Source organism: Mycobacterium europaeum (genome assembly GCF_034555895.2).
GTDB classification, from domain to species: domain Bacteria; phylum Actinomycetota; class Actinomycetes; order Mycobacteriales; family Mycobacteriaceae; genus Mycobacterium; species Mycobacterium europaeum.
Genome location: NZ_CP157315.1, coordinates 5,421,133 through 5,477,544 on the forward strand (window position 1 = coordinate 5,421,133; position 56,412 = coordinate 5,477,544).

General features: G+C 67.3%; 58 protein-coding genes and 1 pseudogene (1 of these 59 only partly in view). 32 read left to right on the top strand and 27 right to left on the bottom strand.

The window, feature by feature from the left end:
* Positions 1–356, top strand: partial view of a gamma carbonic anhydrase family protein gene (locus U8D42_RS25155; RefSeq protein ID WP_085243100.1) — the 3' portion only. 169 nt of this gene lie to the left of the window's left edge; the window shows 356 of its 525 coding nt (coding positions 170–525); its start codon lies off the left edge, out of view; its stop codon occupies positions 354–356.
* Here the strand turns inward: U8D42_RS25155 and U8D42_RS25160 are convergent.
* From U8D42_RS25160 to U8D42_RS25175, 4 genes are read right to left on the bottom strand one after another with little or no spacing between them, the layout of a single operon-like run.
* Positions 353–760, bottom strand: a complete 408-nt coding sequence (locus U8D42_RS25160) for a nuclear transport factor 2 family protein (RefSeq protein WP_322860446.1) — start codon at positions 758–760, stop codon at positions 353–355. The two genes, U8D42_RS25155 and U8D42_RS25160, sit on opposite strands and share 4 nt — an antisense overlap.
* A complete protein-coding gene (locus U8D42_RS25165) occupies positions 757–1,956 on the bottom strand; it encodes a thiolase domain-containing protein (protein WP_322860447.1) in 1,200 nt (399 codons plus the stop codon). The genes U8D42_RS25160 and U8D42_RS25165 overlap by 4 nt, the downstream gene beginning before the upstream one ends.
* On the bottom strand, positions 1,956–3,020 hold the full coding sequence (locus tag U8D42_RS25170) for a thiolase domain-containing protein (protein ID WP_322860448.1): 1,065 nt from the start codon (positions 3,018–3,020) through the stop codon (positions 1,956–1,958). Before U8D42_RS25170 ends, U8D42_RS25165 begins: the two co-directional genes overlap by 1 nt.
* A gap of 15 nt (positions 3,021–3,035) precedes the next feature.
* Positions 3,036–4,031 carry a Zn-ribbon domain-containing OB-fold protein gene (locus U8D42_RS25175; RefSeq protein WP_322860449.1) on the bottom strand — a complete coding sequence of 332 codons (996 nt, stop codon included), beginning with the start codon at positions 4,029–4,031 and terminating at the stop codon, positions 3,036–3,038.
* Positions 4,032–4,106: 75 nt separating this feature from the next.
* Here U8D42_RS25175 and U8D42_RS25180 point away from each other — a divergent pair, with 75 nt between their 5' ends.
* From U8D42_RS25180 to U8D42_RS25190, 3 genes are read left to right on the top strand one after another with little or no spacing between them, the layout of a single operon-like run.
* Positions 4,107–5,138: an LLM class F420-dependent oxidoreductase gene (locus U8D42_RS25180; RefSeq protein ID WP_322860450.1), complete on the top strand. Its 1,032-nt coding sequence runs from the start codon at positions 4,107–4,109 to the stop codon at positions 5,136–5,138.
* A 43-nt stretch (positions 5,139–5,181) separates the two neighbouring features.
* A complete protein-coding gene (locus tag U8D42_RS25185; RefSeq protein ID WP_322860451.1) occupies positions 5,182–5,898 on the top strand; it encodes an acetoacetate decarboxylase family protein in 717 nt (238 codons plus the stop codon).
* A gap of 11 nt (positions 5,899–5,909) precedes the next feature.
* Positions 5,910–7,100 carry a cytochrome P450 gene (locus tag U8D42_RS25190; RefSeq protein WP_322860540.1) on the top strand — a complete coding sequence of 397 codons (1,191 nt, stop codon included), beginning with the start codon at positions 5,910–5,912 and terminating at the stop codon, positions 7,098–7,100.
* 63 nt (positions 7,101–7,163) lie between these two features.
* On the opposite strand, the gene U8D42_RS25195 is transcribed toward U8D42_RS25190, so the two are convergent.
* Positions 7,164–8,003 carry a hypothetical protein gene (locus U8D42_RS25195; RefSeq protein WP_322860452.1) on the bottom strand — a complete coding sequence of 280 codons (840 nt, stop codon included), beginning with the start codon at positions 8,001–8,003 and terminating at the stop codon, positions 7,164–7,166.
* A 101-nt stretch (positions 8,004–8,104) separates the two neighbouring features.
* Positions 8,105–8,947, bottom strand: a complete 843-nt coding sequence (locus U8D42_RS25200; RefSeq protein WP_322860453.1) for a crotonase/enoyl-CoA hydratase family protein — start codon at positions 8,945–8,947, stop codon at positions 8,105–8,107.
* Positions 8,948–8,981: 34 nt separating this feature from the next.
* On the opposite strand from U8D42_RS25200, the gene U8D42_RS25205 reads away from it, so the two are divergent.
* From U8D42_RS25205 to U8D42_RS25220, 4 genes are read left to right on the top strand one after another with little or no spacing between them, the layout of a single operon-like run.
* Positions 8,982–10,622 (top strand): acyl-CoA synthetase, encoded by a 1,641-nt coding sequence (locus U8D42_RS25205; protein ID WP_090418606.1) that lies wholly within the window; start codon positions 8,982–8,984, stop codon positions 10,620–10,622.
* Positions 10,619–11,386, top strand: coding sequence for a fructosamine kinase family protein (locus U8D42_RS25210; RefSeq protein WP_322860454.1), 768 nt, complete (start codon positions 10,619–10,621; stop codon positions 11,384–11,386). Before U8D42_RS25205 ends, U8D42_RS25210 begins: the two co-directional genes overlap by 4 nt.
* Positions 11,387–11,409: 23 nt before the next feature.
* Positions 11,410–12,234 carry an amidohydrolase family protein gene (locus U8D42_RS25215; protein WP_322860455.1) on the top strand — a complete coding sequence of 275 codons (825 nt, stop codon included), beginning with the start codon at positions 11,410–11,412 and terminating at the stop codon, positions 12,232–12,234.
* Positions 12,231–13,781, top strand: a complete 1,551-nt coding sequence (locus U8D42_RS25220) for an acetolactate synthase large subunit (RefSeq protein WP_322860456.1) — start codon at positions 12,231–12,233, stop codon at positions 13,779–13,781. Before U8D42_RS25215 ends, U8D42_RS25220 begins: the two co-directional genes overlap by 4 nt.
* Here U8D42_RS25220 and U8D42_RS25225 read toward each other — a convergent pair.
* From U8D42_RS25225 to U8D42_RS25245, 5 genes are all read right to left on the bottom strand, one after another.
* A complete protein-coding gene (locus U8D42_RS25225; protein ID WP_322860457.1) occupies positions 13,767–14,480 on the bottom strand; it encodes a serine hydrolase in 714 nt (237 codons plus the stop codon). The genes U8D42_RS25220 and U8D42_RS25225 overlap by 15 nt on opposite strands.
* Positions 14,481–14,590: 110 nt before the next feature.
* Entirely contained in the window at positions 14,591–14,812 is a 222-nt protein-coding gene (locus tag U8D42_RS25230; RefSeq protein WP_322860458.1) for a hypothetical protein, read from the bottom strand.
* A 54-nt stretch (positions 14,813–14,866) separates the two neighbouring features.
* Complete coding sequence (gene fadD17 / locus U8D42_RS25235) at positions 14,867–16,372, bottom strand: long-chain-fatty-acid--CoA ligase FadD17 (protein WP_322860541.1); 1,506 nt, start codon at positions 16,370–16,372, stop codon at positions 14,867–14,869.
* Between the two features lie 14 nt (positions 16,373–16,386).
* Positions 16,387–17,484, bottom strand: coding sequence for an acyl-CoA dehydrogenase family protein (locus U8D42_RS25240; protein WP_322860459.1), 1,098 nt, complete (start codon positions 17,482–17,484; stop codon positions 16,387–16,389).
* 28 nt (positions 17,485–17,512) lie between these two features.
* Positions 17,513–18,694, bottom strand: a complete 1,182-nt coding sequence (locus tag U8D42_RS25245) for an acyl-CoA dehydrogenase (RefSeq protein ID WP_085243082.1) — start codon at positions 18,692–18,694, stop codon at positions 17,513–17,515.
* Between the two features lie 202 nt (positions 18,695–18,896).
* On the opposite strand from U8D42_RS25245, the gene U8D42_RS25250 reads away from it, so the two are divergent.
* The 12 genes from U8D42_RS25250 to U8D42_RS25305 all read left to right on the top strand — a co-directional run bounded on the left by U8D42_RS25250 (position 18,897) and on the right by U8D42_RS25305 (position 30,724).
* The gene (locus U8D42_RS25250; RefSeq protein WP_007166442.1) at positions 18,897–19,088 is read left to right on the top strand and encodes a ferredoxin; all 192 of its coding nucleotides are present in this window, start codon (positions 18,897–18,899) and stop codon (positions 19,086–19,088) included.
* Positions 19,089–19,132: 44 nt separating this feature from the next.
* A complete protein-coding gene (locus tag U8D42_RS25255) occupies positions 19,133–20,047 on the top strand; it encodes a 3-oxoacyl-ACP reductase (RefSeq protein WP_085243081.1) in 915 nt (304 codons plus the stop codon).
* A 236-nt stretch (positions 20,048–20,283) separates the two neighbouring features.
* Positions 20,284–21,048, top strand: coding sequence for an MlaE family ABC transporter permease (locus U8D42_RS25260; RefSeq protein ID WP_085243080.1), 765 nt, complete (start codon positions 20,284–20,286; stop codon positions 21,046–21,048).
* 7 nt (positions 21,049–21,055) lie between these two features.
* Positions 21,056–21,898: an MlaE family ABC transporter permease gene (locus U8D42_RS25265; protein WP_085243079.1), complete on the top strand. Its 843-nt coding sequence runs from the start codon at positions 21,056–21,058 to the stop codon at positions 21,896–21,898.
* Positions 21,899–21,916: 18 nt separating this feature from the next.
* Positions 21,917–23,119: an MCE family protein gene (locus U8D42_RS25270; RefSeq protein ID WP_322860460.1), complete on the top strand. Its 1,203-nt coding sequence runs from the start codon at positions 21,917–21,919 to the stop codon at positions 23,117–23,119.
* On the top strand, positions 23,119–24,171 hold the full coding sequence (locus tag U8D42_RS25275; protein WP_085243077.1) for a virulence factor Mce family protein: 1,053 nt from the start codon (positions 23,119–23,121) through the stop codon (positions 24,169–24,171). Before U8D42_RS25270 ends, U8D42_RS25275 begins: the two co-directional genes overlap by 1 nt.
* Positions 24,161–25,225 carry a virulence factor Mce family protein gene (locus U8D42_RS25280; RefSeq protein WP_085243076.1) on the top strand — a complete coding sequence of 355 codons (1,065 nt, stop codon included), beginning with the start codon at positions 24,161–24,163 and terminating at the stop codon, positions 25,223–25,225. Before U8D42_RS25275 ends, U8D42_RS25280 begins: the two co-directional genes overlap by 11 nt.
* Positions 25,222–26,652 (top strand): virulence factor Mce family protein, encoded by a 1,431-nt coding sequence (locus U8D42_RS25285; protein ID WP_322860461.1) that lies wholly within the window; start codon positions 25,222–25,224, stop codon positions 26,650–26,652. Before U8D42_RS25280 ends, U8D42_RS25285 begins: the two co-directional genes overlap by 4 nt.
* A complete protein-coding gene (locus U8D42_RS25290) occupies positions 26,652–27,806 on the top strand; it encodes an MCE family protein (RefSeq protein ID WP_322860462.1) in 1,155 nt (384 codons plus the stop codon). Before U8D42_RS25285 ends, U8D42_RS25290 begins: the two co-directional genes overlap by 1 nt.
* A gap of 13 nt (positions 27,807–27,819) precedes the next feature.
* Positions 27,820–29,544, top strand: a complete 1,725-nt coding sequence (locus tag U8D42_RS25295; protein WP_322860463.1) for a virulence factor Mce family protein — start codon at positions 27,820–27,822, stop codon at positions 29,542–29,544.
* A complete protein-coding gene (locus U8D42_RS25300) occupies positions 29,544–30,233 on the top strand; it encodes a mammalian cell entry protein (protein ID WP_322860464.1) in 690 nt (229 codons plus the stop codon). The genes U8D42_RS25295 and U8D42_RS25300 overlap by 1 nt, the downstream gene beginning before the upstream one ends.
* Positions 30,233–30,724, top strand: a complete 492-nt coding sequence (locus U8D42_RS25305) for a mammalian cell entry protein (protein WP_322860465.1) — start codon at positions 30,233–30,235, stop codon at positions 30,722–30,724. The genes U8D42_RS25300 and U8D42_RS25305 overlap by 1 nt, the downstream gene beginning before the upstream one ends.
* Positions 30,725–30,730: 6 nt before the next feature.
* Here U8D42_RS25305 and U8D42_RS25310 read toward each other — a convergent pair whose 3' ends face one another.
* The 3 genes from U8D42_RS25310 to U8D42_RS25320 form a co-directional block, all read right to left on the bottom strand.
* Complete coding sequence (locus U8D42_RS25310) at positions 30,731–31,309, bottom strand: hypothetical protein (protein WP_322860466.1); 579 nt, start codon at positions 31,307–31,309, stop codon at positions 30,731–30,733.
* Positions 31,310–31,379: 70 nt separating this feature from the next.
* Entirely contained in the window at positions 31,380–32,861 is a 1,482-nt protein-coding gene (locus U8D42_RS25315) for an alpha,alpha-trehalose-phosphate synthase (UDP-forming) (RefSeq protein ID WP_085243069.1), read from the bottom strand.
* Positions 32,862–33,026, bottom strand: coding sequence for a hypothetical protein (locus U8D42_RS25320; protein ID WP_007166428.1), 165 nt, complete (start codon positions 33,024–33,026; stop codon positions 32,862–32,864).
* 215 nt (positions 33,027–33,241) lie between these two features.
* On the opposite strand from U8D42_RS25320, the gene U8D42_RS25325 reads away from it, so the two are divergent.
* The 3 genes from U8D42_RS25325 to U8D42_RS25335 all read left to right on the top strand — a co-directional run bounded on the left by U8D42_RS25325 (position 33,242) and on the right by U8D42_RS25335 (position 36,161).
* Positions 33,242–34,120, top strand: a complete 879-nt coding sequence (locus U8D42_RS25325; RefSeq protein WP_322860467.1) for a DivIVA domain-containing protein — start codon at positions 33,242–33,244, stop codon at positions 34,118–34,120.
* 82 nt (positions 34,121–34,202) lie between these two features.
* Positions 34,203–35,126, top strand: coding sequence for an enoyl-CoA hydratase (locus U8D42_RS25330; RefSeq protein WP_322860468.1), 924 nt, complete (start codon positions 34,203–34,205; stop codon positions 35,124–35,126).
* A gap of 204 nt (positions 35,127–35,330) precedes the next feature.
* Complete coding sequence (locus U8D42_RS25335) at positions 35,331–36,161, top strand: SDR family oxidoreductase (protein WP_322860469.1); 831 nt, start codon at positions 35,331–35,333, stop codon at positions 36,159–36,161.
* On the opposite strand, the pseudogene U8D42_RS25340 reads toward U8D42_RS25335, so the two are convergent.
* The 7 genes and pseudogenes from U8D42_RS25340 to U8D42_RS25370 all read right to left on the bottom strand — a co-directional run.
* A pseudogene (locus tag U8D42_RS25340) lies at positions 36,144–36,299 on the bottom strand (NAD(P)-dependent oxidoreductase); the annotation flags it as partial. The gene U8D42_RS25335 and the pseudogene U8D42_RS25340 sit on opposite strands and share 18 nt — an antisense overlap.
* Before the next feature lie 135 nt (positions 36,300–36,434).
* Positions 36,435–37,469, bottom strand: a complete 1,035-nt coding sequence (locus U8D42_RS25345; protein WP_322860470.1) for a quinone oxidoreductase family protein — start codon at positions 37,467–37,469, stop codon at positions 36,435–36,437.
* A 105-nt stretch (positions 37,470–37,574) separates the two neighbouring features.
* Positions 37,575–38,168: a cupin domain-containing protein gene (locus U8D42_RS25350; protein WP_322860471.1), complete on the bottom strand. Its 594-nt coding sequence runs from the start codon at positions 38,166–38,168 to the stop codon at positions 37,575–37,577.
* Positions 38,168–38,971 carry an SDR family NAD(P)-dependent oxidoreductase gene (locus tag U8D42_RS25355; protein WP_322860472.1) on the bottom strand — a complete coding sequence of 268 codons (804 nt, stop codon included), beginning with the start codon at positions 38,969–38,971 and terminating at the stop codon, positions 38,168–38,170. Before U8D42_RS25355 ends, U8D42_RS25350 begins: the two co-directional genes overlap by 1 nt.
* Positions 38,968–39,720 (bottom strand): cupin domain-containing protein, encoded by a 753-nt coding sequence (locus tag U8D42_RS25360; protein WP_322860473.1) that lies wholly within the window; start codon positions 39,718–39,720, stop codon positions 38,968–38,970. The genes U8D42_RS25355 and U8D42_RS25360 overlap by 4 nt, the downstream gene beginning before the upstream one ends.
* A gap of 44 nt (positions 39,721–39,764) precedes the next feature.
* Positions 39,765–40,898, bottom strand: a complete 1,134-nt coding sequence (locus U8D42_RS25365; protein ID WP_158089998.1) for a 2-deoxy-scyllo-inosose synthase — start codon at positions 40,896–40,898, stop codon at positions 39,765–39,767.
* 378 nt (positions 40,899–41,276) lie between these two features.
* Complete coding sequence (locus tag U8D42_RS25370; protein WP_348636931.1) at positions 41,277–42,473, bottom strand: multidrug effflux MFS transporter; 1,197 nt, start codon at positions 42,471–42,473, stop codon at positions 41,277–41,279.
* A gap of 1,112 nt (positions 42,474–43,585) precedes the next feature.
* On the opposite strand from U8D42_RS25370, the gene U8D42_RS25375 reads away from it, so the two are divergent.
* Positions 43,586–44,377, top strand: a complete 792-nt coding sequence (locus tag U8D42_RS25375; RefSeq protein ID WP_085243061.1) for an SDR family NAD(P)-dependent oxidoreductase — start codon at positions 43,586–43,588, stop codon at positions 44,375–44,377.
* A gap of 144 nt (positions 44,378–44,521) precedes the next feature.
* On the opposite strand, the gene U8D42_RS25380 is transcribed toward U8D42_RS25375, so the two are convergent.
* Positions 44,522–46,075: an LCP family protein gene (locus tag U8D42_RS25380; protein WP_322860475.1), complete on the bottom strand. Its 1,554-nt coding sequence runs from the start codon at positions 46,073–46,075 to the stop codon at positions 44,522–44,524.
* A 278-nt stretch (positions 46,076–46,353) separates the two neighbouring features.
* Positions 46,354–46,626 carry a hypothetical protein gene (locus U8D42_RS25385; RefSeq protein WP_085243059.1) on the bottom strand — a complete coding sequence of 91 codons (273 nt, stop codon included), beginning with the start codon at positions 46,624–46,626 and terminating at the stop codon, positions 46,354–46,356.
* 62 nt (positions 46,627–46,688) lie between these two features.
* On the opposite strand from U8D42_RS25385, the gene U8D42_RS25390 reads away from it, so the two are divergent.
* Both U8D42_RS25390 and U8D42_RS25395 read left to right on the top strand, forming a co-directional pair.
* Positions 46,689–47,837 (top strand): TDT family transporter, encoded by a 1,149-nt coding sequence (locus tag U8D42_RS25390; protein ID WP_322860476.1) that lies wholly within the window; start codon positions 46,689–46,691, stop codon positions 47,835–47,837.
* Between the two features lie 196 nt (positions 47,838–48,033).
* A complete protein-coding gene (locus tag U8D42_RS25395; RefSeq protein WP_322860477.1) occupies positions 48,034–48,213 on the top strand; it encodes a hypothetical protein in 180 nt (59 codons plus the stop codon).
* On the opposite strand, the gene U8D42_RS25400 is transcribed toward U8D42_RS25395, so the two are convergent.
* On the bottom strand, positions 48,214–49,698 hold the full coding sequence (locus U8D42_RS25400) for an amidase (RefSeq protein ID WP_322860478.1): 1,485 nt from the start codon (positions 49,696–49,698) through the stop codon (positions 48,214–48,216).
* 62 nt (positions 49,699–49,760) lie between these two features.
* On the opposite strand from U8D42_RS25400, the gene U8D42_RS25405 reads away from it, so the two are divergent.
* The 6 genes from U8D42_RS25405 to U8D42_RS25430 all read left to right on the top strand — a co-directional run bounded on the left by U8D42_RS25405 (position 49,761) and on the right by U8D42_RS25430 (position 53,957).
* Positions 49,761–50,627 (top strand): alpha/beta fold hydrolase, encoded by an 867-nt coding sequence (locus U8D42_RS25405; protein WP_322860542.1) that lies wholly within the window; start codon positions 49,761–49,763, stop codon positions 50,625–50,627.
* A 171-nt stretch (positions 50,628–50,798) separates the two neighbouring features.
* Positions 50,799–51,446 carry a trypsin gene (locus U8D42_RS25410; RefSeq protein ID WP_085243055.1) on the top strand — a complete coding sequence of 216 codons (648 nt, stop codon included), beginning with the start codon at positions 50,799–50,801 and terminating at the stop codon, positions 51,444–51,446.
* Between the two features lie 142 nt (positions 51,447–51,588).
* Positions 51,589–52,053 carry a lipoprotein LpqH gene (locus U8D42_RS25415; RefSeq protein WP_322860479.1) on the top strand — a complete coding sequence of 155 codons (465 nt, stop codon included), beginning with the start codon at positions 51,589–51,591 and terminating at the stop codon, positions 52,051–52,053.
* A gap of 40 nt (positions 52,054–52,093) precedes the next feature.
* Positions 52,094–52,828, top strand: a complete 735-nt coding sequence (locus tag U8D42_RS25420) for an MAP_0585 family protein (RefSeq protein WP_322860543.1) — start codon at positions 52,094–52,096, stop codon at positions 52,826–52,828.
* 102 nt (positions 52,829–52,930) lie between these two features.
* Positions 52,931–53,170, top strand: coding sequence for a hypothetical protein (locus tag U8D42_RS25425; RefSeq protein ID WP_068051249.1), 240 nt, complete (start codon positions 52,931–52,933; stop codon positions 53,168–53,170).
* A 7-nt stretch (positions 53,171–53,177) separates the two neighbouring features.
* Positions 53,178–53,957, top strand: coding sequence for an enoyl-CoA hydratase (locus U8D42_RS25430; protein WP_322860480.1), 780 nt, complete (start codon positions 53,178–53,180; stop codon positions 53,955–53,957).
* Positions 53,958–54,026: 69 nt separating this feature from the next.
* Here U8D42_RS25430 and U8D42_RS25435 read toward each other — a convergent pair whose 3' ends face one another.
* The 3 genes from U8D42_RS25435 to U8D42_RS25445 form a co-directional block, all read right to left on the bottom strand.
* Positions 54,027–55,019: a transglycosylase SLT domain-containing protein gene (locus tag U8D42_RS25435; RefSeq protein ID WP_431523815.1), complete on the bottom strand. Its 993-nt coding sequence runs from the start codon at positions 55,017–55,019 to the stop codon at positions 54,027–54,029.
* 561 nt (positions 55,020–55,580) lie between these two features.
* A complete protein-coding gene (locus U8D42_RS25440) occupies positions 55,581–55,718 on the bottom strand; it encodes a hypothetical protein (RefSeq protein ID WP_322860481.1) in 138 nt (45 codons plus the stop codon).
* Between the two features lie 200 nt (positions 55,719–55,918).
* Positions 55,919–56,122 (bottom strand): cold-shock protein, encoded by a 204-nt coding sequence (locus U8D42_RS25445; protein ID WP_007166408.1) that lies wholly within the window; start codon positions 56,120–56,122, stop codon positions 55,919–55,921.
* Positions 56,123–56,412: the final 290 nt, after the last annotated feature.

Here is a 56,412-nt window from a genome sequence, read left to right on the forward strand (position 1 = left end):
ACGTTCAGGACGGGTCGGTGTTGCACGCGCCGCCCGGCATCCCGGTCGACATCGGCCCCGGCGCCACGGTGGCGCACCTGTGCTGCATTCACGGGGCGCACGTCGGGTCGGAGGCCCTGATCGCCAACCATGCCACCGTCCTCGACGGCGCGGTGATCGGCGCGCGCAGCCTGATCGCGGCCCACTCGCTGGTGACGGCCGGCACTCAGATCCCGGCCGGCATGCTGGCGGTCGGCGCGCCGGCGCAGATCAAGGGTCCGGTCGCGGGAACGGGCGCGGAAATGTGGGTCAAGCTGAACCCACAGGCGTACCGCGAACTGGCTCAGCGGCACCTGGCCGGGCTCGAGCCGCTCTAGACCTTCCGGGCCGACGCGGCCGCGCGGTCCATCTCCCAGTACGCGCGCAGGGCGGTCAGCTTGCCCTCGTCGTTGGCCTTGTAGGTGAAGACGCCCTCCGCGGTCACCTGGTAGTCGCCATGGGTGATGAGGATGTGCCCGACGTTGGCTTCCTCGTTGCCGCACTGGTAGGTGTCGCGGAAGACGAATTCGATCTTCGTCGTCGGGGCGATGGCCTTGTCCCAGAAGGCCGAAATCGCGTCGCGCCCCCGGTGGCCCCTGCCTTCCGGGTCGAAGGCCGACGGCCCGATCGGGTCCTCCACGATGGCGTCGTCGGCGAACACCGCCAGCCACGCGTCTTTGTCCCTGGCGATGACGGCCTCGCGCGAGCGCCGACCGGCCTCGTGCGCGGGGTGCTCGCTCACGCGCCGACTTTCTCCGGCGTGGGCTTGTCCGCGCCGACCACCCACATCGAGTAGTACTGCGAGCCGCCACCGTAGGCGTGGCCCAGTGCCTTGCGCGCGTTGGGCACCTGGTGATCCCCACCCTTGCCCATCACCTGAATGGCCGCCTCGGCGAACCGGATCAGGCCCGAGGCGCCGATCGGGTTCGACGACAGCACACCGCCCGACGGGTTGACCGGCAGCCGACCGCCGATCGCCGTCTCGCCGGCTTCGGTGAGCTTCCAGCCCTCGCCCTCGGGCGCAAAACCGAGGTTTTCCAACCACATCGGCTCGAACCACGAGAACGGCACGTAGATCTCGGCGGCGTCGATCTCGTCGATCGGGCTGGTGATCCCGGCCGCCTTCCACAGCGCGGCGGCCGCGTCGCGCCCGGCCTGCGGGCTGACCTGGTCACGCCCGGCGAACTGCAACGGCTCGGTGCGCAACGCGGTGGCATGGATCCAGGCGACCGGATTCCCTTGTGCCAGGCGGGCTTCGGCGGCCTCTTCATTGCCGATCACGACCGCGGCGGCGCCGTCGGACGACGGGCAGGTCTCGTCATAGCGGATCGGGTCCCACAGCATCGGCGACTGCATCACCTTCTCGACGGTGATGTCGGGCTGGTGCAGATGGGCCAACGGATTGCGGGCCCCATTGAGCCGATCCTTGACCGCCACTATGGCGCCGATGTTCAACGGTGCGCCCGAACGGCGGATGTAGGACCGCACGTGTGGCGCGAAATACCCGCCCGCCCCGGCGCCGACCGGCTTGATGAAGGGCACCGGAATCGACAACGCCCACATGGCGTTTGACTCCGACTGCTTCTCCCAGGCCATCGCCAGCACGCGCCGGTACTTCCCGGACTGCACGAGGCTGGCGGCGACCACTCCGGTGGACCCGCCGACCGAACCCGCGGTGTGCACCCGGATCAGCGGCTTGCCGGTGGCTCCGACCGCGTCGGCCATGAACAGCTCGGGCATCATGACGCCCTCGAAGAAGTCGGGTGCCTTGCCGACGACGACGGCGTCGATGTCGTCGAAGGTGGAGCCGGAGTCGGCCAGCGCGCGGTCGATCGCCTCGCGCACCAGGCCGTTCATCGAGACGTCTTGTCGCTTCGCGACGTACTTCGTTTGTCCGGTACCGAGTACCGCGGCGAGGTTGGGCCCTGCACCGGCCATCAGTTCTTTCCTTCCATGACCGCGACCAGGTTCTGTTGCAGCGCGGGTCCGCTGGTGGCGTGCGCGAGCACCCGCTCGGCGGACCCGTTCCAGATGTGTTGCGCCGCAAAGCCGATGCGCTCAAGCCCGGCGACGAACATCGGGTTGGCGGCCAGCGCGCCGCCCGACGGATTGACCTTGGTGGGCCCCGGTATCCGGATGGCCTCCTCGATGATCAGGTGTTGGTGGGTGAAGGGCGCGCAGATCTCGGCAACGTCGAGCTTGTCGGTCCTGCCCCCGGTGGCCGCTTGGGCCGCCGCCTTGGTCGAAGCGGACTCGGTGAGATCCCGCGCACCCAGCGACGGGGTTTCGATGCGGTGCTCTATTCCGGTGATCCACGCCGGGTTCTCGCGCAGCTCCTTCGCCCGATCGCCGGCCGCCAGCACGATCGCGGCCGCGCCGTCGGTGATGGGCGCGATGTCGTGGCGGCGCAGCGGTTCGGCGAAGAACGGCCTTTCCAGCAGCTCCGCGACGCTGATCGACGGCTCCACGGAGTCCACCCGGCGGGCGTTCGCGAAGGAGTCGAACGCGACACGCGCCATCTGCTCTTCGGTCCACTTGCCGGTGTCGAGCCCGATGCGGGCCTGCAGACCCGCCATGGACACCGAGTCCGGCCACAGCGGCGCCACGGTATACGGGTCGGTCTGCCGTGACAGGATCTGCCGCAGAACCCCGGCCGAGGACTTGCCGAAGCCGTACACCAGCGCGGTGTCGACCTCACCGGTCAGCAGCTTGATGTAGGCCTCGTAAAGGGCCCAGGCCGCGTCCATCTCGACGTGCGACTCGTTGATCGGTGGCACGGCGCCGATCGAGTCGATCGCCGAGATGAACGAAAACGCCCGCCCGGCGAGGTAGTCCGACGATCCCGAGCACCAGAAGCCGATGTCGGCCTTGGTGATTCCGAGGTCCTCGTAGAGCTGGGCGAAGCACGGCATCAACATCTCGACGCCGTTGGTGGTGCCGTCGGTGCGGCGGACGTGTGGGGCGTGGGCGAAGCCGACGACCGCAACGTTGCGAGCGCTCATTTACAGGTAGGCCCTTTACAGGTGGTGCTTGTAGGTGTCGTAGTCGGCGTCGGGTTCCCCGGTCGGCCGGAAGTACTCGATGTTGTCGATGCCGAAGCCCCACTCCTCGCGAGGTTTCCACACCGCCTCGACGCGCATGCCCATCCGCACCTCGTGCGCGTCGATGTCCGCGACCAGATGCAAGAAGGGGATGTCGGCCCCGTCGAGCAGCACGTAGGCCGCGACGTACGGCGGCTTGATGCGCTGGCCCTGGAACGGGATGTTGATGATCGCGAAGGTCGTCACGGTGCCCTTGTCCGGCAACTCGACGAATTCGGTGGTGGGCTGGCCGGTGGCCGGGTCCGCGCCGTGGGGCGGGAAGTAGACCTTCCCGTTCTTGCCCGTGCGCGCGCCCAGCAGCTTGCCCTGCGCGATGGCGCGCAGGTACGCGCTTTCCTCGTGCGACGCGGTGTGCTGAATCGTCAGCGAGATCGGCGTGACGATCATGGTCACCGGGTCTTGTTCTCCCGCCGCCTGTTCGGACACGGGTTCGGCGTCCTGGCCCAGGGCGAAGTAGGCGATGTCGGTGATGGCGCCGACCGGCTCGTCGGCCCAGTGCACGTGCACCCGGGACCCGGTCTTGATGGCGTTGGGCTCACCGGCGTCGACGGCGTGCATCATCGGGGTGTCCGCGCCGTCGAGCTTGATCAGCGCCCAGGCGAACGGGCGGTCCAGCGGCTGGCCCTCCAACGGCTCCGGTTGCCACGTCCAGGAGACCACGGTGCCGGCGCTGGCCACCGGTACCATCTCGCCCAGCGGCTCATAGGTGACCGGGTCATATTCCACCGGCGGTACGTGCACCCGGCCATCGGATCCGCGCACCCCGAGGATGTGGCGCTCACGCAGTGCAGTGAAGAACTTGCTTAGCGTGGGGCCCACCGAACGGGTGTAGTCGAAAGACAACGTCAGTGGCGCGGAGAGCGGTGGCTCAGGGTGATCCGTCAAGGTCGGGCTGCTCGAGCTGGCTGTCACGCCATCGAGTAGAACAGGTTCTAAGAACGGTTTCAAATTTTTTCGATATCGGGTCGGCATTGAAGGGTCAGTGACATGAAGCTGGGGTTGCAGCTCGGGTATTGGGGCGCTCAGCCGCCGGAGAATCACGCGGAGCTCGTCGCTGCGGCCGAGGAGGCCGGGTTCGACGCGGTCTTCACCGCCGAGGCGTGGGGTTCGGACGCCTACACGCCGCTGGCCTGGCTGGGCGCGTCGACGCGCCGGCTCCGGCTGGGCACCTCGGTGATCCAGCTGTCCGCGCGCACCCCGACCGCCACCGCGATGGCCGCGCTCACGCTCGACCACCTGTCCAAGGGTCGACACATCCTCGGGCTCGGCGTCTCCGGCCCACAGGTGGTGGAGGGCTGGTACGGGCGGCCGTTCCCCAAGCCGCTGGCCCGCACCCGCGAATACATCGACATCATGCGACAGGTGTGGGCCCGCGAGAAGCCGGTGACCAGCGACGGGCCGCACTACCCGCTGCCGCTGACCGGGGAGGGGACGACGGGACTGGGCAAGGCGCTCAAGCCCATCACCCACCCGCTGCGGCCCGACATCCCGATCATGCTGGGCGCCGAGGGGCCGAAGAACGTGGCGCTGGCGGCCGAGATCTGCGACGGCTGGCTGCCCATCTTCTACACGCCGCGGATGGCGGACACCTACAACGAATGGCTCGACGAGGGGTTCGCCCGGCCCGGGGCGCGGCGCAGCCGCGAGGACTTCGAGATCTGCGCGACCGCGAACATCGTCATCACCGACGACCGCGCCGCCGCGTTCGCGGCCATGAAGCCCTATTTGGCCCTCTACATGGGCGGCATGGGCGCCGAGGACACCAACTTCCACGCCGACGTGTACCGCCGGATGGGCTACGCGGAGGTGGTCGACGACGTGACCAAGCTGTTCCGCAGCAACCAGAAGGACAAGGCCGCGTCGATCATCCCCGACGAGGTCGTCGACGACGCCGCGATCGTCGGTGACATCAACTACGTCCGTGAGCAGGTCAAGGTCTGGGAAGCCGCCGGCGTGACCATGATGGTCGTCAACGGACGCAACGAGGCGCAGATCAGGGAGCTCGCCACGCTCGTCTAGCCGATCCTTGCCATCGGATTAGAACGCGTTCTAGATTGACCGGATGACAGCCTCGCAGCACACCATCGCGGGCACGGTACTGACGATGCCGGTGAAGATCCGCAAGGCAAACCAGCACATGGCGATGTTCTCGGTCGACGCCGATGCCGCGCAGCAGATGATCGACTACAGCGGGCGGCGGGTCTGCCGCTACCTTCCCGGCCGCGCGATCGTGGTCCTGATGCTGATGCACTACATCGACGGCGACCTGGGCGAGTACCACGAGTTCGGCACCAGCGTGATGGTCAACCCGCCCGGCTCGAACGCAAGCGGGCCGCGCGCCCTGCAGTCGGCCGGCGCCTTCATCCACCACCTTCCCGTCGACCAGGCGTTCACCCTGGAAGCGGGGACCACGATCTGGGGCTACCCCAAGGTGATGGGCGAGTTCACCGTGTCCGAAGGCCGCCGGTTCTCCTTCGACCTCAGCATCGACGGCCAACCGGTGATCGGCATGGAGTTTCGCCGCGGCCTGCCGTTCCGGCTGACCCCGCGCCGGCAATCCCAGCGCACTTACTCCCACCGCGACGGAATCACCCGCGAAACCGCCTTCGAACACACCCTGGACGGCGTGCGCACCCGATTCGGCGGCGTGAGCGTTCGGCTCGGTGATCATCCGTATTCGAAAGAGCTTGCGGCGCTGGGGCTTCCAAAACGTGCCTTGATGTCCAGCTCGGTCGACCACGTCCAAATGTCCTTCGGTGATGCCCAGGAGATCTCATGACCACCAGCGAGTTGAAGACCAAACCCGACGTCGACCTCACCGACGGCACCTTCTACGCCGGTGACTCCCGGCCCGTCTACAAGTGGATGCGAGAGAACGAGCCGGTCTTTCGGGATCGCAACGGATTAGCCGCCGCCTCGACGTACCAGGCGGTGATCGACGCCGAGCGCAACCCCGAACTGTTCTCCAACGCCGGCGGCATCCGCCCCGACCAACCGGGTGTCGAGATGATGATCGAGATGGACGATCCGCAACATCTGTTGCGCCGCAAGCTCGTCAACTCCGGCTTCACCCGCAAGCGCGTCAAAGACCTGGAATCCAAGATCGTTTCGCTGTGCGACACGCTGATCGACGCGGTGTGCGAACGCGGCGAGTGCGACTTCGTCTGGGACCTGGCGGCACCACTGCCGATGGCCGTCATCGGCGACATGCTCGGCGTGCGGCCGGAAGAGCGCACGATGTTCCTCAAGTGGTCCGACGACCTGGTCGGCGCATTGAGCAGCACCGCGGCCGAAGCAGACGTCCAGGTCACCATGGATGCCTTCGCGGCCTACAGCCAATACATGATGGGGATGATCGAGGCCCGCAAGTCCGAACCGACCGATGACCTGGTCAGCGTGCTGGTGCACGCGGAGGTCGAGGGCTCACGGCTCGAGGATCACCAGATCGTCACCGAGGTCCTGCTGCTGTTGATCGGCGGCGACGAGACGACGCGCCACACGCTGTCCGGCGGGACGCGCCAAATTCTGCTGCACCCCGACCAGCACCGGCGCCTGGCGGCCGACCTGAGCCTGCTGCCCAACGCGATCGAGGAGATGCTGCGCTGGACCGCGCCGGTGAAGAACATGGCACGCACCATCACGGCCGACACCGAATTCCACGGCACCCAGCTGCACCAGGGCGAAAAGATGATCCTGCTGTTCGAGTCGGCGAACTTCGACGAGAAGGTCTTCGACGACCCGGAAAGCTTCAACATCGAGCGCTACCCGAACAACCACCTGGCCTTCGGCTTCGGGACGCACTTCTGCCTCGGCAACCAGCTCGCCCGGCTGGAGCTGTCGATCATGCAGACGCGTCTGCTGCAACGGCTGCCCGACATGCGGCTGGCGTCGGACGCCGACCTGCCCCTGCGGCCGGCCAACTTCGTGTCCGGCCTGGAGAAGATGCCGGTGGCGTTCAGCCCGGCCGCGCCGCTGGGGTGACGGGTTTTCTCCCCGCCGAGCGTGCACACAGGGCGAGGAATCGACCAAATTACGTGCGTGAGTTCACGTTCGGCGAGTCCACGCCGCGGCCAGTCGCGCCAGGATGCCGCCCCGCGTGTGGTCGGCCGTGACGCGGATGGTGATCCAACCCATGGTGTCCAGAGCTTCATAGCGCTCGATATCCCTGCGCAGTTGCCGACGATCGGTCCGATGGTGGTCACCCTCGTACTCGAGGGCGATCTTGAGATCCTCCCAACCGAGGTCGACAACCGCGACAAGCTCGCCATATCCGCCGTAGACGGGGATCTGGGTCTGCGGCGGAGGGTATCCGGCCGCGATGACCATGAGTCGCAGCCAGGTCTCCCGGGGTGACTGCGCGCCGGCATCGACAAGTGCGAGCGCGCGCCTGGCTCGGCGGATGTTCCGGTGGCCTTTATAGCGTTCCGCAACCAATTCCGCATCGGCGACCTTCAGTCGGGTTGCCCGAGCCAGGGCATCGATAGCAGCGACAGCACTCCCGACTGGATTGCGACAGGCCAGGTCGAATGCTGTGCGCGCCGGGTTCGTCGTCAGCACGTCGGCGATCACTTGAGTCTCATCGTCCGCGACGGTGTCCGACCAGGTGCGGATGCCGGTCGGGGGGCGACGGTGTTCGTACAGCAATTGCGCCGGCGCGCGGTGATCCACCCATTTGGCGCCGTGGAGCGCCGATGCGGAATGTCCCGCGACGACCCCGCGGCGCCGGGACCACAGCCAGGCGGCACGAGCGCGCGTCACAGCGGTCAAGTCCTCGTCGCGCGGGACGTAGACGTTCGGATGGACTGCGACGAACCTGCGTCGCAGCGCATGCCGCGTCACAGCGCCCACCGCGAGCGCTTCGCTGCCGATGAACGGTTCTTCCACGCGGGGAGTGTGTCTCAGGCCACCGACAGCCGCGCCGAGCGTGAAGCCAGGGACGAAATTTGGGCGAAATCTCGCCGTCAGTTCACGTTCGACGCAAAACGCTATCGGTTCTGGAAGTTGGGCTTGCGCTTCTCGGCGAACGCCCGCGGGCCTTCCTTGGCGTCGTCGGACAGGAAGACCTTGATGCCGATCTGGGTGTCGATCTTGAACGCTTCGTTCTCGTGCATGCCCTCGGTCTCGCGGATCGCCCGCAGGATGGCCTGCACGGCTAAAGGTCCGTTATTGGTGATCAGCTCCGCGATCTCCAGCGCCTTGGTCAGCGCCTGACCGTCGGGCACCAGGTGGCCGATCAGGCCGATCTCCTTGGCTTCGGCGGCGGTGATGTGCCGCCCCGTCAGCAGGAGGTCACACGCGACCGTGTAGGGGATCTGCCGCACCAGCCGCACCGCCGACCCGCCCATCGGGTACAGGCTCCACTTGGCCTCCGAGATGCCGAACTTCGCGCTCTCGCCCGCGACCCGGATGTCGGTGCCCTGCAGGATCTCGGTGCCACCGGCGATCGCCGGCCCTTCGACGGCCGCGATGAGGGGTTTCGTGAGTCTGCGGCCCTTCAGCAGCGCATCGATGCGCGACGGGTCGTAGCTGCCGTCCTTGAACGATTCGCCCGGCGGCTTCTTGGTTGCTGCCTTGAGGTCCATGCCGGCGCAGAAGTAGCCACCCGCGCCGGTCAGGATGCAGCAGCGGATGTCCGGGTCGTTGTCGACGCGGTCCCAGGCCTGCACCATGATTTCCATCATCTCGGTGCTCAGGGCGTTGCGGGCGTGCGGCCGGTTCAGCGTGACGATGAGGGTGTGACCACGCTGTTCCACCAGCGCGTCGGGTCCGGTCTGTTCGTTTGCTGGCGCCTCCACCACGGCTACCGCCTTTCGCACGACAATGGGCATGAGCTTGTCAAGAAATGTAACACGTTCTAATTTGGTGGCCGTGGCCCTGAATATTGCCGATCTCGCAGAGCACGCCATCGATGCTGTGCCGGACCGTGTCGCCCTGATCTGCGGCGACGAGAAGCTGACCTACGCCCAGCTGGAGGAGAAGGCCAACCGCCTGGCTCACTACCTGATCGACCAGGGGGTGAAAAAGGACGACAAGGTCGGGCTGTACTGCCGCAACCGCATCGAGATCGTCATCGCGATGCTCGGCATCGTCAAGGCGGGCGCCATCCTGGTGAACGTCAACTACCGCTACGTCGAGGGCGAGCTCCGCTACCTGTTCGACAACTCCGACATGGTCGCCCTGGTCCACGAACGCCAGTACTCCGACCGGGTCGCCAACGTGCTGCCGGACACTCCCAACGTCAAGACGATCCTGGTCATCGAGGACGGCTCCGACAGCGACTACCAGCGCTACGGCGGCGTGGAGTTCTACTCGGCGATCGCGCAGGGCTCGCCCGAGCGCGACTTCGGCGACCGCAGCGAGGACGACATCTACCTGCTCTACACGGGCGGCACCACCGGCTTCCCGAAGGGCGTGATGTGGCGCCATGAGGACATCTACCGGGTGCTCTTCGGCGGAACCGACTTCGCCACAGGGCAATTCGTCGAGGACGAGTACGACCTGGCCAAGGCCGCCGCCGCCAACCCGCCGATGGTCCGCTACCCGATTCCGCCGATGATCCACGGCGCCACCCAATCGGCCACCTGGATGTCGATCTTTTCGGGCCAAACCACAGTGCTGGCACCGGAATTCAACGCCGAAGAGGTATGGCGCACCATCCACCAGCACAAGGTGAACCTGCTGTTCTTCACCGGCGACGCGATGGCGCGCCCGCTGCTCGACGCGCTCGACACGGACCACGACTACGACCTGTCCTCGCTGTTCCTGCTCGCCAGCACGGCCGCGCTGTTCTCGCCGAGCATCAAGGAGAAGCTGCTCGAGTTGCTGCCCAACCGGGTCATCACCGACTCGATCGGCTCCTCGGAGACCGGCTTCGGCGGCACCAGCATCGTCGCGAAGGACGCGCCGCACAGTGGCGGCCCACGCGTGACCATCGACCACCGCACCGTCGTGCTCGACGAGGAGGGCAACGAGGTCAAGCCCGGCTCCGGGGTGCGCGGCTTCATCGCCAAGAAGGGCAACATCCCGGTCGGCTACTACAAGGACGAGAAGAAGACCGCCGAGACGTTCAAGACCATCAACGGGGTGCGCTACGCGATCCCGGGCGACTGGGCCCTCGTCGAGGAGGACGGCAGCGTGACGATGCTGGGCCGCGGCTCGGTGTCGATCAACAGCGGCGGCGAGAAGATCTACCCCGAAGAGGTCGAGGCGGCGCTCAAGGGCCACCCCGACGTCTTCGACGCCCTGGTGGTCGGCGTGCCCGACCCCCGCTACGGGCAACACGTCGCCGCCGTCGTCGCACCCCGGCCCGGGGCGCGCCCGACACTGGCGGAGCTCGACCGCTTCGTGCGCTCCGAGATCGCGGGTTACAAAGTGCCGCGTAGCCTTTGGCTGGTCGACGAGGTGAAGCGCTCGCCGGCGGGCAAACCGGACTACCGCTGGGCCAAGGAGCAGACCGAGGCGCGACCGGCCGACGACGTGCACGCCGCTCACGCGACCGCTTGAGCGACTTCGTCAAGCAGCACCCCGGCGCGCCCAGCGGTTATTTCGCGTGGGAAGCCGCCGGATTGCGATGGCTGGGCGGCGTCGCCGGCGGCGTGCCGTGCGCGCGGGTGGTGTCCGTCGACGCGACGAGCCTGACGCTGGGGCGGCTTGGTTCGGTGACACCGACCCCCGACGCGGCGCACGCGTTCGGCGGTCGGCTCGCCGTCACCCACGACGCAGGAGCGCCGGCGTTCGGCGCGGGGCCCGACGGATGGGAGGGGCCCGGTTTCTTCGGGCCGCTGTCGCAGCCGCTGCCGATGTCGCTGCGGCGGCACGGCCGCTGGGGCGAGTTCTACGCCGAGGAGCGGCTGGTTCCGATGGCCGACCTCGCGGCGGAGCGGCTCGACGCCGCCACCCGCGACGCGATCGATGCCGTCGTAGCGCGTTGCCGGGCGGGCGACTTCGACGACGATGACGGGCCCGCGCGGCTGCACGGCGATCTGTGGAGCGGCAACGTGATGTGGACTCTCGACGGGGTGGTGCTGATCGACCCGGCCGCGCACGCCGGCCACCGCGAGACCGACCTGGCGATGCTGGCGCTGTTCGGCTGCCCGCACTACGACGCCGTCGTCGACGGGTATCAGCGGGTGCGGCCGCTGAAACCGGGTTGGCGCAATCGGATCGGGTTGCACCAACTCTTCCCGCTGCTGGCGCACGTCGTGCTGTTCGGCGGCGGGTACGCGCAGCAGACGCAGGCCGCCGCCCGCGCGGCACTGGCCGCGTAACGCCCGTCTACTGTTGGATCTCGATGACGGTCGATGTGTGGATGCAGCATCCGACTGCGCGGTTCCTGCGCAGCGACATGCTGGCGTCGCTGCGCCGCTGGACCGGCGATTCCATCCCGGACGCCGACGTGCCGATCGAGGCGAGTGTCGCGACGATGGACGCCGCCGACGTCCGCTTCGGCCTGCTCAGCGCGTGGCGCGGCCCCGCCGGCCAGGATCTGATCTCCAACGACGAGGTCGCCGAGTGGATCACCCTGCATCCGAAGCGGTTTGGCGGGCTGGCCACGGTCGACCTCGATCGCCCGATGGAAGCGGTTCGCGAACTGCGCCGCCGCGTTCGCGAGGGATTCCTGGGCCTGCGGGTGGTGCCGTGGTTGTGGAACGCGCCGCCCACCGATCGCCGCTACTACCCGCTGTTCGCCGAATGCGTGGAGCTGGGCGTGCCGTTTTGCACCCAGGTGGGACACACCGGCCCGCTGCGGCCATCGGAGACCGGCCGCCCGATTCCCTACATCGACCAGGTCGCCCTCGACTTCCCCGAGTTGGCGATCGTGTGCGGTCACGTCGGTTATCCCTGGACCGAGGAGATGGTCGCGGTCGCCCGCAAGCATCCCAACGTCTACGTCGACACGTCCGCCTACACGTTGCGGCGGTTGCCACCGGAGCTGGTGCGGTTCATGAAAACCGGCACCGGGCAGCGCAAAGTCTTGTTCGGCACCAACTACCCGATGATGACCCACGCGCACGCCCTGGCCGGGCTGGCCGAACTCGGCCTGACCGACGAGGGCCGCCGAGACTTCTTGCACGGCAACGCCGAACGCGTTTTCAAACTGGAGGCAATCACGTGAACGGTGCCCAGGCCCTGATCAACACCCTGGTCGACGGCGGAGTCGACGTGTGCTTCGCCAACCCGGGCACCTCGGAGATGCACTTCGTGGCCGCACTGGATACCGTCCCGCGGATGCGCGGCGTGCTGGCCCTGTTCGAGGGTGTCGCGACCGGCGCGGCCGACGGCTACGCGCGGATCGCCGGGCGGCCGGCGGCGGTGCTGCTCCACCTGGGGCCCGGCCTGGGCAACGGCCTGGCGAACCTGCACAACGCCCGGCGCGCTCAGGTGCCGATGGTGGTGGTCGTCGGTGACCACGCCACGTATCACAAGAAGTACGACGCCCCACTGGAATCGGACATCGATGCGCTGGCCGGCACGGTATCGGGGTGGGTGCGACGCACCGAACACACCGCAGACGTCGCGTCCGACGCCGCCGAGGCGATCGCCGCCAGCCGTGCGGGCTCGCAGATCGCGACGCTGATCCTGCCCGCCGACGTGTCCTGGTCCGACGGGGCGCAACCCGCCGGTACCGTGCCCGCGGAACCCGCGGGGGCCGAGCCGCGGTTGGCGTTCGAGGTGATCGAGGTGCTGCGCTCGGGCGAACCCACGGTGCTCATGATCGGCGGTGACGCGACTCGCGGTCCGGGTCTTGCCGCCGCCGTTCGGATCGCGCAGGCCACCGGGGCCCGGGTGCTGTGCGAGACGTTCCCGACGCGGCTGGAGCGGGGCGCGGGCGTTCCCGCCGTCGAGCGGCTGGCCTATTTCGCCGAGGCCGCCACCGCCCAGCTGGACGGCGCCAAGCATCTGCTGCTGGCGGGCGCCAAGTCGCCGGTGTCGTTCTTCGCCTACCCGAACATGCCCAGCGACCTCGTACCGGCCGGCTGCGAGGTGCATCTGCTCGCCGGGCACAGCGGCGCCGCCGAGGCGCTCGTCGCGGTGGCCGACGAGTTGGCGCCGGGAACGGTTGCGCCCGTGGCGGATGCCGCACGGCCGCAGCTGCCGACGGGGGCCCTGACGTCCGCCTCGGCGGCCGACGTGGTGGGGGCGCTGCTGCCGGAACGGGCGATCGTGGTCGACGAGTCGAACACCTCCGGTGTGCTGCTGGCCCAGGCCACGGCGGGGGCGCCGGCCCACGACTGGCTGACCCTGACCGGCGGGGCGATCGGGTACGGCATCCCGGCCGCCGTGGGCGCCGCCGTGGCCGCCCCCGACCGCCCGGTGCTCTGCCTGGAATCCGACGGGTCGGCGATGTACACGATCTCGGGATTGTGGACTCAGGCGCGGGAGAACCTCAACGTGACCACAGTGATCTACGACAACAGCGCCTACGACATCCTGCGGATCGAGCTGGCGCGGGTGGGCGCGGGATCGGCGCCCGGGCCCAAGGCCCTCGACCTACTCGACTTGTCCCGCCCCACCATGGATTTCGTCAAGATCAGCGAGGGCATGGGAGTACCGGCCCGCCGGGTCACCACCGCCGAGGAACTCGCCGACGCACTGCGTCACGCCTTGAACGAACCGGGCCCGCACCTCATCGACGCCGTGGTGCCGTCAATAACGGGCTAGACCGGGAAGCCGGCTGAGGACCCACTCCGACATCGCGTTGAGGACGTCGACGCCGGTCTCCAACACGCCGTCGTGGACCTTGGCCGCCAGGGCCACGCCCCACTGTCCCGACGGCGTGGGCACGATCCCGAACTGACGCACCAGGTAGTCACCGTGCATGCCGGGCCCCCAACCGCCCTTGGCCGCAAACCCTTTCGCGGCCAGCCCCCAGCGATGGCCGCGGGTGAGCCCCTGCATCAGATCGATGACGTCGGCGGAACCGGGGATGGAAGGCAGCTCGGCAGCGAACCGGGCTTGCCGCTGCAGAGTCCACTGCGTCTGGCCGAACGCGGTATAGCCACGCCGCAGCCGACGCGATTCGACGACGGTGGCGGTGTCGCCGCCCTCGGCGATCACCTGCTGCACCCGCCGGGCCGCTTCCGCCGGATCGCCCAGGTGCGCCCACATCTGCTCGGAAGCGCGGTTGTCGGATTCCGTGATGGCTTTGACGGCGAGGTCCTTGGCGCGCAGCCAATCGCTGCGCAGCGCGGCGATCGCCAGCGGCACCTTGATGGTCGACCATGCGACGCCGGACCACCATCGGCCGAGTGAGTAGGTGCGATCGGGTCGGGCGATCGCGACGCCCACATCGGCCGGTACCGCGGCGGACAGCTGCTCGAAGCTCGCTTCGAGCGCGGTCTCCAGGGGCCGGGAAGTCATGCGCTGATCGGACCCCCCATCGCGTCTCCTTCGGTCCCGACGTGTCTGTGCCGTGTCGCATTATCGTCGACAGGCTTAACGCGCGGCGCGACGAGCGTGACGGCGCGCCGCTAGCCGGGCGGCAGCGGCGGCAGAGGCGGCGCCTCCGGCGGGCGAGGCTCCCAGGTCTGGGGTTCCGGTGTCTGCGGCGCGTATACCAGCGGGGGCGGCGGAGGCAGGGGCGGCGGCGGTGGCGCGGGCTCCCCCGCGGCGCAACCGGCACCGACGCCGAACGCGGTGAGGCCCAGGGACGCGACCAGGGCGAACCCGGCGATCACCTTACGGATGTCCATCAGGCACCGGCCTTTCCCTTCCCGTTTGCGGCCAACCGACTGTCCGGGCGCCGGCTAGCGCCGGATTCGCACGACGTGATCGTCGCAGTCCACGCCCTGCGCCGCCAACTGACGCTTGAGCACCTTGAAGGTCACCGTACGCGGCAGCTCCGGACTGACCCGCACGTACGACGGCCACTGCTTGGGCCCGAGGTCGGGCTGCTCGCCGAGGAAGGCGCGGAACTTCTCGGCATCGAACTCCGCCCCTGGAGCCATGACCACCGCGGCCATCACCTGGTCGCCGACCACCGGATCCGGCACCGCGTAGACGGCCACCTCGGTTACGCCGGGGTAGCGCAACAGCACCCGCTCGATCGGTGCGGCGCCCAGGTTTTCACCGTCGACGCGCATCCAGTCGCCCAGCCGTCCTGCGAAGTACGCATAGCCGGCGTCGTCGCGGTAGGCGAGGTCGCCGGTGTGATACACCCCGCCGGCCATCCGCTCGGCCTCGGCGGCCTCGTCGTTGTAATAACCCTCGAAACGGCCCGCCCCGGCCGTGTTCACCAACTCGCCCACCACGCCGGGCGGGCAGGGGCGGCCGGTGTCGGGGTCGACGATCTCGATCCCCTCGGGCAGCGGCCCCAACGCCCCGTCCGGGGTTTCGGGGGTGCGGGCGATCGCCACCCCACCCTCGGTGGAACCGAACCCGTCCTGCACGATGCAGCCGAACCGGCGGGCGAAGCGTTCGACATCGCGGGGCACGCCCTCGTTGCCATACACCGCCCGCAGCGGGTTGTCCGCATCGTCGGGCCGCTCTGGCGTGGCGAGCACATAGGACAGGGGCTTGCCGACGTAGTTGGCGTAGGTGGCCCCGAACCGGCGGACATCCGGCAGGAAGTTGGAGGCGGAGAACTTGTGCCGCAACGCCAGTGAGCCCTGGCAGGCCGCCGCAACCGCCCAGCCGACCAGCACCGCGTTGGAATGGAACAGCGGCATCGACACATAGCAGACGTCGTCGCGTCCGAGGCCGAATCGCTGGGTCATCGTCAACCCCGCGATCGCCACCTTGCCGTGGCTGCACTTCACCGCCTTCGGCTCGCCGCTGGTCCCGGACGTGAAAATGAGCATGAAAAGGTCGGTGGCGGTGGCGGATTGGAAACGCGGCTCGGCATGCCGATGCGCGGCCACCTCGTCGGCCCACTCGGCGGAATCGACGTTCACGTGGGCCGTGTCGCCCAGAGCGGCGGCCGAATTGGAGTCGGCCAGCACCACTTGGCAATCGGCGTGGGCGATGTCGCGGGCCAGCGCGTCGCCACGGCGCACCGGGTTGAGTCCGACCGGCACGATCCCGGACATGCCGGCCGCCGTCAGCATCGCCGAGAAGAACGGGGTGTTCTCCAACAGCACCCCGACGTGCGGCGGCTTGGTCGGGTCCAGGCGGTCACGCAGCGCCGCCGCGATCGCCGCACCGTGGCGCAGGTGATCGCGCCAGCTGGTGTAGGAGTCCTCGAAGTAGACACCCCGGTCGTCGATCTCGGCCAGCGGGACCAGCAGTTTGGTGACCGTCGGATCGGCAGGCAGGTTCAATGCCGCGCCTAGGCGGGGGTTTCGGCCAGCTCGCGGCCGATGCGGCGCAGCTGACCGGTGGCGCCGCCCAACGCGAATTCGGCCTCTTTGGCGGCCAGGAAGTAGCGGTGCACCGGGTGGTCGGTGTCGACGCCGACGCCGCCGTGCACGTGCACGATGGTGTGCGCCACCCGGTGTCCGGCGTCGGCGGCCCAGAACGCGGCGCTGGCCACGTCGATGTCGGCGGGAACATCCTCGGAGACCTTCCAGGCCGCCTGGGTGAGCGTGAGCCGCAAGCCCTTGACGTCGATGTAGCCGTCGGCCAGCCGTTGCGACACGGCCTGGAAGCTGCCGATCGGGCGGTCGAATTGCTCGCGCTCGCGGGCGTATTCGGCGGTGAGGTGCAGCCCGCGTTCCAGCACGCCCAGCTGGAAGGCGCTGCGGCCCAGCGCCGCAAGGGTGTCGAGCCAGACCACGACCTCGGGGCCACCGACCATGCGCGTGCCGTCCACTTCGGTGCCGTCCAGTGCCAGGTGTCCGACGCTGCCCAGGCCGGTCGTCGCCAGCGCGGTCACCGAAACGCCGGGATCACCGGTGGCGACCACGAAAACGGCGGTGCCGGAATCGGTCTCGGCCGGAACGAGGAAGGCGTCGGCCGTCGGCCCGAAGCCGACCTGGGTGCGGGTGCCGGTGAGGCGGTAGCCGTCGCCGGCCCGGGTGGCCTGCACCGGGCCCTCGCCCATCTCGCCCAGGAGCGCGACGGCGAGGATCTTCTCGCCGCTGACCGCCGGGGCACCCCAATCCTGTTGCAGCTCCTCGGTGCCGAACCGCGCCAAAGCTCCGGCGCCCAGCATCACCGATTCCAGGTACGGCACGGCCGCCAACTGGTGACCCAGCGCCACCAGGATGGCGACCTGCTCGAGCACCCCGAATCCGTCGCCGCCCACCGAGGTGGCCGAAGCGCTGGTCAGGATGCCGGCGTCGATGAGCTTGCCCCACAGGTCGCGGTCGAACCGTTGGTCGAGCTTGTCGAGTTCACGCTGGTGCTCCGGCGTGCAGACCGAATTCACGATCGTGTCGACCAGACCGCCGAGATCGTTCGCCGCTTCGGTTGTCGAAAAGTCCATCGATGTCGTCCTTAAAGAAGAGGTGGGCTCAGCGGTTTCGGGGCAGTCCCAGCGCGACCATGCCGATGATGTCGCGCTGCACTTCGTTGGTGCCGCCGCCGAAGGTGAGGATCAGGCACGCGCGGTGCATCCGCTCGACCCGGCCGCGCAGCAGCGCCCCCGGCGAATTCTGGCGCACCGTGGCCGCGGTCCCCAGCACCTCCATCAGCAGCCGGTAAGCCTCGGTGGCCAACTCGGTGCCGTACACCTTGGCCGCCGACGCGTCCGCCGGGTTGAGCGATTCGCCGTCCGACGACGCCAACTCCCAGTTGATCAGCTTGAGCACCTCGGCCTTGGCGTGCACCCGGGCCAGGTTGATCTGCACCCACTCCGAGTCGATCAGCCGGGCGCCGCTGGAATCCTTGGTGTTCTGCGCCCACTCGCGAACCTCCTGCAGCGCGAGGAAGATCGGCTGCGCCGACACCAGGGCGACGCGTTCGTGGTTGAGCTGGTTGGTGACCAGCTTCCAGCCGCCGTTCTCCTCGCCGATCAGGTTGGTCACCGGGACCCGCACGTCGGAGTAATAGGTGGCGCTGGTGTCCACACCGGCCATGGTGTGCACCGGCGTCCACGAGAAACCTTCGGCGGTCGTCGGCACGGTCAGCATCGAGATGCCGCGGTGCTTCTTGGCCTCGGGGTTGGTGCGCACCGCGAGCCAGACCCAGTCGGCGTACGCGATCAGGCTGGTCCACATCTTCTGGCCATTGATCACGTAGTCGTCGCCGTCGCGGACGGCGGTGGTGCGCAGGTTGGCCAGGTCGGTGCCGGCGCCCGGCTCGGAGTAGCCGATGGAGAAGTGCAGTTCGCCGGCGGCGATCTTGGGCAGGAAGAACTTCTTCTGTTCCTCGGTGCCGAATGCCATGATCGTCGGTGCGACGCTGTTGATGGTCAGGAACGGCACCGGCACACCGGCGACGGCCGCCTCATCGGTGAAGATCAGCGAATCCATCGGGGAGCGGTCCTGGCCGCCATACTCCTTGGGCCAGTTCAGTGTCAGCCAGCCGTCCTTGCCCATCTGCGCGACGGTGTCGCGGTACGCGGTGCCGGTCCCGACCTCGCCGTCGCCCGAGGAGGTCAGCGCCTCCCGGCGCTCTGGCGTCATGAGCGTGGTGAAGTACGACCGCAGTTCGCGACGCAGTTCCTCTTGTTCAGGGGTATAACTGATGCGCATTCCAGCCGTCCTTTTGTTAACGTGACACGCCTCGACTAGCCGACGTTACTCGGCCGACAACGACCCATTCGTCATCCCGGTTGTAACACGTTCTAGTCTGAGATTCCAGCGACCGTTTCCCCAGCGGTATTCGGGACCTATGGTGGTCCTACATACTGATGGGGCATGTCCTCAGGTGAAGGCCAGGTGCAAGGAGGGTGCTGTGCGGGTGATCGTCGACCACGACCGGTGTGAAGGCAACGCCGTGTGCATGGGAATCGCGCCGGATATCTTCGACCTGGACGACGAGGACTACGCCGTCGTTAAGCTCGACCCGATTCCCGCCGACCAGGAGCACCTGGCCGAGCAGGCGATCGCCGAATGCCCGCGCGCGGCGCTGCTGCGCGGCGACTAACCCGAGCCTGAACTGCGCCACCAGAAACTAGAGGTATTCATAAATTGACTAGCAGCACGAACGCGACCGATCTCTCCGGGAAGGTCGCGGTGGTGACCGGTGCCGCCGCCGGGCTGGGGCGGGCCGAGGCTCTTGGCCTGGCCCGGGCCGGGGCGACCGTCGTCGTCAACGACATCGCCGCCGCGCTGGATGCCTCCGACGTCATCGACGAGATCAACTCGGCCGGCTCGAAGGCCGTCGCGGTCGCCGGCGACATCAGCGAACGCGCCACCGCCGACGAGTTGGTCGCGCAGGCCGACGGCCTGGGTGGGCTGGACATCGTGGTCAACAACGCGGGGATCACCCGCGACCGGATGCTGTTCAACATGTCCGACGAGGAATGGGATCTGGTCATCGCGGTGCATCTGCGTGGCCACTTCCTGCTCACCCGCAACGCGGCCACCTACTGGCGCTCGAAGGCCAAGGAAGCGGGGGGAACCGTCTTCGGCCGCCTGGTCAACACCGCGTCCGAGGCGGGGCTGGTCGGCCCCGTGGGCCAGGCCAACTACGGCGCCGCCAAGGCCGGGATCATTTCGCTCACCCTGACCGCCGCCCGGGCCCTCGGCCGCTACGGCGTGTGCGCCAACGCGATCTGTCCCCGCGCCCGGACCGCGATGACGGCCGACGTGTTCGGCGCCGCACCGGAAGTGGAGCCGGGCGGGGTCGACCCGCTGTCGCCCGAGCACGTCGTCAACCTGGTGAAGTTCCTGTCGTCGCCTGCGGCCGCAGAAGTCAACGGGCAGGTGTTTATTGTTTACGGGCCGCGGGTGACACTGGTTTCGGCGCCGACCGCGGAGCACCAATTCAGCGCCGACGGACCGGCCTGGGACCCTGCCGAACTCAGCGCGACGCTGCGCGAGTACTTTGCTGGGCGGGATCCGGAGCGGAACTTTGCCGCGGTCGGACTGATGGAGCAATAACCGTGTGAGGTTACTTAATGGGGGGGAATCGACAGGTATAACCTGTTTCAGTTTGACACGTGACAAGTGCGTCTGACCTGGCAAATTAACGGTTCGGATAAAGAAATGACGTTCATTGACACCGTTAACTTCTTCTGGGTTAATATGATCCGGCTCACACCGAGCCTGCTGGGACCGCAAACGACGCAAAGGCCTGACATAGACTTCGCCGCGAGCAGCCGAGGGGGGTAATCGAGTTGATGCAACAACTTGCTGTTCCCGCCCGGGCCGTCGGCGGGTTCTTCGAAATGATGCTCGACACCGGTCGTCAGACGTTTCGCCGGCCGTTCCAATTGAGCGAGTTCCTGGAACAGACCTGGATGATCGCGCGGGTGTCGCTGGTCCCGACCCTGCTGGTCTCGATCCCCTTCACCGTGCTGGTGGCATTCACCCTCAATATCCTGCTGCGCGAAATCGGTGCCGCCGACTTGTCCGGCGCCGGAACGGCATTCGGCACCATCACCCAGCTGGGTCCGGTGGTGACGGTGCTCGTCGTGGCCGGTGCCGGAGCCACGGCGATCTGCGCCGACCTGGGTGCGCGGACCATCCGCGAGGAGATCGACGCGATGCGGGTGCTCGGCATCGACCCGGTCCACCGCCTGGTGGTTCCCCGCGTCCTGGCTTCCACCGTGGTCGCGCTCTTGCTCAATGGCTTGGTGTGCGCCATCGGCTTGTCCGGTGGCTATGTGTTCTCCGTCTTCCTGCAGGGCGTGAATCCGGGTGCCTTCATCAACGGGCTGACCGTCCTTACCGGGCTGCGCGAGTTGGTGCTCGCCGAGGTCAAGGCCCTACTGTTCGGCGTCATGGCCGGGCTGGTCGGTTGCTACCGCGGGCTGACGGTCAAGGGCGGACCCAAGGGCGTCGGCAACGCGGTCAACGAAACCGTGGTCTACGCGTTCATCTGCCTGTTCGTCATCAACGTGGTGATGACCGCCATCGGCGTGCGAATCTCGGCGAAGTGAGTACTCGATGAGCTACGACGTCACCTACCGGCTGCGCAACCTCGCCTCCCGGTTGCAGGAGCCCGTGGACGACTTCGGCGAGCAGGCACTGTTCTACGGGCAGACCGTGCGGCACGTCCCCAACGCGTTGACCCAGTACCGCAAGGAGACCATCCGGCTGATCGCCGAAATGACCATGGGTTCGGGCGCGCTGGTCATGATCGGCGGAACTGTCGGGGTCGCGGCCTTCCTGACGCTGGCTTCCGGCGGGGTCGTCGCCGTGCAGGGCTACTCGTCGCTGGGCAACATCGGCATCGAAGCCCTGACCGGGTTCCTCTCGGCGTTCTTGAACGTCCGCATCATCGCGCCGGTGATCGCGGGCATCGCCCTGGCCGCCACCATCGGCGCCGGCGCCACCGCCCAGCTCGGGGCCATGCGGGTGTCGGAGGAGATCGACGCCGTCGAGTGCATGGCGGTGCACTCGGTGTCCTACCTGGTGTCGACGCGGCTGATCGCGGGCCTGATCGCGATCATCCCCCTGTACTCACTGTCGGTGCTGGCCGCCTTCTTCGCCGCCCGCTTCACCACGGTTTACATCAACGGTCAGTCCAAAGGCCTCTACGACCACTACTTCAATACGTTCCTCATCCCGACCGACCTGCTGTGGTCCTTCCTGCAGGCCATCGCGATGTCGATCGCGGTGATGCTCGTCCATACCTATTACGGCTACAACGCCAGCGGGGGCCCCGTCGGCGTCGGGATCGCGGTCGGTCAGGCCGTGCGGACCTCGCTGATCGTCGTGGTCGTCATCACCTTGTGCATCTCACTCGCTGTCTACGGCGCGTCCGGCAACTTCAACCTCTCCGGGTAGCAGGGCCGCTTAAAGGACATGGCAGATACAGATTCGCGACGTAGCTCCGTCCGGTTGGCAGCCGCGGTGCTGGCCGGTCTGCTGGTGGCGTTCGCCGCCGTGACTTACCTTTCCTACACAGCGGCTTTCGCCTCGATCGACACCGTCACGGTCTCGGCTCCGCGGGCCGGTCTGGTGATGGAGCAGGGCGCCAAGGTCAAATACCGCGGCATCCAGATCGGCAAGGTCGAGAGCATCGACTACTCCGGTGACCAGGCACAACTGACGCTGGGCATCAACAGCGATCAGATGCGCTTCATCCCCTCCAACGCGACGGTGCACATCGCGGGGAACACCATCTTCGGGGCCAAGGCGGTGGAATTCCTTCCGCCGCAGAACCCTTCGCCGACCTCCCTGCGCCCGGACGCCCACGTCGCGGCCTCGGCGGTGCAGCTCGAGGTCAACACCCTGTTCCAGTCGCTGATCGACCTGTTGCACAAGATCGATCCCGTCGAGCTCAACGGCACGTTGAGCGCGCTGTCCGAGGGGCTGCGCGGTCACGGCGACGACTTCGGCGGCATCCTGTCTGGGCTGAACACGCTGACCCAGCAAACGAACCCGAAACTGCCTGCCCTACAGGAGGATTTCCGTAAGGCGGCGGTCGTCACCAACATCTATGCCGACGCCGCCCCGAACCTGAACACGGTCTTCGACAACCTGCCGACGATCAACAAGACCGTCGTGGACCAGCAGAACAACCTCAACGACACGCTGTTGGCGACCATCGGCCTGGCCAACAACGCCTACGACACGTTGGAGCCGGCCGAACAGAACTTCATCGACGCCATCAACCGGTTGCGGGCCCCGCTGAAGGTGGCCGCCGATTATTCGCCGGAATTGGGCTGCCTGTTCGCCGGCATCGAGCGCGGTATCAAGGAGTTCGCCCCGCTGCTCGGTGTCCGCAAGGCGGGCCTGTTCACGTCCTCGAGCTTCGTGCTGGGCGCGCCGGCCTACACGTTTCCGGAGTCGCTGCCGATCGTGAACGCCTCCGGAGGCCCGAACTGTCGCGGCCTGCCCGATATCCCGACCAAGCAGACCGGCGGATCCTTCTACCGCGCGCCGTTCCTGGTGACCGACAACGCCAACATCCCATACGAGCCGTTCACCGAGCTGCAGTTCGACGCGCCTTCGACGCTGCAATTCTTGTTCCACGGCGCCTTCGCGGAACGGGACGACTTCTGATGGCCGCCGGGAGCATGCCGACGCACCGCTCGATGATGATCAAGGTCAGCATCTTCGCGGTGGCCATGCTGATCGTGTCGGCGGGGCTGGTGGTGGTCTTCGGCGACTTCCGGTTCGGCCCCGAAAGTACCTACCACGCAACGTTTACCGATGTATCGCGGCTGAAGGCGGGCCAGAAGGTCCGCATCGCCGGGGTGCCGGTGGGGGCGGTGTCCGGCGTCAAGCTCAACCCCGACAACACCATCGACGTGACGTTCGGGCTCGACAAGCGCTACATCGTCTATTCCTCCACCCGCGCGGTGATCCGCTACGAAAACCTGGTCGGTGACCGGTATCTGGAGATCACCTCCGGCCCGGGAGAGCTGCGCAAGCTGCCGCCGGGCGCGACGATCAACGCCCAGCACACCCAGCCGGCGCTCGATCTCGACGCGCTGCTGGGCGGCCTGCGGCCGGTGCTCAAGGGGCTGGACGCGGACAAGGTCAACACGATCAGCAGCGCCGTCATCGAATTGCTGCAGGGGCAGGGCGGTGCGTTGTCCAACGTGCTGGCCGACACCAGCGCGTTCTCCTCGGCGCTGGGCCAGCGCGACCAACTCATCGGTGACGTCATCAACAACCTCAACACGGTGCTCAAGACTGTCGATGCGCGCAGCGCGCAATTCTCGGCCAGCGTCGACCAGCTGCAGCAACTGATCAGCGGGCTGGCCAAGAACAAGGACGACATCGCGGGCGCCATTCCGCCGCTGGCCTCGACGACGACGGATTTGACGGAGCTGTTGAAGAATTCGCGCCGGCCGCTGCAGGGCATCCTGGAGAACACCCGGCCGCTGGCCACCGAGTTGGACAACCGCAAGGCCGAAGTCAACAACGACGTCGAGCAGCTGGGCGAGGACTATCTGCGGCTGGCCGCGCTCGGTGCCTACGGATCGTTCTTCAACATTTACTTCTGCTCGGTGACGATCAAGATCAACGGCCCCGCCGGCAGCGACATCCTGCTGCCCCTCGGTGGCCAGGTGGATCCCAGCAAGGGGAGGTGCGCTTTTGCCAAGTAACGCAAAGCCCGAGCGGGATCCGCTGCGCACCGGCATCTTCGGGGTGGTGCTGGTGGTGTGCGTCGTGCTCATCGCATTCGGCTACGCGGCGCTACCGTTCTGGCCGCAGGGAAAGATCTACGACGCCTACTTCTCCGACGCGGGCGGCATCAATCCCGGTAACGCCGTTTACGTTTCCGGTTTGAAGGTCGGGAAGGTGACGTCGGTCGGCCTGGCCGGCGACACCGCCAAGATCAGCTTCAGTGTGGACCGGCACGTCACCGTCGGTGACCAGTCGCTGGCCGCGATCCGCACCGACACCATCCTCGGCGAGCGTTCCATCGCGGTGACACCGGCCGGCAGCGGCAGGGGAACCACCATCCCGCTCAGCCGCACGACCACGCCGTACACGCTTGCGGGTGCGCTCGAGGACCTGGGCGAGAACGCCAGCAACCTGAACAAGCCCCAGTTCGAGCAGGCGTTGAATGTCCTGACCGACACGCTGCGCGACGCAACCCCCGACCTGCGCGGCGCGCTGGACGGTGTGACGACGCTGTCGCGCACCCTGAACCGCCGCGACGAGGCGCTGCAAAGCCTGCTGGCGCATGCGAAGTCGGTGACGGGCGTGCTGGCCCAGCGCGCCGACCAAGTCAACAAGCTCGTCGATGACGGCAACGAGTTGTTTGCCGCGCTCGACGAGCGCCGTGCCGCTCTCGGGCGGTTGATTTCCGGGATCCAGGGCCTCTCGCAACAGATCTCCGGGTTCGTCGCCGACAACCGCAAGGAGTTCGGACCGGCGCTGAGCAAGCTCAACGACGTGCTGAGCAATCTCAACGAGCGCCGCGACTACATCACCGAGGCCCTCAAACGGCTGCCCACCTACGCCACCGAGCTGGGCGAGGTCGTGGGTTCGGGACCGGGCTTCAACGTCAACGTCTACGGCGTCATACCCGCGCCCTTGATCGCGACGATGTTCGACTTCTTCTACCAGCCGGGCAAGATGCCGGCCAGCCTCGCCGACTACCTGCGCGGTTTGATTCAGGAGCGCTGGATCATCAGGCCGAAGTCGCCATGATGCAACGGATCACCGGCAGCCGGGGGCTGCGCTATAGCACCGCCATCGCGCTCATCGCGGTGTTGGTGGGCGGCGTGTACGTGTTGTCGTCGACCGGCAATACGCGAAGCATCGTCGGTTACTTCACGTCGGCCGTCGGGCTCTACCCGGGTGACCAGGTCCGGATTCTCGGCGTGCCGGTGGGTCGGGTCGACGCGATCGAACCGCGGCCCTCCGACGTCAAGATCACCATGTCGGTGTCCAAGGACGTGAAGGTCCCGAAGGACGCCAAGGCCATCATCATGTCGCCGAATCTGGTGGCGGCGCGGTTCATTCAGTTGACCCCGGCATACACCGGCGGGGCGGTGATGCCCGACGGCGCAAGCATCGGCCTGAGTCGCACCGGTGTGCCGGTGGAGTGGGACGAGGTCAAGGAGTCCCTGACCCAGCTGGCCACCCAGCTCGGCCCCACGACGGGATCGATGCAGGGGCCCCTGGGCCGAGCGATCAACCAGGCCGCGGACACGCTCAACGGCAACGGCGAGTCGTTCCATGACGCGTTGCGCGAACTCTCGCAAGCCGCTGGGCGACTGGGGGATTCACGCAGTGACATCTTCGGCACGGTCAAAAACCTTCAGGTGCTCGTCAACGCGCTGTCGGCCAGCAACGAACAGATCGTGCAGTTCGCCGGCAACGTCGCCTCGGTGTCCCAGGTGCTCGCCGACAGTTCGCGCCACCTCGACACCACCCTGGGCACGCTCAACAAGGCGCTCTCCGACGTCCGCGGGTTCCTGCACGAGAACAACTCGACGATCATCGACACGGTCAACAACCTCAACGACTTCGCCAAGACCCTGAGCGACCAGAGCGAAAACATCGAGCAGGTGCTACACGTGGCGGGCCCCGGCATCGCCAACTTCTACAACATCTACGACCCGGCACAGGGCACGCTCAACGGCCTGCTGTCGATACCGGAATTCGCCAACCCCGTGCAGTTCATCTGCGGTGGATCCTTCGAAACGGCGGCCGGCCCACGCGCGCCGGACTACTTCAAGCGCGCCGAGCTGTGTCGTGAGCGGCTGGGGCCGGTGCTGCGGCGGCTTACGGTGAACTATCCGCCGATCATGTTCCACCCGCTCAACACGATCACGGCGTACAAGGGCCAGATCATCTACGACACCCCGGAAACCCAAGCGAAGTCGGCGACCCCGGTCCCCGAGCTGACCTGGGTCCCCGCCAACGGCGCCAAGACGCCGCCGGCCGCGCAGGACCCGGCTGACCTGCAGGCGTTGCTGGTTCCGACGGCACCGCAGACCGGTCAGGCGCCGGCGCCTGCCTTGGGGAATGCCGGGCCCGCGCCCGCGCCCGGTCCCGCCGCGGGGAGTGCCTTCGGACCCCTACCGGGGCCGCCGCCGAGTCAGGCGCCGGCCGCGAACGGGGGCGGCTGATGCGCCGGATGTTGTTGCGGGGTGGCGCTTTAGCGGCGGGTAGCGCGCTGCTGGCCGGCTGCCAATACGGCGGTTTGAACTCGCTGTCCATGCCCGGTACCGCCGGCCACGGCGGCGGCGCCTACTCGATCACGGTCGACCTGCCCGACGTGGCGACGCTGCCGCAGAACTCCCCGGTGATGGTCGACGACGTCACCGTCGGCAGCGTCGCCGGCATTCAGGCGATGCAGCGTTCCGACGGATCGTTCTATGCCACGGTGAAATTGGCGTTGGACAAGAACGTCGTGCTGCCGACCAACGCGACGGCGACGGTCGCCCAGACGTCGCTGCTGGGTTCGATGCACATCGACCTGGCACGCCCCAAGGACAAGCCCGCCGTCGGCCGGCTGACCGACGGCTCGAAGATCTCCGAGTCCAACACCGGCCGTTATCCCACCACCGAGGAGGTGCTCTCGGCCCTCGGTGTCGTGGTGAACAAGGGCAATGTCGGTGCCCTGGAAGAGATCACCGACGAGACCTATCAGGCCGTCGCCGGCCGGCAGGACCAGTTCGTCGACCTGCTGCCCCGACTGGCGGACCTGACCGCGGGACTCAACCGTCAGGTCAACGACATCATCGGCGCGCTCGACGGCCTGAACCGATTCTCGGCGAGCCTGGCGCGCGACAAGGACAACCTCGGCCGGGCGCTGGACACGCTGCCCGACGCCATACGCGTGCTCAACAAGAACCGTGACCACATCGTCGAGGCGTTCGCCGCGCTGAAGAAACTGGCGACGGTGACCTCGAACGTGCTGGCAAAGACCAAGGTGGACTTCGCCGCCGATCTCAAGGACCTGTACGCGGCCGCCAAGGCGCTGAACGACAACCGGAAGAACTTCGTCACCTCGCTGCAGCTGTTGCTGACGTTCCCCTTCCCGAACTTCGGTATCAAGAACGCGGTGCGCGGCGACTATCTCAACGTGTTCACCACGTTCGACCTGACGTTGCGCCGGATCGGCGAAACGTTCTTCACCACGGCGTATTTCGACCCGAACATGGCCCACATGAACGAGATCCTCAATCCCCCCGACTTTTTGGTCGGCGAATTGGCCAACCTGTCCGGACAGGCGGCCGACCCGTTCAAGATCCCGCCCGGCACGGCTTCAGGACAGTAGGGGGCCGACGCAGATGCACGACAGACTCACCAAGATCCAACTCTGGATCTTCGCGGTGATCACCGCCGTCACCTTGACCGTGATGGCAATCTTCTACCTGCGACTGCCCGCCACGTTCGGCCTTGGAACCTACGCGGGGACCGCCGACTTCGTCGCCGGCGGCGGCCTGTACAAAAACGCCAACGTCACCTATCGCGGCGTCGCCGTCGGCCGGGTGGAATCGGTCGGACTCAACCCCAGCGGCGTCACCGCCGCGATGCGACTGAACAGCGGAACGCCCATACCGTCGAACGTCACCGCGACCGTCAAGAGTGTGTCGGCGGTGGGGGAGCAGTACATCGACCTGGTGCCTCCTGGCACGCCGGCCTCAACCAAGTTGCGCAACGGGTTTCGGATCGAACGGCAGAACACCCGGATCGGCCGGGATGTCGCCGACCTGCTGAAGCGGGCGGAGGCGCTGACCAACAGCCTGGGCGACACCCGGCTGCGCGAGCTGCTGCACGAGACGTTCATCGCGACCAACGGGTCGGGCCCCGAACTGGCCCGGCTGTTCGAGTCCGCCCGGTTGCTGGTGGACGAGGCCAACGCGAACTACCCGCAAGCCTCGCAGCTGATCGACCAGGCCGGCCCCTTCCTGCAAGCACAGATTCGCGCCGGCGCCGACATCAAGTCGCTGTCCGACGGGCTGGCGCGGTTCACCTCGGAGGTGCGCCAGGCCGACCCGCAGCTGCGTTCGACGCTGGCCATCGCCCCCGGAGCGACCGACGAGGCCAGCACCGCGTTCTCCGGCATCCGCCCCTCCTTCCCGGCGCTGGCGGCCAGCCTGGCCAACCTGGGCCGGGTGGGGGTGATCTACCACAAGTCGATCGAGCAACTGCTGGTGGTGCTGCCGGCGCTGTTCGCCGCGATCACCACCGCCGCCGGCGGCTCACCCCAGGACGAGGGCGCCAAGCTGGACTTCAAGCTCGACCTCAACGACCCGCCGCCGTGCGCCGTCGGCTTCCTGCCCCCGCCGTTGATGCGCACACCCGCCGACGAGACGGTGCGCGAGCTGCCGAGGGACATGTACTGCAAGGTCGCCCAGAACGATCCGAGCACCGTGCGCGGCGCGCGCAACTACCCGTGCCAGGAGTTTCCCGGCAAGCGGGCACCGACCGTGCAGCTCTGCCGTGACCCCAAGGGCTATGTGCCCATCGGCCGCAACCCGTGGCGCGGTCCGCCGGTGCCTTACGACACCCCGGTGACCAACGGGCTGAATGTGTTGCCGCCCAACAAGTTCCCCTACATCCCGCCGGGCGCCGAACCCGACCCGGGCACACCGATCGTCGGGCCGCCTCCGCCCGGGGTGGTGCCGGGACCCGGGCCATTGCCCAACAAGCAGCCGGCCTACGACCCGCCACCGCCCAACGACAACGGGCCGCCACCACCGTTCACCTCGTGGCAGCCGCCCGGGGTTCCGCCCGTGCCGCCGCAGTTGCCGTACCCCAAATGGCTGCCGCCGCCGGCCCCACCGGAAGGGATCAACCCCCCGCCGCCCGGTCCGGGACCGGAGAAGCCCTGGGGGCCGCCGCCCGGCGGTCAGCCTCAGGCCAGCGGACCGGCATACGCCACCTACGACGAGAAGACCGGCGCGTTCAAGGACCCGGCCGGAGGCACTGGTATTTTCGCGGCCGGTGCGAGCGGCGCGTCGAGCGCCGAGAATTGGGTGGACCTGATGCTTGATCCGAGGCCGATGTAGTGGCAGACGAGCCGACCAACAATCCGCGAGCTCGCCGGCGGGCCTCCCGCGCCGCCGGTCCCGCGAAAGTCGACGCGCCCCAGGCCGCCACGGTCCAGCTCGACGCCGCGCCGGCGCGGCCCGCCCAGCCGGTCAAGGCACTCAAGTCGGTCAAGCCACCACCGCGGCGGCGGCCGCACCGCGCCCTGGTGGCATGGATCTCGTTCGCGGCCGGGCTGTTGGCCGTCGGCGCGCTGGCCGGTTGCGTGACCCTGCTGGTCGTGCAGCAGGGGCACGCCAATGCTCAACAGGCGCGCGAACAGCGTTTCGTCGACACGGCCACGCAGACTGTGGTCAACATGTTCAGTTACAAGCAGGACAACATCGACGAGAGCGTGAACCGCTTCTTCAACGGCACCAGCGGGCCGCTGCGCGGAATGCTGGGCGCCAACAACAACATCGAGAACCTCAAGGGCATCTTCCGCTCGACCAACGCGACATCGGAGGCCGTCGTCAACGGCGCCGCCCTGGAGGGCATCGACAACGTGACCGACAACGCCTCCGTGCTGGTTTCGGTGCGCGTCACCGTCGCCGACATCGACGGCGTGAACAAGCCTTCCATGCCCTATCGCCTGCGGGTGATCGTGCACGAGGACGAGCAGGGCCGGATGACGGGTTATGACCTGAAGTATCCCAACGGGGGCAATTGATGCGGTGGCGGCGCTGGCTGTCCGTCGTCGCGGGCTGCCTCCTGGTCGTGGGGTTCGTCGGGCTGTCCGCGGCGGCCGGGTGGTTCTACTGGGGGCGGGTACAGACGCGCGGCGAGGAGGCGGCGCGGGCGGTGCTGCCGGGCTTGGCCACCAAGGAGATTCCCGAGGTCTTCGCCTACGACTATCAGACGGTGGAGCGCAGCCTCAGCGATGCTTATCCGTTGCTGACCCCCGACTATCGCCAGGAGTTCCGCAAAAGCGCCAACGCGCAGATCATTCCGGAGGCCAAGAAACGCGAGGTGGTTGTCCAGGCCAGCGTGGTCGGCGTGGGAGTCATGTCCGCCAAGCGGGATTCGGCATCGCTGATGGTGTACATGAACCGGACGGTGACCGACAAATCACGCCAGCCGCTCTACGACGGCAGCCGGTTGCGGGTGGACTTCAAAAAGATCGGCAAGCAATGGCTGATCGCCTACATCACGCCGATCTAGTCAGTCCTAGTAGCACATCGCAATGCCATTGCAGTACAACGGGTAACGTTCGATCGGGCTGGGCGGGGGCCCGGTCATCTGGAGCGAGAACGGCTGCTTCTTCATCTCCGGCTGCATCCCGCAGACGGGGCCGTGCAGGCTTGTGTGCGTGCCGCTCATGTTCTCGTCGCTGAACGCGTAGGTTTCGGTGGACGGTGCGGTGCCGCCGCCCGGACACGAAACGCCGTCCGATTTATCGACTTTGAAGGTCCACAGCATGCTGGACATCCGGGCCCTGCCGCTGAAGTTCTGTGCCTTGTCCGCGGGGGTGATCCGTTCGTTCGTCGAACTCACGATGTTCAGGGCGCAGTTCATCGCGAAGACGATGGGGTCGGAATAGTCGTTCATGTTCCGGGTTCCGGATGGCTGGTCGCATAGGGCCGAGATGGTCCAGGTCACCCCGGAGACACCCGCCTCGTTGTAGTTGTAGTTGCCGTCCGGCGGCGGTCCCACCGCGCGCGCCGGGTCGCCGGATTCCAGCGCAATCCCGGTGGCGACCGCGCAGAAGATGCCGGCGCCAGCGGCCAGCCCGCGACGGAGCTTCATCTGACCCCTCCCTTGACCGATGCATTGAGTATCACAGCGATTACGCGGCAACACCATGGGTTCTCGCGGCCTACTTGGCATCGTCGGGACGCGGCTCCGCCAACGCGTCGAGGAATGACCGCGCCCAGCGGTCGACGTCGTGCGCCAGGACTTGGCGACGCATCGATCGCATCCGGCGCCGGCCCTCCTCGACGGGCTGGTTGAGCGCCGCCTCGATCGCGTCCTTCACGCCGTCGAGGTCGTGCGGGTTGACCAGATAGGCCTGCCGGAGTTCGTCGGCGGCGCCGGTGAATTCGGACAGCACCAACGCGCCCCCGAGGTCGCTGCGGCAGGCAACGTACTCCTTGGCCACCAGGTTCATGCCGTCGCGCAGCGGGGTGACCAGCATGACGTCGGCGGCCACGAAGAAGGCGATCAATTCGTTGCGGGGGACCGGACGGTGCAAGTAGTGCACCACCGGATGACCGACCTCGGCGTATTCGCCGTTGATGTGTCCCACCTGGCGCTCGATGTCGTCGCGCAGAATCTGGTAGCTCTCCACCCGTTCGCGGCTCGGCGTCGCCAGCTGGACCAGCACGGTGTCGTCGCGCTTCGCGCGCCCCTCCGCGAGCAGCTCCGAGAATGCCTTCAGCCGCACGTCGATGCCCTTGGTGTAGTCGAGCCGGTCGACGCCGAGCAGCAGCTTGCGGGGGTTGCCCAACTCGGCCCGGATCTCCCGGGCGCGCCGCCTGATGTCGCGGTCGCGGGCGGCCTGGTCGAGCGAGGAGGAGTCGATGGAGATGGGGAAGGCGCCCACGCGGACGACGCGCGACCCGAGGTCGACCTCGCCGTATCGCGAGCGCACCCCGACCGATCCACGGGACGTGTTGACGCCGATCAGTCGCCGGGACAGGAACAGGAAGTTCTGCGCACCCCCGGACAGATGGAAGCCCACCAGGTCGGCGCCGAGCAGGCCCTCGATGATCTCGGTGCGCCAGGGGAGCTGCATGAACAACTCGACCGGCGGGAACGGGATGTGCAGGAAGAACCCGATGGTCAGGTCGGGCCGCAGCTCACGCAGCATCTTGGGAACCAGCTGCAGTTGATAATCCTGCACCCACACGGTCGCGCCCTGGGCGGCGGCGCGGGAGGTGGCTTCCGCAAAGCGCCGGTTGACGTCGACATAGCGTTCCCACCATTGGCGGTGGTAGATCGGCTTGACGATGACGTCGTGGTACAGCGGCCACAGCGTGGCGTTCGAGAACCCCTCGTAGTACTGAGCGATGTCGTCGGCGCTGAGCCGCACCGGTCGGAGCTCCAGGTCCTCCTGGACGATCGGCTCGTCGTCGAAGTCCGCCTCTTCCTCGGCGATGCCGGCCCACCCGACCCATGCGCCACGCCGGCGGCGTAGCAGCGGCTCCAGCGCCGTCACCAGGCCGCCCGGGCTGCGCTTCCACGCCTTGGTGCCGTCGGGCAGCCGCTCCTGGTCTACGGGAAGCCGGTTGGCGACCACCACGAAGTCGGAGTTGCCGAAGGTCGGCATCTTCGAGTCGTGCCCGTCCCCGGGGGTCATTTACGCGTCGAGTTTTGCGGGCCCAATGCCGAGCATGGACAGGAACACGCGGCACTCGTCGGCGTCGGTCGCGTACGCGGCGACGACCCGCCTGGCCTGGCTCGCGGTGCTGTCAGCGACTGGTTCGACGTCGCCGATCTCGCCAGGGTCAGATTTGGTAGCCATGACTTAACTGTAGGTGATGCGGGATGGGCAGGTGGGTGAGGACTTGATGTTCGAACTCGCCGGCCTCGTCCGCCCCGCACTCGCGCTGGGCGACACTCCTGGCGCCGCGCCGGTCACATCCGCGCGTAGCTCACGAGTTGTCCCCTGTTCAGCCGCCAATAACGCACATGTAGAACAACTGCCATATCCTCCTGGGAAACCGCCCCGGCTTCATCGTGACCAGCGACGTCTACGACTTCGGAAACAGAATGGTCCTCACCCCCGCTGACGTCCACAACGTCGCATTCTCGCGTCCGCGCATCGGCAAGCGTGGTTACAACGAGCAAGAGGTCGACATCTTCATCGACCTGGTCGAGGAAGAGCTCATCCGGCACCTGCAGAAGGAAGGCGAGCTACGCAACCGCTGCGCCGAGCTCCGCAAACGCGATGGCGCATTGGACAGCCGGGAAGCCGAGCTCTCCGAGCGCGAGGCGGCCCTCGTCCAGTACGAACACGAAGTGCGCGACCGGGAGAGCCGGGTGCGCGACCGGGAGGCGCGGCTCGACCAGCGGGCGGCCGGGCTCGCCAAGCGGACAAACCCGTTGCCCCAACAACTGGCCCAGATCCGGCACCGGGAGGAGCAGGTCGCCGAGCGGGAGGCCGAGCTGGCACAGCGGGCGGACGAGCTGGGGCGGCGGGAAGCCGAACTGCGCTTGCGGGTACAGCAGCAACAGGCCACCGTCTCTCCCGTCGCGGTGGACGCCGCCGCAGGCCAGGCGCAGCGAGCGTATCGCCACGCGCAGCCGCCGAAGTCCGCCGCGACCAACGGGTCGGCCCGCATCGATGAGATGCGCGCGGTCGCCTCGGTGAACGGGCGGCACGACATGGAGAGGATGGCCATCCGGGCCGTCACCGATCAGCTCGGCAACACCGTGACCGAGACCGTCCATGAGCGGACCCGGAGGGCCCCACTCGAGCACGACGGTCCCCGGTTACCCGCCAACCCCCAACTCGAACTCGAGCGGCTGAAGGCAGAGAACGCCGAGCTGAACCGCACGCTGCGTCTGCTCAAGGCGGCGGCCGCTTCCCTCGCGGCCGCCCTCGATCGTCCGTAGGCCGCCCACCCAGCGGTGACCCACTTACATACTGGCCGTAATGTGTAAACACGCGGACCTGACAACGAGTGAGGTGGGCCGAATGACAGTGTCAGAGCAAGCCGGTGCGCAGACGGGCGACGCCAACGCCGAAGAGTTGGTGAGCTACGAAACCCTCGACGAGGGCCGCATCGCGCGGATATGGCTCAACCGGCCCGACGCCCACAATGCGCAAAGCCGCGGCCTGCTGATCCAGCTCGACGAGGCGTTTCTGCGCGCCGAGGCCGACGACACCGTGCGCGTGGTGATCCTGGCGGCACGCGGCCGCAACTTCTCCGCCGGTCACGACCTGGGTTCGGAGCTGGCGATCGCCGAGCGCAGCCAGCTTCCGAGCTTCCGCATCAACGGTGGGACCCGGGATCCGATCGTGGAGAAGCTCTACCTGCAGGAGTGGCACTACTTTTTCCAGAACACCTGCCGCTGGCGGGATTTGCGCAAGATCACCATCGCCCAGGTACAGGGCAACGCGATCTCCGCGGGTCTGATGCTGATCTGGGCGTGCGACCTGATCGTGGCCGCCGACAATGCCAAGTTCAGCGACGTGGTCGCGGTGCGCCTGGGCATGCCGGGCGTCGAATACTACGCCCACCCTTGGGAATTCGGTCCACGTAAAGCCAAAGAGCTGCTGCTGACCGGAGATTCGCTCGACGCCGACGAGGCCTATCGGCTGGGCATGGTCTCCAAGGTGTTCCCGCTCGACGAGTTGGCGGACAAGACACTGGAATTCGCGCGGCGCATCGCCGACCGGCCCACGATGGCGGCGCTGCTCGTCAAGGACTCCGTCAATGCCGCTTCCGACGCAATGGGATTCACCGAGGCGTTGCGGCACGCGTTCCACATCCACGAGCTGGGGCACGCGCACTGGGCGGCCCACAACGAGAACAGGTACGCGGTCGGCCTGCCGCCCGACGTCGAAGACTGGCGCAACGCCAAGCCCACGCAGGTGGCCCGCCGCGATACGCCGTAGGCTCCGCGGGCACTTCCGTGGAGTGTGAAACCACGGCTTCCCGTGTGCGTCCGGGGTGCGATTTCGCCGTTTTCCCGCCCTGAGCGCACGGTCGAAGCCGGCAGCGCACACTCGAACGCCCCGCCAAGTCTGAGGCCGACGTGGCAGGTCTGACAGCTGGCCTATGCTAGAACCCGTTTCAGTTTCGGCGTTAGGGGCTCGGGCGTGCAGCTTTCTTTCGAAAACCGGACATACCTGGTTACCGGCGGTGGCAGCGGAATCGGCAAGGGCGTGGCCGCCGGGCTGGTGGCGGCCGGTGCCTCGGTCATGATCGTGGGCCGCAATCCCGACCGGTTGGCGGGCGCGGTCAGCGAGATCGAGGCGCTCGGGGGCGGCGGCTCCATTCGCTACGAGCCGACCGACGTCACCAACGAGGAGGAGGCCGTCCGCGCGGTAGAAGCCGCGACGGCCTGGCATGGTCAACTCCACGGGGCGGTGCATTGCGCGGGTGGCTCCGAGACGATCGGACCGATCACCCAGATTGACTCGGAAGGCTGGCGGCGCACCGTCGACCTGAACGTCAACGGGACCATGTACGTGCTCAAGCACGTCGCGCGCGAGCTGGTCCGGGGCGGCGGCGGATCGTTCGTCGGCATCTCGTCTATCGCCGCCAGCAACACCCACCGGTGGTTCGGTGCCTACGGGGTCAGCAAGTCGGCCGTCGACCACATGATGCAGTTGGCCGCCGACGAACTCGGCCCCTCCTGGGTGCGGGTCAACAGCATCCGGCCGGGCCTGATCCGCACCGATCTGGTCGCGCCGGTGTTCGCCCTGCCAGAGGTGAGCGGGGACTACAGCGAGTGCACGCCGCTGCCCCGGCCGGGAGAGGTCGAGGACGTCGCCAATCTGGCGCTGTTCCTGCTCAGCGACGCCGCCTCCTACATCACCGGTCAGGTCATCAATGTCGACGGTGGGATGATGCTGCGGCGCGGCCCCGACTACTCCGCCATGCTGGAGCCGGCGTTCGGCGGCGACGGGCTACGCGGAGTGGTCTGACGCCAAGCCGGCGTCCCAGTCGGCGAGCGTGGCGAGCGCCGACCAGTCCAGCTGCCCACCGCCGGTGGCCACCAGGGTGAGGAAGCGGTCGCGCAGCAGGCGTGCGACCGGTGGTGACTGCAGTTCTTCGGCAGCGGCGTCGAACAGCGCAGACAACGGCTGCAAAACCTGACGTCGGATTCGGCTACCGAGTAGGCCGCGGGCCATCCCGGCTGTCACCCGATAAACACCGCGGCGGCGTTGGTCCACTGGACCGCCTCGGTGATGGTTTGTTCAGTCACCTTGATCGACATTGTGTTGCACTTGTTGATAATTGGATCGTTTGATCTCTACGGGCTCAGGGATGATCACGACGCGGCCGGCGATGTGGTCGGCGACGGCTTGATACGCCGCAACCCCTCCGTCAAGCGGGTAGCTCGCTGCGATGGGTAGTGGCCGAAACTTTCCCGATTCGAAGTAGGGGCTGGTCTGTTGCAGGAGCCGCGCGGACTCAGTCACGTCGAGCTTGCGGCTGTCTGACCCGAGGATGCGGGTTTCATTGCGGTACAGGTCAATGAGGTCGATGTTTACCGTGCGGGCCCCGACGGCGCTGATTGCCACCAGCCGGCCGCGACGGCCCAGCGAGGCCAAAGCGGCCGCCGTGGTCACTCCGCCTACGGCGTCATAGACCACGTCGACGCCCGTGCCGCCGGTCAGCCGCTTGATGTCGGCGCCGACGTCAGCGGCGGGATCGAAAGCGACGAACTCGTCGATGACGGCTGCAGCAGGGCTATCCGGGCTGGGAACGCGCCGGCTCACGCCGATCACCCGGGCTCCCAGCGCGTGAGCGATCTGCGCGACCGCGCCGCCGACCCCGCCGGTAACGCCGAACACCGCGATGGTTTCGCCGTCCAGCAGCTGCGCGGACTCTACTGCTCCCAGCCAGGCGGTCACGAAGTTCACCCCAACCGCAGCGGCCTCCTCGAAGCTCAACTTTTCGGGTTTGCGCACCAGCGCACCCACGGGTACCGACATCAGTTCGGCATGCGAGCCGTCGCGGGTGAACCCGACATCTCCGCCGGTGCCCCACACCGCAACCCCCTGCCAGTCGGGCGGCCCGTCGATCACCACCCCGGCGAAGTCCCGCCCGGGGACGCGCGGCAGCGCCGTGCCTTCCATCGCCCCGGCCACGTTCTTGACGTCGGAAGGGTTCACCGACGCCGCGCGAACGCGGATCACCGCTTCCTGCGTCGTTCGCACCGGGTCCGGCACATCCACGACCCGAAGAACGGCGGGGTCACCGAAACGATCGAAGCGCAGCGCCCGCATGATCACGTCCCTCTGTGAGCTGTTTGGCAAAGCCGGACAGTGCTAGGACAACACCCGAAAGCATCTAGCGGCATTCTTTCCGACGGCGCGGAAAGCCGGCCGCTGCTAAGCCCGCGGGCCTGCCCACCAACTGCCGGTGGAGCTCACACCGTACCGCTGTGCCAGATCCTCGGCTTTGTCGAGGTCGTAGCTGATCCCGTAGCGTGCACCCAGAGCGTGTATCACCTCTTGACTGGTCTCCCCCGCCTCGGTGAGTTCGCCGAATCGGAGGAAGTAGCACTCGAATTGCCCACCGGGATTGGTGATTTCGATCATCCGCGCGGGCTTGTCGGTAGCGTTCCACAATGCGTGCCGGACACCGCGTGGACGAAAAATGCAGCTGCCGGTCGGGGCGACGAACTCCTCCTCGCCGACAAGGAAGCCCATCTCACCTTCCACCACGTAGCTGACTTGATCCTGCGCAGCGTGGGTGTGTGGGGCCACCATCACTTTCGGCCCGACCGGCTGCTCGTGCATGGTGTATGCACCGCCGGTCCACTCGGCGGACACCTTGTACACCACCGACATCGACCCGGTGCGGATGGCCTTGCCCGCGCCAGGGGGCAGGAACGCGACGGTGTCGCGCAAAGTCGTTGGCACCGAGCCGGGTTGCTCGCCCGCTTCCGGCGGCGTCGCGACGCGCGTTTCAGGATGGCGCATCACAGCAAACCACGGATGCTGCCACCATCCACACCCCAGACCGTCCCGGTGATGAATGACGCTGCGTCGGAGGCCATGAACGCGATCACCCGCGCGACTTCGTCGGGCGTGCCCATCCGCCCTGCCGGGATCTGGCGCTGGGCCAGTTCGTGTTCCACCGCGGCCTTGGCGTCCCGGCCGTGCAGCGTGCCGAGCGTGTCGGCGAACCCGCCGGGGCGAGTCCACAGCGGTGTCCACACCGGTCCCGGCGCCACCGCATTGACTCGCACGCTTGGACCCTCGGTCAGCGCCAACGACTTGGTCACCGACAGCAGGCCGACCTTGGAGACCTGGTAATCCATTGGTGCGGCCTCCGGTTGACGAGCCAGGTCCGACGAGTTGTTGACAATGCTGCCGCTACCACGCAACCGCATCCCGGGTAGCACATACCGAATCGCGCGGATCGCCGAGAAGAGATTGATCTGCAACGTCGCCGCCCAGTCGTCATCGGTGAGTTCGTCAAACGTCCGCGCGAAGCATTGCCCGACGTTGTTCACCAGAACGTCGGCTGTGGCGTCATAGGGACGCAACGCCATCTCCAGCCCGTCGACGACACCCCAGGCAGTGGACAGATCGGCGGCGGCGGTGGACACCTCCGCGTTCAGCGCGCAGACCTGTTCGGCAGTGTTCTCCAGCTCGTCCTTCGCCACATCGACGAGCGCCAGCCGCGCGCCCTCCTTGGCGAATTCCAGTGCGGTGGCCCGCCCGATCCCGCTCGCCGCGCCCGTCACGACGACGACGCGGCCTTCGAGTCCGAGTTTCATGCCACCGCCACCTCGGTCGAGATCAGCCGCAGCTCATCTTGGCCGGAGACGTTGCTGATGCGCCGTGTTGCCCCGGCGGGCAACCCCACACAGAGCCCCGGACCGCCGTCGTAGGTCTCGTCCTCGACAGTGATCGCGGCGCTTCCGTCCAGGACAAAGATCACCTCGGCGCACTCGGGCAATGAATAGTCCCCGAGGCGGGCCTGAGGTTCGAGACGAACCTCGCTGAAAGCCCGCCAGGGCCCGGTGAATATCTCCGTCAACATAACGCGGGACAGGTGGACCGGCTGCGGCGAATCGCGGAATCCATCCACCGTGCGCATCCGATCCGCCATGGGAATGAACATCGGATCCGCGGACGGGCCTTCACCGGGGAAAACCTCGGCGACAAAGAAGACCATGTCTTCTTCACCGGTGTTCTTGATGGAGTGCCTGCCGCCGATCGGAGTGGTGATCAGATCGCCTGCGCGCACCTGGTGCGTTCGGCCGTTAACCTGCATGGTGGCCACGCCGGACAGGACGTAGTAGATCTCCTCGGTGCGCAGGTGGACGTGCTCGCCGACGCCTGCCCCGGGCAGCAGCGTGACATGTTCGATGGTGTTCCACTCGCCCTGCAGGTGTGCGCCGTACGCGAGTTGCTTCCATCGGGCGGTGCCCGTTCCACCGATTTGCCGGATTGTGGTGGCCAGACCACTGGTGTCGTTGATGATCGGCCCGTATCCAGAGTAAGCCGTTGATAACGCTGTCATGATGCCTGCACTTTCGTCAGCGCCGCGTCCGTCGCAACCTGTGGCTAGGATCCCGGCAGGTAACTGCCGATGGCGCAGCGCAGAATGTCCTCGTCCACCTGGGTGATGATGTTGTCGTCGACCCAGTGCGGGCGACCGAGTCCCTCCAGGATGACCATGTCGGCCATTCCCGGACGGGACGGGACGTACCCGCGCTTGTTGTCGCGACGGACGGCGGAGATGATCTCGTCGACCGTAAGCTGTGACGGCAGTTCAACGGGAGCGCCGTTGCGCTCCAACAGAACTCGATGTGCCGCTTCATCGGCCTCGTCCAGGAAACCGAGCAGACGCGAAACACGTGCGGCGACCAGCATGCCGACACCGATCGCATGGCCGTGCCGCAGTGTCCCCCCCGTGAGCAGCTCGGCCGCATGGCCGACGGTATGCCCGTACTCGAGCACCAACGCTTCCCGCTTCTCCCGGTGGTCGTTTCGCATCACAGTGGCCTTGGCCGTCACGCACAGATCGATGAACTCGGCGATCGTCTCCGATGCGTACACCGCGTCGGGCCGCAGCTTCGCGGCGATCTCGTCGTACCGGTCCGGGCAAATTCCCAAGACATTCTTGATCATCTCGCAGAGCGCGGCCTGGATCTCTTCCGGCGGCAGCGTCGCAAGGAAATCCAGGTGGTTCCACACCAATACAGGGGCATGAAAGGTTCCGAGGTGATTCTTGCCTATGCGCGAATTGACCGCCTGCTTCAATGACAGCACCGAGTCCGACATCCCGAGCAAGGTAGTCGGCAAGTGCACCAACCGAATTCCGCGAAAAATCAGCGCCGCCAACAGACCTGCGACATTGCCCGCCAGTCCGCCGCCGAGGGCGACGACCACCGAGTTGCGGGTGACTCCGCTGCCGATGACCTCCTCGGCCAGTCGGTCCAAAGTCTCGATGTTCTTGGCCTTCTCCGTGTTCGGTGCCGTGAACACTCCGGTCGGACCGACGCCGACAAGGCAGTTTTCCACCGCATGCACAATCGCCGACGGCACCCCGTCATCGGTGATGACAATGAACCGGTCGGCGTCGAGTTCGACCATGCGACTGGCGAATTCAGCCCATGATTGATCACCCGAATGAACGTGGAACGGATAGCGGAAGTCGCCAAACTGGACCTCGCGCTCGCACGCAATGACCGACATGCCCGCTGTACTCATCGGATTCCTTTCCCCCCACCGTCAAGGCATCTGCGCCGTGCCGGAGCGATACACAATGTATCGCAGTGATACGTAATGTATCGGACGCGGCATGCTAACGGGTGAACGTCCCATGACGTTTCTGTATAAGCGGGTCGACGCGTGTAACCAATTGGCGCTCTGCAGTCCAAGGCCAGCGAAAAGCGCATGCAACAGTTTTGGGGCTTAAGGAAGCGCCAACAGGCCAGGCCCGCAAAGCGCGATGACATCGAATCATGCTGCGGAGGCGGCGGTTAGCCCTTTTTCAAGGGCGTGGCCAGCTGAGGGCGGCGATCGCTATCTGGGGCCCTCTAGGGTCACCGCCGTTGACTAACGACTTTGTACTCATCCTGCGTTCCCCGTCGCGACGGCGGCAGATGGTTTGGTGTCCAGCTGTTTTCGCGGCGCCATGATGCGAGCGAAGACTGCGAAAGCGCCTGCGGCAAGCACCGTCGCTCCGAGCGGAATAGCGCTGTGCCGGTCGAGTCCGGTTACCGGGGCCGCGATCGCGCCGAGAGCGAACTGGATCATGCCGAGGGCCGCAGCGGCAGTTCCGGCTGCTTCCGGGTGCTGGTCGAGGGCAAGGGCTGCAGCGTTGGGCATTGTCAGACCGGTGCTGGCGACCATGACGAACAGAGGCACCACCAGTGCCCAGAGGTAGGGATTGTGGTGGGTGGTGACGATCACCAGGAATACGGCTGCCGCTCCGCCGGCGACGCCGACGAGGCCCAGATCCAGCAGCGTGCGCGGGGAGAAATGTTGCAAGAGGCGGGCGTTGACGACGTTGGCAAGTAGAACCCCGGCGGAGTTGAGCGCGAAGAACAGCGCGAACTGTTGCGCCGACATCTGAAACAGGCCCTCGAAGATGAACGGGGACGCCGAGATATAGGCGAACATCGTTGTGAACGTGAAACCACCTGCCAGCGCGTAGCCGGTGAAACCAGGGTCGGCGATCAGCCGTCGCAGCGCGTCCGCTCTGACGGCGAATCCGCCGCGTGCGCGGCGCGCGACCGGCAGGGTTTCGTCGACCCAGGCGTAGGCGCAGCCCACGAAGATCAGGCCGAGTCCGGCGAGGGCGAGGAATACGCCGCGCCAGTTGGTGATCCGCAGCAGCTGGGCGCCGACGGTCGGCGAGATGACCGGGGCAATGGCATTGACGGCCATTAGGATCGAGTAGGCCCGGGCGGCGGCGCGGCCCGAGTAGAGGTCGCGGACTATGGCGAAACAGATTGCGATCCCGGCCGCGCCGGCGCAGCCTTGCAGCAGCCGGAACAGGTCGAGGGTAACGATGTTGGGCGCGCTCGCGCACAGCGCCGACGCCAGGACGAACACCGCCATGGCGGCCAGCAGGGGCCTGCGGCGGCCCCAGCTGTCGCTCAGCGGCCCGGCGACCAATTGGCCTGCCGCCAGCCCGAATAGGCAGGCGGTCAGCGAGGACTGTATCCCGGCCGGGGTGGTGTGCAACGCGGCGGCGGCCTGGGGCAGGCTGGGCAGGTACACGTCGGTGGTCACCGGTCCAAACGCCGACAGCGCGCCGAGCATGACGAGCAATCGGGCGCGCAAGGGGGCCCGAGGCCCCGCGTCGCTGCGCGAGTCGATATCGAAGGTCTTATCCAGTCTGCTCCCGGTCCGACCCTGCGGTTTTGCGGCTTGATCAGCCAACACCAGCTTCTCCGGGCCTAGTACCGGGCCGGACCCGGATGGACGCCGAACGTCGGCCGATCCAGACCGAGAAGGAGGGATACGGGATCCGGTGGGACTTGGCTCACGCCGCCGATCACCGGGAGTCCCGCGTTGCAGTCCATCGCTACCTCGTCCGATCTGGTTCGCTGCGCTTGGATCGGAGATACCCACTGGAGATGCATCCCCTGCATTGATACGAAGCCATCACCGCTGATACGAGAAGTATCGGCGTGATACGCACAGTATCCGTTCGCGGACCACCAGGCAAGGCCCGGTGTTTTACAAACGCGTTTCGGTCAATCACCCGAAGCGGGGCTTGAACCACAGCCGAGTCAACGGTGGGTTTCTCGATCGCGCCTCAATCATCGAAGAGCGGCGCGGACGGTGCGCGGCGCTTTGCTACGTAAAGCCAAGTGCACCAACATTACCGACGAATTTGGCGGTGGCTGTGCAAAGAACCCGAGTGCGCCTGCCTGGGCTCGCGTGGATCCTCGCCGGCCCACCGCAATGCTTGGCCACCATCACACATTCGTCATTGATGCGGAACACGTTGCAGCAGTTGATAAGCGGACGAGATTCGGCAACAGACAAAGACGCCATCCGGTGATCGGAATGCTCAGTCCTATGGCCTACGAACAATCTCTCGACGCGGCCACCCAAGCCGGATAACCCCCCTGTCCACTTTTCGTCGGAAACCTCAGTCGCCAGATCAGGATGGAAGACCGATCAACCCTTCGCGGTCATCCATGGCCTTGCGGGTGAGGGAGTTGAGTTGGTCCGCGTCACGCTTGCTCAAGCAGTAGGAGGCCCATGCCGTAAGAGAGCGCCCACGTGATGCCATCGGCGCCCGGCACCAGGAGCACCTCCGCGGCCCGATGTCCGTGCATCCACTTTGCCTTGATTCGGGCCCCATTCGGGCCACACCTTGCGATGATGGGCACGGCTAGTGACGGACAAGCACGGGAGCGGCAATGGAGCGACTCAAGGGCAAGCGGATCCTGGTGACGGGCGCCGCGTCGGGAATCGGCCAGGCCACCGCGCTGCGCCTACTGGATGAGGGCGCCACCGTGGTGGCCTCCGACGTCGCGGAGGCCGGCCTGGACGCCACGCGGGCCCGCGCGGACGAGGCCGCGACCGCCGCTCGCCTGACCACCATGCCGATGGACGTGGGCAACGAGGATTCGGTGGTCGAGGGGGTGGCGCGGGCCGTCGAAACGCTCGGCGGGTTGGATTCGTTGGTCAACGCCGCCGGCATCCTGCGCGCCGCGCACACCCACCAGACCACCCTGGAATTGTGGAACAAGATCGTCGGCGTCAACCTGACCGGCACGTTTCTGGTTGTGCGGGAAGCACTTCCGGCGCTATTGGCGAATTCGCGCAGTGCGATCGTGAACTTCAGCTCGACGTCCGCCTCGTTCGCTCACCCGTATATGGCGGCGTACGCCGCCAGCAAGGGCGGGATCCAGGCGTTCACGCATTCGCTGGCGCTCGAGTACGCCCGCGCCGGCCTGCGCGCGGTGTGCGTGGCGCCCGGGAGCATCAAGTCCGGGATCACCGACGCAACCGGCGGATACATCCCGAAAGACGCTGACTGGGCGCTGTTTTCGAGGTTGATGCCAATTCTGCCGACCACGGTCGAGTCCAGCGGGACCGGGATGGCCGATCCGTCCGTGGTGGCCGGGGTGATCGCCATGCTGGTGTCCGAGGACGGCGCGTTCATCACCGGAACCGAAATCCGCATCGACGGCGGGACGCACGCTTAACTCGATGTCGGCGACCCGCAGCGCCCGGCTGAGCCGCGCTGGCGATCGCCGAGACTCGATGTCGGCGACCCGCAGCGCCGGGCTGCGCCGCGCTGGCGATCGCCGAGACTCGATGTCGGCGACCCGCAGCGCCCGGCTGCGCCGCTAGTTAACGCACGGAACGCCGTCGCCGTCGATCGGCTTCCCCTGATCGGGCGTCGGATAGGTCGTGGTGGTGCCGTTGTAGTAGTAGGTCTTGGCCTTGGTCGACGTCGTCGTGCTCGCGGTGTCGTCCGTGCTGTCGTCAACCATCGACACGGTGAAATTGGTATCCACGGTCACCCTGATGTGGCCGGGCTGAACGGTGGGGTCGGGATGGCTGGGCGCGTCGAGGCCGAGCAGCTTGGCCACGTTCGCGGCGTCGGTTTCCGCACCGGCACCGTAGGCGACCGTGCTGTCCGTCGGCTCGCCCGAACTGCGGTCGCGGGTCTGGCCCGTCGTGTAGCCGTGGTTCTGCAGGGCGCGCGACACCTCCGTCGCGAGTCCACTGGTGCTGCCGGCATTGATCACATCGACGACGGTCGACGGGCTCGGCTTGGCGGCCGTGGTGGCGGGTGTTGTGGTCGGCGGCGAGGCGCCGATGGCCGCGGCCACCTCGGCCTTGATCGCCGCCGGATCGACGATGTTGACGTCCTGACCGTCGATGTTGTCGTAGCGCACCACCGGCAGCGTCCGGAACTCCACGTGGCCGCCGGAGGCCAGCGAACCCAGCCGCTGGATCATCTCCTCGTCCCAACCGGCTGAGAGCACCACGTCCTTACGTGCCACGGCCATCAGGCTCTTGAGCTTGTCCAGATTCGTGAACGTCCCCGCGGCCTGCAGTTCCTGCATGACCGACGAAATGAACGCCTGCTGCCGGTGGGTGCGGTCCAGGTCCCCGTTCTCCAGGCCGTGGCGTTGCCGGACAAAGGACAGGGCCTGGGAGGCATCCAAGGTCTGTCGCCCGGCCGGAAAGTCGGCGCCCGAGTACGAGTCGTAGACGGGATGGTTGAGGCAGACCTCCACCCCGCCGAGGCTTTGGGCCAGATCGTAGAAGCCGGCCAGGTTGACCTCGGCGAAGTAGTCGATGGGGACGCCGGTCAGACTGCGCACCGCGCGCAGCGTCGCCGCGCGGCCGGCTTCGCGGCCCTTGGTCTCGAGTTCCTTCTGGCTGCTGGTGCCCTGGTTGGCGAGCTTTTGCGCGACGTACTGCTTGGTCAGGCCGTACGCCTCCTTGATCTTGATGTGGTTGTATCCCGGCACCCCGTTGAAGGCCACCCAGTCGTCGCGCGGGATCGAGAAGGCGACGACTTTGTCGTCGGCCCCGACGTGCACGAGGATCAAGGTGTTGGTGTTGTAGCCGCCGTCGTCGGAATCGCCCGCGTGCAGATGCTTCAAGATCGACCAGGGCAGGTCGTTGCCCTCCTGGTCTTTGCGGGAGTCCAGCCCGATCAGCAGGATGTTCATGTTGTCGCCGCTGGATCGCGGGTCGTCGGGCTGCAGGGCGTTCGAAACGGTGATGCCGCCCAGCGCGCCGTGAGCGACGTAGTACCCCGCCCCGGTCAGGCCGATTGCCGCAACGGAGACCAGCGCGCCCAGGGTGCGCGTCAGCCCCTTGCGGAATCGGGAGGGCTGTCGGACGGCTCGATGACGGTGGTGAGCACCGCCAGAGCGGGCCATCACAAACCTCTGTCCAGACCCAGCGCATCGCCGGGCACCGCGGCGGCGGTTTGCGGCGATGTCGCTTCAAGCATGGTGTCAAGTATGCGTTAGCTTGCTGTGAAGGCCCCAATCGAGGACGGTTGCCAGGCGCGCTCCGCGGGGGCCGCCGGGCCGTCCATCGCAGCGGCAATATCGGTCTGACCAGCGTGTTCCGTCCTGGCCATCGCGCCGGGGTTTCGCTAATGTCACACGACCGGCGGGACCGAATCGAACTTGTTATCGAGCCGAGATGAGGGCTACGGGGCCTTCACGAGGTCCTGGCCCGACTCGTAGAAAACGGCGATGTTCGAGCCGGTCGCGATCTCTGCGAGGTAAACACCGAGCGGCTCGACCTCGTAGTAGTAGTGAATATTGCCCTGGGGGTCCACCGCCGTCGCGCACGACAAGCCCGGCGCCCCGCAGCGTTGCTTGATGGGTACGGCGAGAACGGCGAGGGCCACCACCACGGCGATCCCGACCATCAGCCGAACCCTGCTGACCGCCCTCCTGGCCGTTGGCGCCGGATGCATCACCGTTGGAGTCTAAGCGGCAGACGCGCCCGATTCGGCGCGGCGCAGTAGGTTTTCCAGCTATGGCCATTGCAAGCCCCGACGGTGCGGCGTCGCCGCAGACCCGGGTCGAGGTACTGGGAAACATCGGGCCCAACTGGTTCGCCTCGGTGATGGGCACCGGGATCGTGGCCAGCGCCGGCGCGTCCCTGCCCGTGCACGCAGTGGGGCTGCGCGCATTCGCCCAGGTGGTGTGGGTGATCGCCGCCGCCCTGCTGGTGGTACTGATCGTGCTCGTCGGGGGGCACTGGCTGCGGCACCCGACGGTGGCGCGCACCCACGCGCGCAATCCGCAGATGGCACACTTCTACGGCGCCGCGCCGATGGCGCTGATGACCGTCGGCGGGGGAGCGGTGCTGGTCGGCAGGGACCTCATCGGCGAGCGCCTCGCCGTCGACCTGGATTGGGTGCTGTGGACGGCGGGAACGCTGGGCGGCCTGTTCACCGCGGTCAGCATTCCGTTCTTGATGTTCACCCAGCACAACGTGGAGCCCGACGCGGCCTTCGGGGGCTGGCTGATGCCGGTGGTTCCACCCATGGTGAGCGCGGCAATGGGTGCGCTGCTGCTGCCGCACATGGCGGTAGGCACCGGACGCGAAACCATGCTCTTGGGCTGCTACGCGATGTTCGGCCTGTCGTTGCTGGCTTCCCTGAACATCATCGCCATGATCTGGGCGCGCCTGACCCTGTACGGCACGTCGGGCTCGGCGCGCGTGCCGACACTGTGGATCGTTCTGGGCCCGCTCGGCCAATCCATCACCGCTGCAGGGCTCTTGGGTGCTACCGCGGCACTGGCCGTCGACCGCGACCTGGCCGAGGAGATGAACGCCTTCGCGATCCTGTACGGAGTTCCGGTGTGGGGTTTCGCGGTGTTGTGGATCGCGCTGGCCACCGCGCTCACCGTGCGTACGCTGCGGCGCGGCATGCCGTTCGCGCTGACGTGGTGGAGCCTGACCTTCCCGGTGGGAACGTTCGTCACCGGCACCTCCCAGCTCGCCGGCCATACGCATCTGCCCGCGTTCCGGGCGGCCGCGGCCCTCGCGTACGCGGGGCTGTTGTTCACCTGGTTGCTGGTGGCCGCGCGGACTGCGCGGGGGAGCCTGCGCGGCAATCTGCTCAAGCTGCCGCCGAGCACCGCGCCGGTCAAAGCCAGCAAGGAGCCGGTGTCCTGAGCGGCGGCGGTCCGGCTTCGTCCGCGTTTCGGCTCCCGGGATAGGCGGGTAGGCAACCCGGGAGCCGATCGGAGGGCTGAGCGATGGACACCACCGATTCGCCGCAGCGGGGCACCCCCACTGAGATGCCCGAGCGGCTGAGGCCGGCCCAGACACCCGAACGGCTCACACCGGCGGAAGACATCGGAGGTTGAGGATGCGTGCTGAGGAAGGCGACGAAACGGTCAACGACTATGCCGCGGAGGGAAAACAGGCTCTCGGCAGGATCAAGGCTTCTCAATGGGCCGGGAATCGGCTCGGCGATGTCGCCCGACGGTTTTCGCGGCTATGGCGGGGCGACCACTCGCCGGAAGGCAAACGGAACGCGTCCCGGTAGTCACGCGGGCGCCGGGTACCGGTGGGCCCACGGGGCGGCTTCCTCGAGTTGGGCCGCCAGCTGCAGGAGGTCGCCGTCGGCGCCCAGTCGCCCGACGAATTGGACGCCGAGGGGAAGCCCCGCGTCGGTCCAGTGCAGGGGGACGCTGATCGCGGGGCGTCCGGTGATGTTGGCGAGCTGCGTGTAGGGCACCCATCCCAGGCTCTCGCGGACCAATTGGTCGAGAATGCCGCTGAGCGCCAGGAGTTTTCCCGCGCGCACCTTGCTGGCGATGCGGGCCGCCCGTTGGAGTGGTCGGGGCGTGGCCGTCGCGCCGACCCGAAGCGGGGGCGTGGCCAGGGTGGGGGTCAGCAAGCAGTCGAAACTCTCGTGGAAAGCCGCCAGGGATCTGATGTGGTTGTTGCGGTTCTCCAACGCGAAGATCGGTGCCAGCACCCCGGTGGACCGGGCGAGTTCACTCACGGCCAAGGTGTCGGCCTCGAAATCGCGGTCGCCGGCGCCGGTGCGTTGTCTGGCGTCGGCGACGTGCTGGTAGAGCTGGGCGAACCAGATGATGAGAAAGTCGCGCGCCAGGGCGGCGTCGTCGTACGGCGGCCGAACCTCCTCGAGCCGGTGTCCCAGATCGCTCAGGAGCGACACCGCCCGTTCGACCGCGGCGACGGCTTCCCGGTCGGGCTGCGGGTTGATCGCCGAGGACCACGAGTACCCGATCCTCAGCGTGCCCGGACGACGCTGGATGTGTTCGGCGAACGCGCCTTGCGGAAGGGCGACTTCGTAGGCGGCGTGCGCATCGCGGCCGACGATCGCGTCGCAGAGCGCGGCGCTGTCGCGGACGGTGCGCGAGACGACGCCCTGGGTCACCATCCCGAACATCGGCTCGCCGGTCTGCGGCCCATACGGCGAAAGCCCCCGGCTGAGCTTGAGGCCGACGAGCCCGTTGCAGGCGGCCGGGATGCGGATCGATCCGCCGCCGTCGTTGGCCCCCGCGGCCGGCACGATCCCGGACGCAACCGCCGCTCCCGAACCGCCCGATGAGCCGCCGGGGGTGTGCTGGGTGTTCCAGGGGTTGCGCGCCGGCCCCCAGTAATCCGATTCCGTCACCCCCTTGGCCCCGAACTCGGGGGTGTTGGTCATGGCGAAGATCACCAGCCCCGCGTCCAGGAACCGCTGCGTCACCAGCGCGTGTTCGTCGGACACGTCGTTGGCCAGCGACCGGGAACCGCTCGACGTCGGGAAGCCGCGATACTCCTGGGCGAGGTCTTTGATCACGAAGGGCACACCGGCGAACGGCCCGGACAGGGCCGCGTCGGCGGCCCGCCTGTCCGCGACTTCGCCCAGGTGGCGGACGATCGCGTTCAACCGTGGATTGACGGCGTCCGCCCGCTGCCGGGCCAGTGCGAGAAGTTCGGACGCCGTGACCTGCTTGCGCTCGACCAGTTCGGCCAACGCGGTCGCGTCCATGGACATGTACTCGTCAAGCCGCATGGGTTTCTCCTCGGGACGCCCCGCTGCATCGTATTGAAGCGGCTTAGTATCACCTGATGCCCATGGCAGTGGAGCCGTTTTCGATCCAGGGGACCGGTGGCGTGCGCATCGTCGCCGACCGGTTGGGGGATCCGCAAGCGCGGGCCGTGGTGTTCCTGCACGGTGGCGGGCAGACGCGTCGCTCCTGGGGCAGGGCCGCGGCCGCCGTCGCGCAGCGCGGCTGGCAGGCCGTGACCGTCGACCTGCGCGGCCACGGGGAATCCGACTGGTCCGACGAGGGCGACTACCGCGTCGTCAGCTTCGCCGGTGACGTCCGGGAAGTGCTGGGGACGCTGCCCCCGCAACCGGTGCTGGTCGGCGCCTCCTTGGGCGGCTTCACGTCGATGCTGCTCGCCGGTGAGCTCTCCCCGGGCATCGCCAGCGCGGTCGTGCTGGTCGACATCGTGCCGAACATGGATCAATCCGGGGCGAATCGGATTCACGCCTTCATGTCCGAGCGGGTGGAATCGGGGTTCGCTTCACTCGACGAGGTCGCTGACGCGATCGCCGAGTACAACCCGCACCGGCCGCGGCCCACCGACCTGGACGGCCTGACCACGAATCTGCGCCGCCGCGGCGATCGCTGGTACTGGCACTGGGATCCCCAGTTCATCAGCGGAACCGCCGCGTTTCCCCCGTTCGAGGTCACCGACCCCGATCGCATGCACGCGGCCGTCGACGCGATCCTGCGTGACGGCGTGCCGATGCTGTTGATCCGGGGACAGGTGAGTGACCTCGTCAGCCAGGAACGTGCGGACGAATTCCTGGCGCGCTTCCCGCAGGTCGAATTCACCGACGTGCGCGGTGCCGGGCACATGGTCGCCGGTGATCGCAACGACATCTTTGCCGACGCCGTGCTGGGCTTCCTCGCCCGGCACGTCGCCGGCTGATCGCCGGCTCGTCGTCATCGAAGCGAAACTGGTTGTCGGGCAGAGGGAATGCCACTGATTTGGCGTTCATGTCAATTCGCTTGGGTGGCTGACGGATCCGTCCTGAACACCCGGGCGGCCGCAACCCGTTGACGCTGTTAGCATGCTGCCCGACACATCAAGAGAGGTGGCGTGGCCATGCGGTGGTTGCGAGGGTTGGGCCTGGTCGGTGCTGTGGTCGTCGCCGCGACGGCGTTGGCGAACCCCGTATGGGCGGATGCGGGCGTGGCGCCGGGTATGAAGGTCGAGGATGAAAACAACTCGTGCACAGCGGGTTTCGCGGCACAGGGTATCGACGGCAGCTATTACCTGATGACCAGCGGCCACTGCGACGCCCACGACGGTTCGTTGTGGACGTACGGGAATGCGTTACCGCTCGGGCGGATCAGCGCCAGCGAGCAGGAGGGCGAGATACGCGACGCGGCGATCATCCGCCTCGACCCGGGTGTCGGCGCGCCGATAGGTGATGTCGGCGGACGGTATGTGGTTCGGGATGTGTTGCACAGCGACCAGATTCGCGAGGGGGCGCCGTTCTGCAAGATCGGTGCGGTCACCGGCGAAACCTGTGGTGTCGTCAAGCATGTGGAAGGTGGCATTGTCACGGCCAGTGTGTTCAGCCTGAATGGGGACAGCGGCAGCCCTGGTTTCGTGAAGAACGACGACGGCAGCGTGAGTGCGGTGGGTTTGTTGATGTCTTCGCCCGACGGAGACGACAACACCACCGACTTCGTACTCGTCGATCCGCTACTGGGCAAGTGGGGGTTGCGCGTCCTGCCGTGATAGGCGGCCGTCGCGACACCGGGTTTGTGTCCCACGGGCAGCGGGTAACCGCGCTCGCGGCATCTGGGCGTCCGTGCTGGATCGGCGCGGCCCGGCCAGTGGAGTTGGCCGTGCGACACGAGCGACACGAAGGAGAGCAGCAGTGAAGCGTGGGATCGTCTTCGGCGCGGCGGGCTTGGCCGTAGTGGCCGCGGCCTGCGCCGGCTGTTCGAGTAACGAGCCCAACACCGGATCCTCGTCCTCGTCCCCATCGGCGGCCGGTCCGCAGGTCATCGTGGACGGTCAGGCGCAGAACGTCAGCGGCCAGGTCACGTGCATCCAGTCCGGCGACAACACCAACATCGGCATCGGTGATCCCACGGCCGGTGTCGGCGCGGTGGTCGGCAACGCGAACCCACCCATCGTGCACTCGGTCGGACTCGGCAGCGTCAACGGCATCACACTCGGCTTCTCCGACGCCGCTCCCAATCAGGGCGGCAACGCCGGAGCCGCCGTGAACGGGAAAACCTATGCAATCAAGGGCACAGCGACGGGTCTCGACATGAGCAATCCGCAGCAACCGCAGCAGGTGACCAAGTCGTTCGAGTTGGACGCCACCTGCCCGTAGCGCAGGCGATCGACACCCGAGAGGGGACGCAGTCATGTCTATGAAACGTGTCGTCAGCGCGGCGGCGGTTGCGGCCGGCCTGAGCATCTCCGCGGTCACCTTGACCGCGGGTTCGGCCTTCGCGGCCCCGCTCGACCCGCCGCCGCCGTGCCCGAACTGCCACGGCGGCGGCGGTGGCGGGGGTAACCCCGGCGGCGCCGGCGGCCCGCAGAGCGGGCCGGGCGGTGAGCAGAGCGGACCCGGCGGCGCGCCGGGTGGGCAGAACAATCCTCCTCAAGGGGGGCATGGGCAGAACCCGCAGGGTGGGCAATCCAACGCGCCGGCGAGCGAGCACAGCGCACCGCCGCCGCAGGGCAGCCAGGCCCTGAACCCGCCGAGCACCCAGCCTCCGCACCAGCCCTACGTCCCGCGGGGCACCTACGCGAGCGGCAACGCACAAGTGGGCGGGCCCGGCGATGCGCGGGCCGGCTTCAGCGTGGTGGACCACGGCGCGCCGCCACCGCCGCCGCCGCGCGGCCACGGCTGGAATGACGGTCCGGCACCGGGCCACCCGCCGCCACATTGGGTGGGCGCGCCGCCTCCGGGCGGCTGGGACGGTCCACCGCCTCCCGGCGGCTGGAACCGTCCGTGGTCCGGGCCGCCGCGTGACCTCACCGCCGCGCAGGCCGATTTCGGGCCGTTCCAGTACGACACCTACACCGCCATCCCGGTCTTCAACTGGCAGTTCGGTGGTTGGGGTTTCTGGTACATGGGGGTCTGGGTTCCGCTGTACTGACGGCCCGGGCTGAGCCGATCACCGCGTCGGGCCGCCGCCGGCTGGTGCGGCCGGTGCGCCCGTCGGCGGGCGGCGCGCGGGTCGTCATGGCAGGCTCCGGGAATGGATGTGCGAGAAAACGTTCGCCGGGCCATCGAGGTCATGACGGCATGGACGTCGGACAGCGGCAATGAATTCGCGTGGAACCGGCTCGTTGAAAACGTCACCAACGAACCCGACGGCGAAATCATGCTGTTGATGGGCTTCGTCAATCTCGCCGGCGAGTTGGGCATCAAGCTGGAGAAGGCGACCGGCCAGACGATGCGCACCCATCTGCAAGACATCGCCCTGAAGTACCTGTGAGGGCCGCATGAACACCACGGGAAGGCCGTTCACTCAAGTCAGTCGCGACGGCGGCGTGCTCACCATCGAGCTGACCAACTCCAAGCCGCTCAACATCGTCGGCACGCCCGCCATCGAGGAGTTGACGCAGGCATTCCACACCGTCGGCCATGGCGATGACGTTCGGGTGGTCGTGCTGCGCGGGGCGGGGGACGCCGCCTTCATCGGGGGCGCCGATATCCATGAGATGGTCGCCCTGGACCGCTTCAGCGCCGAGGTGTTCATCCGTCGGCTCGCGGGCATCTGTGAGGCGATCCGTCAATGCCCCGTCCCGGTCATCGCCCGGCTCGCCGGGTACTGCCTCGGCGGTGGGCTCGAGGTCGCGATGTGCTGCGATCTTCGGATCGCCGAATCCGGAGCCAAGTTCGGCATGCCCGAAGTGGCGGTCGGCATTCCCTCGGTGATCCATTCGGCCTTGATGCCGGCGCTGATCGGGGCGTCGCACGCGGCCTGGCTCCTGCTGACCGGCGAAACGATCGATGCCGGCACGGCCGTCGCCTGGGGCCTGGTGCACCAGGTGGTCGCCCCCGACGCGCTTGACTCTCGCATCGCCGAACTCGCCGGGAAGCTCGCGGGATTCGGCCCGCACGCGGTCCGTCAACAGAAGCGCCTGCTCAACAAGTGGTTCGACATGACGGTCCACGGGGCGATCGAGGACAGCATCGAGCAGTTCGGACTGGCGTTCCTGACCGGGGAGCCCCAAGAGCACATGCGGGCGTTCCTCGCCCGCAAGAAGGGCCGAGGGTAGCGCGCCTCACTTGGGACGGCGGCCCTGAAATCCGTTGCCGTGCTTGCCTTCCTGGCCTGACCGTGACAATCACTGCGGGTGGGTGGCCAGGTAGTCCGCGACGGGGATCGGGGCCGGCGCTGCGTAGCCCACGGGGAGCAGAACGTCGCCCGCGGTGGTGACGTAATAGACGTCCCACCGGTAGTAGGTGGGAAAAGCGGCCGGATCAGCTGCGATCAATGCGGCGTATTGGTCTACCGCATCGACGTATTGGTGCGCGTGGTTGTAGCCGTAGATGGCGCGAGCGGGGTCGTTGGCGAAGCCGTTGGCGGCGAGGAAGCGGGCCGCCGCCATGATGCTGTCGCGGGGCGAGCTGATGTCGCCACCCTGGCCGTAGGTGGCGAAGGTCGACGGCAAGAACTGCATGGGCCCTTGCGCGCCGGCCGTGCTGACGCCGTTGATGCTGCCGAAGCGGGTCTCGACGAAATTGATGGCGGCCAGGTAGTTCCAGCCGACGCCGGTCTCCGCCTCCGCGGTGTGGAAGTCGTTGATCAACTCGTCGGCGGGAACCGGAGGCTCGATCCGCCAGGCGGGAAGCGTGTCTTTTGCGGGCGTCATCGCCTGAAGCTGGCGCCGCGCGTCGAGGTTGCGGTCGTAGACGTCGACCAGTTCCGGTGGGATGCGCGGCCGGGTGATGGAGTCCCATTCCGGGTGTCTCCCGATGGCCCGGTACGCGGCCTGCTCGCGATGCGCCGCCGCCACCAATGCCGGCTCCGCCGTCGACGGGTCACGCAGTGCCCGCTCGTCGGCGACCAGGTCGTCGGCCAGCTGCCCCGGATCGGTCGCCAACTGGGGTTGTGCGCCGAGGGGCGGGGTTGGTGCGGCGGGCACGGTCCTCGACGCCAGCGGGGTGGCGACCGCGGTCGATGCCGGCGCGGCGGTTACCGCCGTCGCGGTGGGCTTCGCCGTCGGCGCCGAACAGCCGACGAGTGCGACCATGGCCACGCCGAGCAACATCGGCGCGGCGTGCCGCACTGTCCGGGTGTTCGCGACGCGGTCACGGCTCACTGTGATCACTTCCATCGATTTGCCGTGACAAGTCTTCCGCATCGAGCGGTCCGACATCAACGGCCGCTCGGGGCGGGGCGTCGACGAGGAACATCCCTCGACGGCGGAGCGGCGACGCCGGACCACGCGGAAGTGGGGGGATTCCTTCGAGTTGCGGCGTACACCGGCGCATTTCAGACTGGGAAATCAGCTTCCCGGCAGAGCGGAAAAGTCATATGCCTGACGCCACGGCCCAACCGTCGGCGAGACGGTCCCGCGTCCGTCGCTCTCCGGGCCGGGTTGCTGCGAAGTTCGTCGCCCGCCTGAGGGGTCCGGCGATTCTTGCCGCGGCGCTGACGGTGTTGATCGCAGGGCAGCAGACGCCTCCCTTGTTGCCGCCCGGCTGCGCGATTGGCTGGACCATGGTCGGGGGCGTGTTGATGTTCGTGCCCGACTGCACGCATCGGTCGCCGGCTCCGGTGCCGCCCCCGCCAGACGGCCCGCCGCCCGATCCTGTTCCGCCGCCGGATCAGTAGGCGATAGGGATTTTCCCGCGAGGCGGACCGGGCGAGCGGCGTCGGGTCCCGGGCAAACCGCCTACGATGGCGTCGCGGTGCCGGGATCGCTGTTGGGGCGGTCGGAGAAGGCCGGGAGTTGCACCGGTTCCCCATCGCCGGCGGGCCGTGACACGACCTCGGGCTCGTAGCGATGCGAGAACAAGTCGGATGATGTCATGGAATGGGCTCCTCAAATTGGTTTGGCTTCGGCCCAAACGGAGGTGGTGGAGCGAAGAGCGATCGATTCGTAGATGCGCCCCTCCGCGAGAAAGTTGCTGGGGAAAGGCGGAACACGACCGCTGCCACCAATGTACACGCCTCAACGCACTGTGGGCTGGCGGGAAGCCTCCCACCAGCCCACATAGGGTTGAACTCGCTTTAGACGGCAGTTACTCCGACTGCCTGCGGGCCCTTGGCTCCCTGCTCGACATTGAACTCGACTCGCTGGTTCTCCTCGAGCGATCGGTAGCCGTTGCCCTGGATTTCCGAGTAGTGGACGAACACATCCGCTGCGCCGCCGTCCGGAGCGATAAAACCGAAGCCTTTTTCGCTGTTAAACCATTTCACAGTTCCCTGTGTCATACCTTCAACTTCTCTCATTGTGAACGGATGCCGACGGGCATCCCCGGGTCACGGTAGCACATGCGCCGGCCGCGAATGCTAACCGATTGGAACGCAACGCTTTTCATGCGGTCTCGAGCCCGTCGTCGATCAATCGGGTCAGGAATCCTCGAATCCGTGGTGAACAGCCCGATCCGATGAATCGGGGCCGCCGCGTCGTCGCTATCGGCGCCGAGACCAGGGTGCCGCCTCGCATGGGTATGACACCGTCCCGCGTCAGTCGATGGCCGGCGGGCCCGCACCCGACCACC

Bases quoted from the DNA above. Each gene is read 5' to 3' on its own strand.
- U8D42_RS25200 (WP_322860453.1), bottom strand. From the start codon at position 8,947: ATGCCCATTGTCGTGCGAAAGGCGGTAGCCGTGGTGGAGGCGCCAGCA.
- U8D42_RS25215 (WP_322860455.1), top strand. From the start codon at position 11,410: ATGACGGTCGATGTGTGGATGCAGCATCCGACTGCGCGGTTCCTGCGC.
- U8D42_RS25230 (WP_322860458.1), bottom strand. From the start codon at position 14,812: ATGGACATCCGTAAGGTGATCGCCGGGTTCGCCCTGGTCGCGTCCCTG.
- U8D42_RS25245 (WP_085243082.1), bottom strand. From the start codon at position 18,694: ATGCGCATCAGTTATACCCCTGAACAAGAGGAACTGCGTCGCGAACTG.
- U8D42_RS25295 (WP_322860463.1), top strand. From the start codon at position 27,820: ATGCACGACAGACTCACCAAGATCCAACTCTGGATCTTCGCGGTGATC.
- U8D42_RS25165 (WP_322860447.1), bottom strand. From the start codon at position 1,956: ATGGCCGGTGCAGGGCCCAACCTCGCCGCGGTACTCGGTACCGGACAA.
- U8D42_RS25225 (WP_322860457.1), bottom strand. From the start codon at position 14,480: ATGACTTCCCGGCCCCTGGAGACCGCGCTCGAAGCGAGCTTCGAGCAG.
- U8D42_RS25430 (WP_322860480.1), top strand. From the start codon at position 53,178: ATGAACACCACGGGAAGGCCGTTCACTCAAGTCAGTCGCGACGGCGGC.
- U8D42_RS25440 (WP_322860481.1), bottom strand. From the start codon at position 55,718: ATGACATCATCCGACTTGTTCTCGCATCGCTACGAGCCCGAGGTCGTG.
- U8D42_RS25400 (WP_322860478.1), bottom strand. From the start codon at position 49,698: ATGCGGCTTGACGAGTACATGTCCATGGACGCGACCGCGTTGGCCGAA.
- U8D42_RS25380 (WP_322860475.1), bottom strand. From the start codon at position 46,075: ATGGCCCGCTCTGGCGGTGCTCACCACCGTCATCGAGCCGTCCGACAG.
- U8D42_RS25370 (WP_348636931.1), bottom strand. From the start codon at position 42,473: ATGCTCGGCGCGCTGTCGGCGTTTGGACCGGTGACCACCGACGTGTAC.
- U8D42_RS25355 (WP_322860472.1), bottom strand. From the start codon at position 38,971: ATGAAACTCGGACTCGAAGGCCGCGTCGTCGTCGTGACGGGCGCGGCG.
- U8D42_RS25360 (WP_322860473.1), bottom strand. From the start codon at position 39,720: ATGACAGCGTTATCAACGGCTTACTCTGGATACGGGCCGATCATCAAC.
- U8D42_RS25285 (WP_322860461.1), top strand. From the start codon at position 25,222: ATGATGCAACGGATCACCGGCAGCCGGGGGCTGCGCTATAGCACCGCC.
- U8D42_RS25365 (WP_158089998.1), bottom strand. From the start codon at position 40,898: ATGTCGGTCATTGCGTGCGAGCGCGAGGTCCAGTTTGGCGACTTCCGC.
- U8D42_RS25270 (WP_322860460.1), top strand. From the start codon at position 21,917: ATGGCAGATACAGATTCGCGACGTAGCTCCGTCCGGTTGGCAGCCGCG.
- U8D42_RS25345 (WP_322860470.1), bottom strand. From the start codon at position 37,469: ATGCGGGCGCTGCGCTTCGATCGTTTCGGTGACCCCGCCGTTCTTCGG.
- U8D42_RS25290 (WP_322860462.1), top strand. From the start codon at position 26,652: ATGCGCCGGATGTTGTTGCGGGGTGGCGCTTTAGCGGCGGGTAGCGCG.
- U8D42_RS25310 (WP_322860466.1), bottom strand. From the start codon at position 31,309: ATGAAGCTCCGTCGCGGGCTGGCCGCTGGCGCCGGCATCTTCTGCGCG.
- U8D42_RS25275 (WP_085243077.1), top strand. From the start codon at position 23,119: ATGGCCGCCGGGAGCATGCCGACGCACCGCTCGATGATGATCAAGGTC.
- U8D42_RS25425 (WP_068051249.1), top strand. From the start codon at position 52,931: ATGGATGTGCGAGAAAACGTTCGCCGGGCCATCGAGGTCATGACGGCA.
- U8D42_RS25435 (WP_431523815.1), bottom strand. From the start codon at position 55,019: ATGGAAGTGATCACAGTGAGCCGTGACCGCGTCGCGAACACCCGGACA.
- U8D42_RS25330 (WP_322860468.1), top strand. From the start codon at position 34,203: ATGACAGTGTCAGAGCAAGCCGGTGCGCAGACGGGCGACGCCAACGCC.
- U8D42_RS25170 (WP_322860448.1), bottom strand. From the start codon at position 3,020: ATGAGCGCTCGCAACGTTGCGGTCGTCGGCTTCGCCCACGCCCCACAC.
- U8D42_RS25350 (WP_322860471.1), bottom strand. From the start codon at position 38,168: ATGCGCCATCCTGAAACGCGCGTCGCGACGCCGCCGGAAGCGGGCGAG.
- U8D42_RS25320 (WP_007166428.1), bottom strand. From the start codon at position 33,026: ATGGCTACCAAATCTGACCCTGGCGAGATCGGCGACGTCGAACCAGTC.
- U8D42_RS25420 (WP_322860543.1), top strand. From the start codon at position 52,094: ATGAAACGTGTCGTCAGCGCGGCGGCGGTTGCGGCCGGCCTGAGCATC.
- U8D42_RS25395 (WP_322860477.1), top strand. From the start codon at position 48,034: ATGCGTGCTGAGGAAGGCGACGAAACGGTCAACGACTATGCCGCGGAG.
- U8D42_RS25445 (WP_007166408.1), bottom strand. From the start codon at position 56,122: ATGACACAGGGAACTGTGAAATGGTTTAACAGCGAAAAAGGCTTCGGT.
- U8D42_RS25185 (WP_322860451.1), top strand. From the start codon at position 5,182: ATGACAGCCTCGCAGCACACCATCGCGGGCACGGTACTGACGATGCCG.
- U8D42_RS25390 (WP_322860476.1), top strand. From the start codon at position 46,689: ATGGCCATTGCAAGCCCCGACGGTGCGGCGTCGCCGCAGACCCGGGTC.
- U8D42_RS25180 (WP_322860450.1), top strand. From the start codon at position 4,107: ATGAAGCTGGGGTTGCAGCTCGGGTATTGGGGCGCTCAGCCGCCGGAG.
- U8D42_RS25385 (WP_085243059.1), bottom strand. From the start codon at position 46,626: ATGCATCCGGCGCCAACGGCCAGGAGGGCGGTCAGCAGGGTTCGGCTG.
- U8D42_RS25265 (WP_085243079.1), top strand. From the start codon at position 21,056: ATGAGCTACGACGTCACCTACCGGCTGCGCAACCTCGCCTCCCGGTTG.
- U8D42_RS25315 (WP_085243069.1), bottom strand. From the start codon at position 32,861: ATGACCCCCGGGGACGGGCACGACTCGAAGATGCCGACCTTCGGCAAC.
- U8D42_RS25305 (WP_322860465.1), top strand. From the start codon at position 30,233: ATGCGGTGGCGGCGCTGGCTGTCCGTCGTCGCGGGCTGCCTCCTGGTC.
- U8D42_RS25405 (WP_322860542.1), top strand. From the start codon at position 49,761: ATGGCAGTGGAGCCGTTTTCGATCCAGGGGACCGGTGGCGTGCGCATC.
- U8D42_RS25375 (WP_085243061.1), top strand. From the start codon at position 43,586: ATGGAGCGACTCAAGGGCAAGCGGATCCTGGTGACGGGCGCCGCGTCG.
- U8D42_RS25240 (WP_322860459.1), bottom strand. From the start codon at position 17,484: ATGGACTTTTCGACAACCGAAGCGGCGAACGATCTCGGCGGTCTGGTC.